The sequence below is a fragment of the Arthrobacter sp. S2(2024) genome (genome assembly GCF_036662515.1).
Classification (GTDB): domain Bacteria; phylum Actinomycetota; class Actinomycetes; order Actinomycetales; family Micrococcaceae; genus Arthrobacter.
In genome coordinates this window covers 112759-168640 of record NZ_JAYKZI010000006.1, presented here as the reverse complement: position 1 = coordinate 168640, position 55882 = coordinate 112759, and the positions used below count along the sequence as shown (strand labels likewise).

The window sequence follows — 55882 nt, the reverse complement described above, 5'->3', positions numbered from 1 at the left end:
CGGCACGTACTTCGTCATCTTCGGCACGCCGGTACCGGGCCAGGAAGTGGGCTTCAGCCTCCTCACGGACCACGGCGGTATCTTCCCCACCGGCATGCTGCCCATGATCATGCTCATGCAGGGCGTTCTGTTCGCCTACGCCTCGATTGAGCTTGTGGGCACGGCAGCGGGCGAAACGGAGAACCCCGAGAAGATCATGCCCAAGGCCATCAACTCAGTGGTCTTCCGCATCGCCGTCTTCTACGTCGGTTCCGTCATCCTGCTGGCGTTGCTGCTGCCGTACACCTCCTACGTCAAGGGTGTCAGCCCGTTTGTGACCTTCTTCGGCCACATCGGCGTACAAGGCGTGGACGTGATCATGAACCTCGTGGTCCTGACCGCCGCCCTGTCCTCCCTGAATGCCGGGTTATACTCCACGGGCCGCATCCTGCGCTCCATGTCCGTGGCCGGTTCCGCTCCCAAGTTCGCCCAGCGCATGAACAAAGCCGGCGTCCCCTACGGCGGCATCGCCATCACGGCCGGCGTCTCCCTGCTCGGTGTTCCGCTGAACTACCTCGTACCGTCCGACGCCTTCGAGATCGTCCTCAACGTCGCCTCCGTGGGCATCATCGTCACGTGGGCCACCATCGTCTTGTGCCAGATGCAGCTCAAGCGCTGGGCCGACAAGGGCTGGCTGAAGCGTCCGTCTTTCCGGATGTTCGGCGCCCCCTACACTGGCTACCTTTCGCTGCTGTTCCTGGTGGGCGTGCTGGTGATGGTGTTCATCGACTCTCCGCTCACCATGCTGGTTACGGCCATCGCCTGCGCGCTCATTGTGGTTGGTTGGTACATGTGCCGCAAGCAAATCCACGAGATCGCCGCAGCCNACCTTTCGCTGCTGTTCCTGGTGGGCGTGCTGGTGATGGTGTTCATCGACTCTCCGCTCACCATGCTGGTTACGGCCATCGCCTGCGCGCTCATTGTGGTTGGTTGGTACATGTGCCGCAAGCAAATCCACGAGATCGCCGCAGCCCGGGACGGCTTCACGGGCAGCTCGCCGGTCATCGCCAACCTGCCGGTTGCCGGTGCCGAGGACAGGATCTAGCCCCCAGTACTGAGTGCCCGACGGCGGCACCCGCGGTTCCGTTCGCGCGGAACCCGGGTGCCGCCGTCGTGCCCCCCACCTGATCCCCACCGCCACCCTCGCCTCGCAAGTCCCCACCGGCTCCCAGCCTTCGCAAGCTCAGGCCGGGGCCTCGCCGGTGTGGCCCCACGGCCAGGGAACCCTGGCGGCGTGGGCCCACGCATTTGTTGTCATTTTGGAGCCTCATAACGGCAACAACTGCGAGGTAGTTGGGTGCCAGACATCGGATCATTCGCCGTTAGGATGTAGCCATGGCTGTCACAGATGAAGCGATCGGCAAGATCAAGGACATGCTGATCCGCGGCGAACTCAAGGCCGGGGACCGCCTTCCGCCGGAGAAGGAACTGAGCGAGCGGCTCGGCCTCTCGCGAAGCTCCCTGCGCGAGGCCGTCAAAGCGCTCGAACTCATCCGTGTCCTCGACGTGCGGCGTGGGGACGGCACCTACGTCACCAGCCTCGACGCCAAGTTGCTCAATGAAGCAGTGGCATTCGTCGTCGATCTCCACCAGGACCGTTCCATCCTGGAACTCTTTGAGGTCCGACGAATCCTGGAGCCCGCCACCGCATTCATCGCCACAGGCAAGATCACTCCCACGGCACTCACGGCGTTGCGCGCCACGATGGACGGGATCGACGAGAACACCGACGTCGAAGAACTCGTGGCCCACGACCTCGAATTCCACGGCATCATCACCCAGGCCGCCGGAAACGACTACCTCGCCGGCCTACTCGAAGCCCTCTCCAGCAGCACCGTCCGGGCGCGCATCTGGCGCGGCTTGACCCAGGAAAAAGCCGTGGCGCACACCCTTGCCGAGCACAAGGCCATCGCGGACGCCTTGGAACGTGGCGACGCCGAGCTGGTCCGGGCACTCGTGACCGTCCACATCAGCGGCGTCGAGAGCTGGTTGCGCCAGGCGCTCTAGTTCGCGATGCTTCGCTTTTGAAGCCCATACGTCCGCACGGCGGTTCCCTCAAGAAACTCCGCCCGCTCACCCGAAGTGAGCTCCTCGGCGAGTTCCAGAAGAACTCCGAGGGTTCGTCCGTACGGCGCACCCAAGGTACTGACGGGCCAATCTCCGCCGACCATGAGCCGTCCAGGACCGAAAGCTTCGAGCGCTTCATCCCACAGCGGACGCAATGCCTCGGCCGTGTACGGGACGCCCGGCAAGTGCAGGCCGGACACCTTGGCCACCGTGTTGGGCAGCTCAGCCAAGGCGCGGAAATCCGCTCGCCACACGTCCATCGCCGCAGGATCGGCCATCGGCGGCTTCCCGAGATGATCCAGCACGATGGTCAGCTCCGGCAGCTCCCGGGCGAGGTGGACCGCACTACCGAGGTGCCTCGGAAAGGCGTCCGGGACGTCGAACGCCAATCCGTGGCCGGCGAGCACGCGCAAGGAATCGCGGACCGCGGGCAATTCGAGGAAATCGTCCCGCGGATCATCGTGGACCAAGTGCCGCACGCCCCGGAACGCGGGGTTCCGGAGGAACCGTTCCAGTTCCTGCTCCGCTTCGGCCGGCTTATCGAGGGGAATCCAGCCCACGACGCCGAGTACCCAAGCGTTGCGGTCGGCGGCGGCGAGCATGGACTCAGTATCCAAAACGGTGTCGTCAGCCTGAACGAGCACCGCTCCATCGACGCCAGCGCCATCCAGGGTTTTCCGTGCCTCAGACTCGCCGTAGCTACGGAAGAGTCCGCCGTGCTGCGGCCCAAGCCACGCGTACGGACGCGGACCGCCGCCGGCTGGATCCGGCCCGAGGTCCCACAGGTGCAGGTGCGAATCAATCACCCCGCACACCCGCCAAAGCCGCCCACAGTTCTTCCGGCACATCCTCATTCATCCGGGCCGCGTTGGCTGACACTTGCTCCGGACTGCTGGCCCCCACCGTCACGTTCACAACGGCCGGGTGTCGCAGGCTGAACTGGAGTGCCGCCGTCGGGAGCTCCACCCCGAACCCGCGGCACACGCCGGCGAGCGCCCGTGCGCGCTCCACCAGTGCGCGCGGGGCACGCGCATAGTTGTAATGCGAGTCCTCGGGTACGTCCGGCCTCGCCAGCAGGCCGGAATTGAAGACGCCCACGTTTACGACGCCGGTGCCGCGCGCCACACAGCGGTCCAGGAACGGAACGCCGGGCTGCTCTAGCAACGTGTACCGGCCGGCGAGCATCACCAGGTCCAGATCGGCCGCTTCGACGCATTCGAGCGCAGCTTCCGCCGAGTTGGTCCCGACGCCGATCGCCTTCACCACGCCGTCCGCCCGCAGCTTTTCCAAGACCGGCAGCGCTTCGCCGATCCCCTTGGCGAGGTTGTGGACATCAGGATCGTGCAGGTAGGCGATGTCCACGTGGTCCAGGCCGAGCCGTTCGAGCGATTCCTCGATGCTCCGGCGGATCCCCGCTTCTGAGAAGTCCCATTGGCGTTTGCTCGTTGCTGCGACGTCGAAGCCTTCGTCGTCCTTCGCGCTGAATCCCACGGCGTTCGGCACCAGCAGCCGGCCCACCTTGGTTGACACAGTGAACTCACTCCGTGGCATCTCCCTCAGCACCGCACCAAGCCTGCGCTCGGAGAGCCCCAGCCCGTAGTGCGGCGCGGTGTCGAAGTAGCGGACCCCAGAGTCCCAGGCCGCCTTGACGGTGGCGGCGGCCTGGGCGTCCGGCATGGCACGGTACAGGTTGCCGATACCGGCGGCGCCGAAGCCGAGCTTGCCCAGCGCGCCATCCCACGACGTGCCGCTCATACCAGCTCCCATACCAAGGGGATGCCGGAGTCATTGCCGGAATAGTCGTCCTGGACTTCCAGCATCTCCGCCATGCGGGCCTGCCACGGGACGTTGGCCGGATGGTCCGCGAGCGTCCGGCGCATGGCTTGATAGTCCTCCACCTCAACAAGGTGGAAGAGCTCCTGGCCGCTGCGCCAGATCCTCCAATTGCCCACTCCGGCCTCTTTCAAGGCCGCGACGAGTTCGGCGGGGATCCCCGCATGGGCTTCCGCATAGTCCTGCTCGGCACCCGGCTTGAGCCGGGTGTGCAGGGCAATGGTTTCCGGCACACTACACCCCGGGCTTCAGGAAGAGTTCGACGACGGGCACCGCCACGTCCGGTCGCTGGACGGGCAGCTTCAGTGTCAGGGTACCCGCTGGTTGTCCGCCAGGAGTGGTGTTGATTGCCGCCCGGTCCGGTGCGATCTCCAGCATCGCGACTTCGGAGGCGTCGTTGAGCAGTTGGGCGTATTCCACTTTGCCGGCGAGTTCGGGGAGATGGACGTATTCGAACGGCCACGCAAACAAGTGGACGTAAAGGCGGTCACCGCGGCGTGTGTACCGGGCGTCGGCAGGCGCGGTCCACGCAGCGGGTCCAGCTCCGTAGATGGCCCGGGAATGCAGCTTCATCCAGTCGCCGATGCCGCGGAGGGACTCCACGGCCCGGGGATCGAAATTGCCGCGGGCCGTGGGGCCAACGTTGAGGAGCAGGTTGCCGTCCTTGGACACCCCATCCACAAGCATGCGCACCAGCAAGTCCACGGACTTGTAGTCCAAGTTGTCCCGGTCATAGCCCCAGCTACCGTTGAGGGTTTGGCATGCTTCCCAAGGCACTTCGATGCCGTCCACCACCATGGGCCCGGAAGGCTGGTACTGCTCCGGCGTGGCGAAGTCGCCAGGAATGTCCAGGCGGTCGTTGACGATGATGCCGGGTTGAAGTTCCCGGACCATCTTCAAGAGTTCCACGGACCCCCACGCGTCGCGGCCCTTTCCGCCCCAGATGTGGTTGTGGTCCTCGCTCGTGTAGGAAAAGTCGAAGAAGAGGTAGTCGATCTGGCCGTAGTTGCTCAGCAGCTCGCGCACCTGGCCATGGAGGTATTCGCGGTAGCGGGCCATGTCGCGGCCCTCGTTGAGCTTTTCGGCCTCGGGGTTGTCGCGTTCGGGGTGGAACCCGTCGATGGTGAAATCCGGGTGGTGCCAGTCAATGAGGGAGTGGTAGAAGCCGACCTTCAGGCCGAATTCCCGCAACGCTTCGACGTACTGGGCCACGAGGTCCTGCCCGGACGGAGTCTTGGTGGATTTGTAGTCGGTGAGCGCGGAATCCCAGAGGCAGAAGCCTTCGTGGTGCTTGGTGGTTAGCACTACGTATTTCATGCCGGCGTCTTTCGCCGCGCGGGCCCATTCCCGCGGATCGTAGAGATCCGGGTTGAAGTGCTGGAAGTACTTCTCATATTCCTCGGCAGGAATACGTTCGCGGTTCATGGCCCACTCGTGCCGGGCCGGCAGGGCGTACAAGCCCCAGTGGACGAACATACCGAACCGGGACTCCGTGAACCAAGGTGCTTGGGCGATCATTGGTGGTTACTCCTTCAAGGTTGTTGCGGGTCTTTGGGTTGTTGAGTGTTGTGCGGCCTTGGAGGTAACGCGTCAGCGTCCGCCAAAGCCGCTCGTGACGATGCCTTTGACGAGGTGTTTCTGCAGGAGGATCAGCAGCAGAAGGGTGGGAGCCATTGAGATCACGGAAGCGGCCATGACCAGGTGCCACTGATTGCCCTGTTGGCCGAAGAACATCTGGAGCCCCAACGGGATGGTGCCGAGGTTGTTGACGTCGTTGATCACTACCAATGGCCAGAGGAACGAGTTCCAGTAGCTGATGAAGCTGAAGACCGCCAGGACGGCCATGGTGGGCCTAGCCAGTGGAAGCATGACCAACAGGAAGGTCCTCAGGGTTCCCGCGCCGTCCACCCTGGCCGCGTCGTCGAGTTCTTGGGGTACGCCAAGGAAGAACTGCCGGAGCAGGAAGGCACCGAATGCCGTGAACGCCCAGGGCACAATGAGCGCCTGGAAGGTGTTCACCCAGCCCACCTTCTGCATCATGACGAACATCGGGACAATCAGGACTTCTTGGGGGATCATCAGCGTTGCGAGGAACACCATGAAAACCAGGTTCCGTCCCCGCCAGCGCTGCCGGGAGAAGGCGTAGCCGGAGAAAGCGGAAACCACCAGGGTGAGTGCCGTTCCAGCGGCCGAAACCAAGAGTCCGTTGCCCATGAAGCGCAGGAACGGCATGTAGTTCAGGGCCTCCTGGTAGTTCTGCCACCGGAATTCCGAGCCGAACAACTTCGGCGGGACGCTGAAGATCTCAGCAGGGGGTTTGAACGATGTCGCAAACATGTAGATGAGCGGCGACAGGAAGAGCAGCGCGATAAGGCAAAGGATCATGTATCCGATGGCGGGCCGGATCCTCGTGGTCCATCGTCTTCCGGGCTCTCCGGAGCCACGGGGACGGGCGGTGAGGGGGCGTATCCGGCTGGTTGTCTCAAGCATCGTAGTGGACCCACTTCTTTTGTCCGAGGAACTGGACTGCAGTCACGCCGAGGATGATGACGAACAGGATCCAAGCAGCCGCGGATGCCAGGCCGAGCTGGTGGAACTGGAAACCCTGGTTGTAGATATAGAGGACGATCGTCGAGGTGGCCGAACCCGGCCCTCCCTTGGTGAGGATGAACGGCTGGGCGAAGACCTGGAACGAGGTAATGAGGGTCATCATCGTGCCAAAGAAGATGGACGGCGAAATGAGCTTGAGCTTGATGCGCCAGAAGATGGTCCAGGCGTTGGCGCCATCGATTGCGGCCGCTTCGGTGAGGTTCTCAGGAACTGCGTCCAAGGCGGCGGAGAACACCAGCATGTTGTAGCCGAACCCCTGCCACACGCTCATGACGACAATGGCCATCATTGCCCAGTGTTCGTCTCCGAGGAAGTTCGGCGCTGAAATTCCCGTGGCGCTTTGCAGGGTCCCGTCGATGAATCCACCGGGTTGGTACAGCATCCTCCAGACGACGACGTTGGCCACCACCGGGGTGATCGAAGGAATGAAGAAGATGACCCGGAAGATGTGGCGCCCCTTGATGCGCGGAGTCAACCACGCGGCAAGGCCGAGGGAAACAACCAGGTTCAGGGGCACATAGAGGACCACGAACAGCACGGTGTTCCCGACAACCTGCCCGAAGATCGGATCGCTGAACAGCTTCTCGTAGTTGCCCAGGCCGAAGAAACTCGGGGTTCCCAGGAGCGGCCAGCGGAAGAAGCTGATGACGAGGGAAACAACGATCGGCAGCAGCGTGAAGATCGCGAGACCGAGGCCATGCGGCAGGGCAAAGGCCGGTCCCCACATTGTCCTCCGGCCGAGCTGGGCATCCGTCTCGGCCTTCGCCTTCCCACTGACGGTGGCAGCCGCTGCTTCAGGAAGCGGCGCCTTTGCGGGCTTGAGTAGTGTCATTTCTCATTCCTTTGCGAAGAGTGCGTGCCTGCCCGGCTGTTAGTCGGGCACTGCCAGGCAGGCATCACACTGATCATCGGGGCAGCTGGGCCGCAATGTCTTTCATGACATCCGCTGCGCTCTGCTGTCCATTGATGGATTTGACGAGGTACTGGTTGAAAAGCTGGCCCAGTTGGTCGCTGTTGGTGTTGCTTGGCATCGGCACTGCCGTGGCCTCGGCGCTCTTAAGGGTCTCCGCGACTCCGGGAATGCCCGCGTTGTCAATCCACTTTGTCTGCTGGGCGGTGCGTGCGGCCAGTGCGCGCCCGGCTGCCGCCAGATTCCCCAGGACCTTGTCGCCGGTCATTTCCTTGAGGGCGGCAAAGGCCTTGTCCGGAGTAGCGCATTGCTTGGAGATGCCCCAGCCGGAGCCGGCGCTGAACGTCTTCCCGCCGCCAGGGCCGGCGGGAAGGGTGGTGACGCCGACTTTGAACTTGGCTTTGGCCTTGACGTCCAGCAGGGACCACGGACCGTCGATACTCATCGCGGTATTGCCGGCCATGAATTCATTGGCGCTGAATGCCGTGTCGCCGCCGGGCAGTTCGGGGGAGACCTTCTCCTTGCTTGTCAGGTCGGAAACCCACTGGAGTCCCTTGGCGAAGGTCGGATCGCTCGCGTCCATGGTGCCGTCTTCCTTCAAGACGCGTCCGCCGTTGTAGGCGAGGACTTGCGATTCAACGAAGAGATCGGCCGTGTTCGGTGCGATCGCATGTTTGCCGTTGGCCGTCAGCTTCTTCGCGGCTGCCACGAACTCGTCGGCCGTCCAGCCCGCCTTCGGGACCGGCACGCCCGCGGCGTCGAACATGTCCTTGTTGTAGAACATCATCACCGGGCCCACGTCATACGGCAGGGCGTACAGATTGTTGTCGGCGCTGAGCCCCTTGATCATGGAGGAGTCGAAGGCGCTCAAATCCAGGTTGTTCTTTTTCACCAGGTCATCGAGCGGCAGCATGCCATCCTTGAGCTGCGCTGTCCGCAGGCTCTGGACCGCCACCAGGCACGGGGCTGTGTTCGAGCTGAGCTGGGTGCTCATCTTGGTGAAGTAGTCCTGGAAGGTAGAACCCTGCAGGGTGATCTTCACATCGCCCAAGGTGTTGCTGACGTCATCGGCAACTTTCTCCCAGTTCTTCTGGTCTTCCGTGCCGCCGACCCACATGGCCCACGTCATGGCGGTCTTGCCGTCTGCGGTACTGCCGGACGAGCTGCCCCCGCAGCCTGTGAGTCCAATGAGGCCCAGTGCCAAGGCACCTGCCACCAACGCTTCTTTGCGCATATCTTTCACCACGTGCTTTCAGTAGGGAACTGTGCTTTCGAGGAATTTCGATAAAGGTTATTGCCGGGGAGTCAAAGGAGGGGATCCCGCGGCCCACACAGGGCCATCGGGAAAGCTGTAGCCGGCCAACGTGCCGCCGACCATTTCACTGCCGGCACCGGGTGCCGACGGCGGCCAGTACGAGCCGTCGTGGACATCCACCGGAGTGACAAAGTGCTCGTGCAGATGGTCGACGAACTCAATCATCCGACCATCCTTGTCGGCGGATACCGCCACGAAATCGAACATCGACAAGTGTTGGACGGCCTCGCAGAGGCCAACTCCACCTGCATGTGGGCAGACGCGGACGCCGAACTTCGCCGCGAGCAGGAGGATGGCGATGTTCTCGTTCACTCCCGCCACCCTCGCCGCATCCAGTTGCAAGACCTGCAGGGATCCGGCCTGCAGCATCTGCTTGAACATCACGCGATTTTGGACATGCTCACCCGTGGCCACGGGGATCGGCGCCACGCCCCGGGCAATCGCGGCATGGCCGAGGACATCATCCGGACTGGTGGGTTCCTCAATCCAGGCAATGTCATAGGGAGCCAAATGCGCCATCCAGTCAATCGCTTCCTGGACGTCCCAGCGTTGGTTCGCATCCACGGCGATCTTGATATCAGGCCCCACAGCGTCGCGGGCCGTGCGGACGCGCCGGATGTCGTCTTCCAGCGAGGCCCCCACCTTGAGCTTGATCTGCCCGAAACCGTCTGCAACGGCTTCCTTGGCCAGCCGCACAAGTTTGTCGTCGCTGTAACCCAACCAGCCCGGCGTCGTGGTGTATGCGGGGTATCCCTCCGCGAGAAGTGCTGCCCTGCGGGCGGCGCGCCCCGGCTCCGCCGTCCGCACTATCCCCAGCGCGTCCTCCGGCGTGAGTGCATCGCTGAGGTACCGGAAGTCCACGAGCGCCACAATCTCCTCCGGACTCATCCGGGAAAGCAGCTCCCAGAGAGGCAGTCCGGCCCGCTTGGCTTTGAGGTCCCACAGGGCGTTGACGACGGCGCCGATCGCCATGTGCATCACGCCCTTTTCGGGGCCAAGCCAACGGAGTTGGGAATCGTGGACCAGGAGCTTCCAGGTACCGCCCATGTCGCCGAGCAGTTCCTCGACGTTGCGGCCCAGGATGTGGTGGCGGAGTGCTTGGATCGCCACTGCCTCCACCTCGTTGCCGCGCCCGATGGTGAAGACGAAACCGTGGCCCTCATGACCGTCACCCGCGTCGGTACGGATCACCAGATATGCCGCCGAATAGTCCGGATCCGGATTCATGGCATCCGATCCGTCCAGTTCCTGGGAGGTGGGAAAACGGATATCGAAGGTGTCCACCGCGGTGATGACGCTCATTGTGCTCCTTGCTTGGCAGCAGGTAGTTTGCTGGGATGAGCGTAAACATCCGATGTCTGCATTGTCAATGGGTCACATTTCCGTATTATGGAGAGCAACAGCAGACTAGAGCTCGGATGTTAGAGCCAGAGCACGGAGGAATACATGAACATGAAATTCGCCCGGCTGGGCACTGCCGGAAATGAAAAGCCGGTTGTCATCGCCCAAGACGCCAACGGCACCGAAAAGTACTTCAGCCTTGACCCGCTGACGAAGGACATCAACGGAGAGTTCCTCGCAACGGACGGCATCGCACGCACCCGGGAAGCCCTTGCTGCCGGCAATCTGCCCGGGATTTCTGCCGAAGGCCTCCGGATCGGTTCGCCCATCGCCCGGCCCGGCAACGTCGTCTGCATCGGCCTCAATTACACGGCCCACGCGGCCGAATCCGGAGCAACGCCCCCGGAATCACCCGTGGTGTTCCTGAAGCCAAGCAACACGGTCAGTGGCCCGTTCGACGCCGCGCCCATCCCGCCGTCGTCGGAGAAGTACGACTGGGAGGTGGAACTCGGAATCGTGATCGGTCGCGAAGCGTCATACCTTTCCAGCACGGACGAGGCCGCGGACTGCATCGCGGGCTACGTCGTCGCCAATGATCTCTCCGAGCGCGATTACCAACTGCCCGGCGCCGCGGGCCAGTGGACCAAGGGCAAGTCCCTTCCGCAGTCCACTCCCCTGGGGCCGTGGCTGGTTCCCGCGGATGGGCTCGACGCCGGACACCTCGCGTTGCGCACCTGGGTCAATGGCGAGATCCGCCAATCGTCGGACACTTCGGACATGATCTTCGACGCGCTGACCGTGGTCCACCACCTCAGCCAGTACATGGTCCTGGAGCCCGGCGACGTCATCCTCACCGGCACTCCGGAAGGCGTGGCGCTCTCTGGTCGCTTCCCGTACATCCAACCGGGCGACGTGGTGGAGCTCGAAGTCGAAGGACTCGGCCGCCAGCGCCAGGAGTTCTACAGAGCCCACGCAGCTTCGCTTGCTTCAGTAGGCACTGACAAGGCAACGCGGTGAGCACCGAGTTCGAGGGACTTGTAGCGCTGGTCACCGGCGGGGCGTCCGGCATCGGCGCGGCGATCGCGGACCGGCTCGCCGACGGCGGGGCGCAGGTCGCCGTGCTCGACCTCAACCCCTCCGGGACCCCGCATTTCGGCGTCGAATGCAACGTGGCCGACGACGCCTCGGTGCGCTCCGCCGTCGACGCCGTCGTCCGGAAGTTCGGCCGGCTCGACGTGGTGGTCAACAACGCAGGGATCGGCGCCCAAGGGGACATCTCTGCAAACGACGACGCCGAATGGCACCGCGTACTCGACATCAACGTGGTGGGCATCGCCCGCGTCAGCCGTGCGGCTCTGCCGTACCTGCGCGAATCGCCCGCGGCCGCGATCGTGAACACCTGCTCCATCGCCGCGACGGCAGGGCTGCCGGAGCGGGCCTTGTATTCGGCGTCGAAGGGCGCAGTCTTGTCCCTCACGCTGGCCATGGCGGCCGACCACGTCCGCGAAGGGATCCGCGTCAACTGCGTCAACCCCGGCACGGTGGACACGCCATGGGTAGGCAGGCTGCTCGAATCCTCCGCCGATCCCGCCGCCGAACGCGCTGCCCTCAACGCCCGACAGCCACACGGCCGTCTCGTGGAGGCCGCCGAGGTGGCCGGCGCCGTCGCCTACCTCGCAAGCCCGCTGTCCGGCTCGACGTCGGGCACGTCCCTGGCGATCGACGGCGGCATGCAGGGGCTGCGGTTGCGCCCAGTGGGATAGCTACGTAACGCAACGCCCGCGCAACCCCTCTCCACCACCGGTTCGCCTATGCTCAACACCAGGCAATCGATGGCGATCCACCAAGGAGCAGGCATGAGCAATTGGCGCATCAGGGACTTCCATTCCTCGGACATGGACGGGATACTGCACCTTTGGGAGTCGCTCAAAGCCGACAACGTGGACCCTGTCTATGCGCTCTCCGAGGTCCTTGCTTCATGCGAGAAGGACCACGCGGTGGTGGCGGTGCAGGGCGAGCAGGTGGTTGGTGCCGCCGTCGGACGTGCGGCCCATGACCAGGGCTGGATCGTTTTCCTGGCCACGCTGCCCGAATTCCGTGGACGCGGGATCGGCACTTCGCTGCTGGCCGCCGTCGAGAACCGGATGACTCCGCACGGGCTCAACAAGCTCTCGGCGCTCATGCCCGAGTCCGAAACCCGAGTCGAGGCGTTCCTGGGCCGCGGCTTCCTGCTCAAGCAAAACCTGCACTATTTTGAGCGGACCATCCCGGTGCAGCGCCAGGAACTCGAGCCGTTGAGCCAGCTCGGCGGCCGCATCCTGGCCCGGGACCTGTGGGAAAACGTCGCCGGCATGCGCCGCGAAAAGGAGCTGCTGGAACGCCGTCTGGTCCTACCCCTGGCCGAGGCTGACCTCGCCGACCAATTCGGCGTGGTGCCGCCGCGCGCCGTCGTGCTCTTCGGCCCTCCCGGGACCGGCAAGACGACCTTTGCGAAAGCGATCGCGTCCCGGCTCGAATGGCCGTTCGTGGAGGTCTTCCCCTCCCGCCTGGCCTCCGATCCCAAGGGACTGGCCGGCGCGCTTCGGGAGACGTTCCTGGAAATCGCCGAACTGGAGCACGCGGTCGTCTTCATCGACGAGGTGGAGGAGATCGCGTCCCAGCGGTCCGGTGAGCCGCCGTCCCCGCTGCAAGGCGTCACCAACGAACTCCTCAAGATCATCCCGGCCTTCCGCGAACAGCCGGGCCGCCTCCTGGTGTGCGCCACCAACTTCATCCGCGCCCTGGACACCGCCTTCCTGCGCCACGGCCGCTTCGACTACGTCATCCCCATCGGGCTGCCGGACGTCCATGCCCGCGAGGCCATGTGGCAGCGATTCATCCCGGCCAGCGTGGTGGACTCGGTGGACGTGGCCTTGCTGGTGTCGCGGACGGAGGGCTTCTCCCCCGCGGACATAGAGTACGCGGCACGCAGCGCCTCCCAGCGTGCCCTGGAAAAAGCCGTCTACACAGCCGACGCTCCCGGTGAAGGCGCCTCCTCCGGGGGCCCCGCACCGGCGTCGAACGCCCGCAAGGGACCAGTCACGCAGGACTATCTCGACGCGATCGCCGACACCCGCACCACCGTCAGCGACGAAGTCCACCAAGACTTCCTCGAGGACATCGACTCTCTCGCCCGGGTTTAGAGCAACGCGGGGTCACTTACGGCCCATGTTGGGGCCCCGGATGGGCCGTAAGTGACCCCGCGTTGGAGAAGGAGGAACCGTGAACCTGTTTCTGACCATCCTGAGCGGGGTCGCTTGGACTACGGTTTACATTTGCGCGATCCGGATCGGGTTTCGCGATAAGACGTACGCGATCCCGGCGGCGGCGCTGGGTTTGAACTTCGCGTGGGAAGTCATCTACTCGGTGCATTCGCTCAGCACGAGGCTCTCCGTGCAGGGCGTCATCAACATTGCCTGGGCGTTGGCCGACGTCGCGATTGTGTACACGTTCTTCGCGTTCGGCAGGCGGGAACTTCCCGGATTTGTCACACGGCCGCTGTTCATCGGGTGGGCGGCTCTCTTGGGCTTGGCGTCGTTCGCGGTGCAGTGGCTGTTCATCACCGAGTTCGATTGGGATCCGGCCTCCCGGTACGCGGCATTCCTGCAGAACCTCCTGATGTCCGGCCTGTTTATTGCGATGTTCGCTGCCCGACGCAGCTTGCGGGGCCAGTCCCTGGTGATCGCTGTGGCGAAGTGGATCGGAACCCTCGCGCCAACGATCACCTTCGGGGTGCTCGAGAATTCACTGTTCATCCTGGGCATTGGCGTCCTGTGCAGCATTTTCGACCTGACGTACATCGGGCTGCTGTTGTGGGCCAAAAGGAACCCGGGCGCCCTCTCCAGGGATCGGGACTCGGGGGGCCTCCCGGCGGTACCCTGAACCATGTCCATGAATCCATTGCGCCATGCATTGTCGCGCATGGGCGGGCGCGATCCCCAGGAGCTGAATCGCACCGCCACACCCCTGGAACTCTTCTTTGACCTGACTTTTGTCATCGCCTTCGGGGTGGCCGGCAGCCAGTTCGCTCATGAGCTGGCCGAGGCCCGTTTCGGCTCCGGGTTGATCGGCTTCACCTTCGCGATGTTCGCCGTCATGTGGGCCTGGATCAATTTCTCGTGGTTTGCCAGCGCCTATGACACTGACGACTGGGTCTTCCGGGTTGTCACCATGGTGCAGATGGTGGGTGTGCTCATCCTTGCCATGGGCATCGAGCCGATGTTCCAATCGCTCGACGAAGGCCACCGCGTGGACAACTCGACCATGGTGCTGGGTTACATCATCATGCGCTTGGCGTTGGTTTTTCAGTGGCTACGCGCGGCGAAGCAGGATCCGGAGCGCAGAAGCGCTTGCCTCACCTACGCGAAGTTCCTGGTGGTGGCACAGATCGGCTGGGTGGTGGTGCTGATTGTCCACGCCGACATCCTGACGAATTTCCTCATGGCTGCCCCGCTCTTCCTGCTGGAAATGGCGACGCCGACCATCGCCGAGCGCAAAGCCAAGACACCGTGGCACGCGCACCACATCGCGGAACGCTACGGACTCCTGGCGATCATCGCCTTGGGCGAGTGCCTGATCGGAGCCATCGAATCCCTTCGGGCAATCGTGGCCCTTCATGGCTGGTCTGTTGACGCAGCCCTCGTGGGTCTCGGCGGGACCGGGCTGGCCTTTGGAATGTGGTGGATCTACTTCATCCTCCCGGCTGGCCACGCCCTGCATCACCAACGGCACCGGGCATTCGCCTTCGGATACGGCCACATGTTCATCTTTGGGTCAATCGCCGCTACTGGTGGCGGACTTCATGTGGCCGCGCTCTTCATTGATCATGCGGCCCTCATCAGCGCCACCGTTGTAGTGGCGACCATCGCCGTCCCGGTGGCCCTGTTCAAGGTAGCCCTGAGTTCGCTCTACGGCTACCTGCTGGGTTTCGACCGCGCGCTCCTCGGGGTCACGGCCCTCGTGGTCGTGTTGCTTTGCGGCAGTGTGGGCCTGGCCGCCCTGGACGTCTCTGTTCCTGTCTGCATGATGGTCATTGTGGCGGCTCTGGCCCTCTCGATCGTGATCGACGAAAGGCGCGGGGCGGCACGCCGGGAAGCTGCGCTGGAAAGGCTGGGGGCACACCCGGCCACCTAGGCGAAATCGTGGGTCCTGGCCCCAAAGCGCCGTACCGGAACGCAGCGAACGGCCTGCACCCACGATGCCGCGGCGCGGCACATCGGCACGAACGTACCGATTCCCAGCGATCGACCCTTGATTCGCTTCCCATGGAGGCGGAAAATGGTGAAACCGGCACGAACGTACCGGAGCGCGGACAACGCGCATGCCCACAAAAAGGCGAGGAAGGATGGACATGTCCTCCAGGGAATTCACCGAGTCCCTTGGCGCCAAGGTCCGTGCCCGCCGCGGCTCCCTGAGCCTGAGCCAGTCCGACCTCGCAGACCTCGCAGGAGTCTCGGAGCGATTCGTCCGGTTCGTGGAGCAGGGGAAGACCACGGTCCAATTGGAGCCACTCCTTGCGGTCCTCGGCACTCTGGGCCTTGAGCTCAAGGTGCAACCCGCGGGCAAGCAATCCAAGCTGCCATGACCTTCCACCGCATCGCCGACGTCTACAAGCAAGGCGTCCTGGCCGCGCGCATCGAGCGGCATGAAGGCGGCACCAAGTTCAGCTACTTGCCGCGGTACCTCGACTCAGGCGGTCCGGCCGTTGCCACGACGCTCCCGCTGACGCGTGAAGCAGTGTTCACCCCGAGCGGCGCGGTTCCGCCCTATTTCACGGGCCTCCTCCCGGAAGGCCGCCGCCTGAATTCCCTGCGCCGGGCGGTCAAGGCCAGCGCCGACGACGAGCTCGCGCTCCTCATGGGCGCGGGCGGGGACGCCGTGGGCGATGTCCAGACGGTCCCCCACGGCGAGCCGCCCACGGAAGGAGGCTCCGCCGTCGTGCTCGACTCGAAGCTGCCGCTCGACTTCGATGCGCTGCTCGGCGATTCGGGCCTCATCGACCCAGTGGCGCTGGCGGGGGTGCAGGACAAGTTATCGGCCGGGATGATTTCGCTCCCGGTAGCGCAAGCCGGCAAGCGCTTCATCCTCAAGCTCAATGCTCCCGAGTTCCCGTTCGTGGTGGAAAACGAGCTCCTCATGTTCCGTTTTGCCCGCAAGCTCCGGATACCGGTGAGCAGCGTGCAGTTGGTGCACGACGTCGGCGGGCGGGCGGGGCTGCTCGTCGAGCGTTTCGATCGCCTCACCGGAGCCGACGGCGCTCCCGTGCGCCTCGCCGTCGAGGACGGAGCCCAAGTGCTGGGCCTGTACCCCGCGGACAAGTACAGCGTGCCGTTCGGCGAGGTTTGCGCGGCGCTGGCGGCACACTGTTCCGCACCACTCCCTGCCTTGCGGAACCTCGCCATCCAGCTGGCTTTCGCCTGGCTAAGCGGCAACGGCGACCTGCATGCGAAGAACGTGTCCATGCTTCAGTCGCCGCAGGGCGAATACACCGTTGCTCCGGTCTACGACATCCCCTCCACAGTGGTCTACGGGGACAAGACGCTCGCGCTGGCCATCGGCGGCAAGAAGAGTGGAATCTCCCGTAAGCACTTCCTTGCCTGGGCCGCGAAGCTCGGCCTGACGGAGCGCGCAGCGGAAGGAATTTTGGGACTCGCGCTCACGGCCTCGGGCCCGCTCATCGCAGAGCTCGACGCCGGCGCCTCGCCTTTCGGGCCGCTGCAGACGAGGGACTGGATCAAGGAGCTAAAGCATCGGCGAAGGTTGATGGGCGGGTAGATTTCCCTGCACCGGGCGTCAAAGCGGCAGTCGAACTATCGCTTATTGCGTACCCGTTAACACCAACCCGATCGTGGCATAAAGTAAGGGCACCAAACGGTATCTGCGCGGCCCGCAGACCAGCGGAGCGCGGAGTCAGCATTTCCATTCGTACACAAAAGGGAGACCCTCATGTTGCTTTGGATAGCCATCATTATCGCTGTTCTCTGGCTTCTCGGCTTTATCGGCAATATCGGCGGCGGGTTCATTCACCTGCTTTTGGTCATTGCCGTGATCGTCCTGATCTTCCACTTCCTCCGGGGAAGATCCCGCGCCTAAGTACCGGGCGTTCGGTCCTAGGTTCAAGCGCATGGCGACGCTAGGCTCGCTCTCAGAGGCGAGATGGGCTCGCCGCGAGCCAAGGGATTGAACGTATGGCACAGCAGGCCGGACACCAATCGACATCCACCACGGGCACTCTTCCGCATTCACGCTCGTATCTGAGACCTACACGGTTGCTCTCTCAAAGCGAGCGGGAAAAGCTCCACCCATCGGTCCTGGCGGAGGCCGAGCGCCGGGCCGCAAGCATTCAGCTTCGAGTCGCGGACGCAATTACGGCCTTCGCCGGATCGATGAATTTCGTCTACCTGCACATTCTGCTTTTCGCTGTGTGGATGCTCGTGTTCGAGCAGAGTCCGTGGCCGACGTTGACTCTGATCGTCTCGCTCGAAGCGATCTTCCTCTCGACCTTCGTCATGATCGGACAGAACCGCCAAGCGGCTTTCCAACAGGTGAAGGCGGACCATGACTACAATGCCCAGGAGCATCTGCTCGAAGAGAACACCGACCTCACGCGCGCGATTCACGAGCTCACCGCCCAGATCCACCAGCGGGTCTTGGCGGAAGTCACCGCATCCACCAGCAGCTCGGCGTCCGCAGCCAGCCCGATACAGGATGACCCGACCAAACCTTAGGCAGGCGGGAGCTGCCAAATCGGACCGCTAGTCGGCCAATCGGTCCATTTCGGACAGGAGATCCGGGTTGATGCGCTGCAGGACCAAGTGGATTTCGCCACGGGGCACAGCCTTGTAAAGCACTTCCCGGGCGTCTGCGTACCGAGTGGTGGGTGCCTTGTCCGGCCATTTCTCGGCGAGCGCCCGCACGCGCTCCGGCACGGAGTTGTGGGCGTTGCAGGCGATCTTGACCAGGGTGGCGTCGTGGTCCTGTGCGATGTGCAGGACCACGGCTTCATCATTGTCCGAGTCATCTTGGAAGCGGCGGGTTACGCGTTCGATGATGCCCACGGCACGTTCGGAAACGCCCATGTCGAGCAGCGCCTGCTTGGTAATCGGGGTGTCCTTGGCGATGTCGTGCAGGTAGCCAGCGATCCGGATGTCGTCGTCGAAATCGGCGAGCGCATCCCCTACCGCCAGCACGTGCTCGCGATAAGGCCGCTTCAGCTTGTCCTTCTGGCGATTGTGCGCCACTTCGGCAAGGACCATGGCTGTTTCAACGGTGAATCTCGGTTCGGTCATGGCTTCATCCTACTGAGCCAGTTCGGTGACTGCCTTCCGCACGGCGGCGCTCAGTTCGAGGTTGCGGCATCCGGCTCCGCCGGGTTCGGCCTGTTGCGGCACGTACCCGAAAGCGAGTTCATACACGGGGTCAGCGAATCCCAAAGATGCGCTGGCGCCGTCGTGCCCGAACGCCCGGTAGCTCCCGTATGGCGAGCGTGCATGCGATTTCATGAACACGGTCCCAAAGCAGCTGGTCTCGCCGAACACGCGGTCGATGCCGAAAACCTGCTCGGCCGAGACAGCCTGGATGGTCTCTTCACTGAGGAGGGGTGCGACGGCGGGCCGGTCGCCGTCCGCGGCAAGTCCGGTGAGTGCCGCAGCGTAGACGCGGGCCATGCCTTCGGCGCTGGCGACCCCGGCGGCGGAACTCAGGCCGGCGGCGCGCACCTCGCGGATGTTGGGCAGGTCAAGGATGTCCCCCACCGCCGAGTTGGCCGAAAGTCCGAAATGGCTCGCGGGATCAATCCACGGCTGGGAGGGGTCCTCGGCCCAACGGAGGGTGGCATAGCGGGGCTCCTCGGACTCAGGCAGTCCCAGGAAGAAGTGGGCGCCCGTGACCGAACGGATGCGTTGTTCGTAGATTTCCTGGAGGGTGGACCCGGTGATCCTTCGGCAAAGCTCCTCCATGAAGACGCCGATGGTCAGGGCGTGGTACCCGAATGCGGTCCCGGGCTTCCAGAGCGGCCGCATCTGCGCGAGCTTGGCGGCGGCCAGCTCGGAGTTGTTGTATTCCTCGAGGGTGAGTCCGCCTTCGACTCCCAGAAGACCGGCCTGGTGGGAGAGCAACTGGGCCACGGTAACGTTGGCCTTTCCTTCGGCGCCGAATTCCGGCCAGTACTTGACCACTTCAGCGTCAAGGTCCAGGAAGCCGTCCTGGACCAAAAGCGCGATGACCAGCCCGGACACTCCCTTGGAACAGGAGAAAACACCGGTTACCGAATCCGGGCGGCGGTGCGGGCCGCCGCTGATGTCCAGTACCTTGACGCCGCGGTGGTAGGCCGCAAGCTGGGCTGAATATTCCGGGTCCTCGCTGAGGAAACGGCCAAAGAGTTCGGCTACCGGTTCGAATCCAGGGGCAATCGTCTGTGCATCCACCCGGACAGCCTAATCCCTTCAGCCCCCTAACCTCGCTAGCTCGGCCAGGGAACCCGGCAGAATGGGCCCACCTTCAGCCCCCTAACCTCGCTAGCTCGGCCAGGGAACCCGGCAGAATGGGCCCACCTTCAGCCCCCTAACCTCGCTAGCTCGGCCAGGGAACCCGGCAGACTGGGCCCACCTTCAGCCCCTTAACCTCGCTAGCTCGGCCAGGGAACCCGGCAGAATGGGCCCACCTTCAGCCCCCTAACCTCGCTAGCTCGGCCAGGGAACCCGGCAGAATGGGCCCACCTTCAGCCCCCTAACTGCCGCGAGTGTCCATGGTCACCACGATCTTGCCCTTGGCGCGTCCCTGCTCCAGCGCTGCGAAAGCGTCGGCGATCTTTTCGAGCGGATAGCTGCTATCCACCACCGGTTTCAGTTTTCCGTCGGAAACGAGGCGTGACAGGAACTTCAAGTCTTCGCCACTGGGGTGCATGAAAAGGTAGCGGTACCGGACGTTGGCTTCACGGGCGCGGCTCCGGATTCCGAGGCTGATCGCCCAGAACAGCGCGGTCATCCAGGCCGGGGCCGCAAGGTCCTTCAGGGCCGTCTGCGGTTCGGGCATCCCCGCGATGCTGACCACTTTCGCGCCCGGCTTGAGGATCTTGAACGTCTGGTCCAGCGTCTCCCCGCCCACGAGATCCAGCGCGGCGTCGAAGCCATGAAGCACTTCGGCCAGGTTCTCCTTCGTATAGTCGACGACGGCGTCCGCCCCGAGCCGCCGCACCAACTCTTCCCCACGGGGAGACGCAGTGGTGGTCACCTCGGCGCCAAAGTACTTGGCCAACTGGATGGCAAGGGTTCCCACTCCGCCCGCGCCCCCGGAAATGAACAGCTTGGTCCCGGGCTTGATCTCGAGCTCGTCGCGCAGTGCCTGCAACGCGGTGAGGCCCGCCAAGGGAAGGCTCGCGGCCTCGGTGTAGCTGAGCGACCTTGGCATGAGCGCCACGAAATCCTCGTGGACGGCGGCGTGTTCGGCAAAAGCGCCCAGCAGTGTCTTGTCCACGCGGGCAAACACCCGGTCTCCCGTGGCGAAGCGGGTGACGCCCGGGCCTACAGCTTCCACGATCCCGGCCAGCTCGCTTCCAGCCACCAAGGGCAGCCTTGGCCTGGTGATCACCCGGACTGCACCTTCTCGTTGCTTGTAGTCCACGGGATTGAGTCCCGCGGCAAACACCCTGACCAGGACCTCGCCCGGACCGGCAACCGGCCTGGGGACGTCCTGCAGCTCCATTGCGTCGGCGCCGCCGTAGCGGGTCAGCACATAGGCGAGCACTTAGGCCCCTTTCCGGAGGGTTGATTGCTGAATGCCATTCCATATCCATGGCCCGTGTGGCAATCGGGCCGGATCAAATCCATCCAAGGCCTCGCCAAGCGGCCCTCCCGGCAAGCCGAGCGATTCCAAGATCACGTCCCGCACCTCCGCGGCAGACAGCCCGACGGCGGCAAGGTCGCCGAGCGTCACCGCGCCGTCGCGCTTGGCCAGGCGGGCGCCGTCGCGATTCAGCACCAAGGGGACGTGGGCGTATTCCGGAACGGCAATGCCCAACAAGGACGCCAAATAGGCCTGGCGGGGTGTGGAGGACAGGAGGTCGTCTCCGCGGACCACTTGGTCCACGCCCTGTGCCGCGTCATCCACCACCACGGCCAAATTGTAGGCAGTGACGCCGTCGTTCCTGCGGAGCACAAAGTCGTCCACGTCGCCCGTGTATGAACCGTGCAGCCTGTCCTCCACAGTCCATTCGTGGGCTTCAGCGCGGAGCCGGATGGCGGCAGGGCGGGAGGCCCGGCGGATCTCGAGCTCCGCCGTCGAAAGGTTCCTGCACGTGCCCGGGTAAGCGCCTTGTGGCGCGTGCGGGGCGGACGGAGCATCCTGGATCTCGCGTCGCGTGCAGAAGCATTCATACGTCAGCCCTGCGTCCGCGAGCCGCTCGATCACGTCGTTGTACAGCCCGGAACGGTCCGTCTGGCGGACGACGGCGCCGTCCCACGTCACGCCGACGGCCCCAAGATCGCGGAGCTGGACTTCCTCGGCGCCGGCCCGAGCCCGGTCGAGGTCCTCCACGCGCAGCAGGAAGGCGCGGCCCGTGGAACGAGCGAAGAGCCAGGCGAGCATGGCCGTGCGCAGATTGCCCACGTGAAGCTCGCCGGAGGGGCTCGGAGCGAAACGGCCAGCGGAAGTCATGGCACAAGACTATGCGCCGCCGGGCGTGCCTGCAGGATTCCGGGGAGGTCGGGGCCGCTGGGAGAATTGGGTACCTTTAGTTTCCAAAGAGAGGACCAACGTTGAACTCATCTCGAGCCAAGGCGATGGTTTCCTTCTGGAAAGCCGAAGAAGGTTGGGGCGAACTTATTCTTCCCGACGGGAAGAAATGCTTCGCGCATTTCTCGGTCAGCGAGCAATCAGGCGGATACAGGTCCCTCAATGCGGGTGATCTAGTGGACGTCGAGTGGACCGCCGCCTCCCAAGATGAATACGACTTTGTCGCGGTGTTGATTCAGCCTTTTTGAGAACACGACCCGGGCAGCACAAGAGCCCCTCAGCTACCGCAACTCATTCGGTGGCTCAGGGGCTCTTATGGTGGTGCCGGCCACCCTTCATGGCGACGCCGGCGGGGTGCGGAATGACGATGCGTGAACAAGAGTCAATCAGCGGCTGCGTCTTTGCGGGACGGTGTTTCGGGTGGCCGGGTGGTGTACCGGAGGATCCGTAGCCTGTGGGGTCCGGCGGTAGCCTTTCCCTTCGTTGCCACTATTTGAACAGAAACACTACAACTGGCGCAACGGACTCAATCGCCACTGGTCAATCTGACCGGTTCCTCGACGGAAGGCGATCAGGATGTGGTCACTTTGCCGAAGTTGGCTCCGCAGCTGCCCACGCGGCCATCGCGCCACGGAGCGCAGCACAAAGCTTGGTGGACACTTGGTCCTTGTCCAGGCCGACGGTGTTGAGCAGATCGAAAATTTCCCGGGGGTCGAAGAGGATGTTCCACAGGAACATGGCTTCGTCCCCGAGAGGTGGGAGCCCGAGTTCCTCGCAGGCCTCGCGGAGCGGCCGTTCCAAAGCCTCGGCCTGGATGGTCAGGTAGTACGCGCCGGAGCGAAGACGGGCCAGGTACCCTTCGCCGGAACGGGTGTGGACCATGGAACCGCCATGCTTGATGACGAGACCCACCCAGTGCCGGCTGACGCTTTCCAGCAGTTCCACCCCGGACGTGGTCTGTGCAACGCTGAAATCGCGCAGCTTCTCGCCAACACCGAAGCGGAATGCGGCCAGGACGTCCTCCACCGAGGCGAAATGTCGATACGCGGTCGCGGGAGAGATCTCGGCTTCGCGGGCGATGTCCGTCATGCTCACCGGGCCCTTGGCCTTGGCGAAGAGCTTCCCGGCGGCCCGCACCAGCTGGCGGCGGTTGCGTTGGGTGTCGCTGCGCATGGGCGCCCCCTTCCGTGTCAGATCCCAGCGTATCGCCTGAGCGGCGGGCGCAACGCTGGCCACGTCCGGGGCACTCACCGGAGCTCGGCCAGACCGGCCGCCAAGCGCTCCACACCGGCGGTTATGGCCTCGGAGCTGGCGGCGTAGGACAAGCGCAAGTGGAACTCGCCGTTCCGGCCGAACTCGCTGCCGGGACGGACGGCGACGCCGTGGTTGCGAAGGTGGGCGACCATCGCGGCTGCCGGCAGCTCGACGTCGTACTTGGGGAAGAGGTAGAACGCACCTTCCGGCGAGCTGACCGTGAGACCCGGAATCTGCTGGAGACCGGTGGCCATGAGCTCCCTGCGCAACGCATAGGAAGCGTGCATGCGTTCGATGTCGGGGCCGCACGTCTTGAGGGCGGTGAGCGCCGCGTATTGCACGGCCTGGTTCATGGAGCCGTTGAAGGTGTTGTGGATCCGGGCGGCGGAGGCGATGACGTCGGACGGGCCCCAGAGGTAGCCGACGCGCCATCCGGTCATGGCATAGCTCTTGGAGAAGGTCTGGCAGTAGATGGTCCGGCCGGCCAGGGCTTCGATTTCCAGTGCCGAGGTGAAGGGTTCGGGCGTGTAGACGAGATCGCTGTAGGCCTCGTCGGAAAGGATCAGGGTGTCGGTTCCGGCGACCATGTCTGCGAGGGCTTCGAGTTCGCGGCGGGAGTGCACGATGCCGGTGGGGTTGGAGGGGTTGCAGAAGACGAACATCCTGGCGCCTTCAAGTGCGGTGGCCAATGCTTCGAGGTCCCAGTGCAGGTCATCGGCCAGCGGCACCGGCACGGTGATGCCCCCGGCCATGCTGACGAGGTCCGCGTAGAGGGAATAGGTGGGGTCCGGGATGACCACTTTGTCGCCCGGGTTGACGATGCCAAGGATCGCCGCAGACAGGCCGGCCGTGCCGCCCTGCGTGATGAGCACGGCGCCAGGGCTGGCCACTCCGGCGAGGAGCTGGCCGATACGGGCAGCCAGCTCCTCGCGAAGCACCAGCTCGCCGAGCAACGGCGAGTAGTGGGTGAAGCCGTCCTCGAGGGCACGGGCTGCTGCTGCTCGAACCTGGGCCGGCGTGTCGAAATCCGGCTCGCCCATCGCCAAGGAGACGAGGTCTCCCTTGGATTGGGGCTGCTGCACCCGCAGCGATGTGCGCTGGATGCGCTGCACCGCCTCGGAGGGCTGGAAATCGGCGACGGCGGTGGCTGGCTCGAGTGTCATGAGGGTCCTGATCTGGGTGGTTGCTGAGATTGTTTTGGGGGCGGGCGATTTGGTATTGATTCCGCGGGAGGGCGCGTACAGCCGGCGGGGTTTCATCGCTGCGGCGCCTCGTCAGCGGGGGCCTCGTCGGCAGGGGCTCCGGCCCAGCGGCTGATCTCGATGTCGCCGGAGGTATCCCGCTGGATGGTGGGGGCGATGACCAATTCCTGGACCACGGTGCGCTGCGGCAGCGTCGCCACAAGGTGGATGGCCCGGGCCACGTCCTCCGGCTGGACCATGGCATCGCGCTCTTCCGCGCGAGGCGGGCGGGCGCGGTTGTCCAGGATAGGCGTCGCCGTTTCACCGGGCAGGATGGTCACCGCGCGCAACCCGTCGTTGCGGAAGGTGTTGTGAAGGTACGTCATGAAGTTCCGGACCGCGGCCTTGGCCGCGCCGTACGCGGCGCCGCCGAGAAGGTTCGGATTCACTGCGGCGAGCGAGGAGACCGTGATGATGGTTCCGGTCTTGCGGCTCAGCATGTCCGGAAGGACCGCCTGGCTGAGCAGGTAGACGGCGTTGAGGTTGACGTCCAGGACGCCGTTCCATTCCTCCTGGCTGATCCACCGGACGTTGAGGACCTTGCTGGAGCTACCCGCACTATTGACGAGGATGTCCACCGGACCGAGGCTTTCGTGGACCCATTCCAGCAGGGCGTCTACATCGTCTTTGGAAGTGATGTCCGCAGCGCGGGCAAAGGCACGTCCGCCGTCGGCGACGATTTCGGTGGCGAGCTCCTGCAGAACGTCCTCACGACGCCCCACGAGCACCACTGCCGCGCCATCTGCAGCCAGCAGGGCCGCCGTCGCGCGTCCCATGCCGGTACCGGCGCCGGTGATGATCGCGAGCTTGCCGTCCAGAAGTCCCATGGTTTCAGTTCCTTGCGCTTTAGTGTGAATCATTTGAGATGCCAATCACATATGAGAAGAGTTTCTCATTTCAGAAGATGATGGTCAAGTGTTTTCTTCGGGGACTGCGAGTCACGCCGCGGCGGGACTCGGCGAGGGAGCCGCGGGACTTGCGTAGAGGGGGAGCCCGACGGCGGCGAACAGGGCGTGCGCGCGCTCTTCCAGATGTGCCAAACCGCGCTGCTGTTCGCGGTATTGCTCCACCGCTTCGGCGTTGCTGATCCAGCGAAAGGTCATCTTCCGGCCGGGGCTGGCCTGGCCCAGCATGGGCAGGGAGGCCTTGGCTGCGACCGCGACGATAGGGTAGCCGGCGGTCAGCGTCCTTGAGCGGCCCAGGATGATGAGCTCATCGCCATGCGGGATTTCAAACGCGCCGATCGGCACACCATGGGACACGATTTCCCCGAGTCCCTCCGGATGCACCACGGGCCCGTCCAAACGCAGGCCTACATGGTTGGATTTGGCGCCGACGGTGTAGTGGCTGGAGCTGAGCAATTTCCGGATGCCGGGCGTCCGGTTCGTTTCGGGACCGTCGACGACGTCGATGGTCCACACCTCGGGGTTGAAGTCCAGCACGGGAACAGGCAGCCGGAACAATGGCTGGGTCAGGAACGGGTGCGTGAATCCGTGGTATCGGCTGTGGAGGGTGAGCGCCTGCCCGGGAGCGAGTTGTTGAGGGAATCCCATGCGCGATTCCGGCGCTGCGCTGCCCATGAAACGGGCGGTTTCCAGTTCGCCGCTGAAGGCCAGGTAATTCCGCATGCCGCCGCTGGCCTTGGCGATCACAACCCGTGCTCCGGCAGGAAGACAAAGCGGCTCCCACATGGCCACCGCGTCGCCATTCACTGTGACCTCCGCCGGGACCCCGGTCACGGCGCACATCACGTCGTGCGTGGCCGTGAACGCGAACCGTCCGCCCATGATTTCCAGGCATGTGGCCTTGCGGCTGTTGCCGACCAGGATGTTGGCGACCGCCGCGGAGTGCTGGTCTGCCGCACCTCCGCAGGGGACGCCCATGAACTCGGAATTCTCGCGGCCCAGGTCCTGGAACGTGGACAGCCAACCGGCCTCGCTCACTTTGATGCCGATCGCGTGGTCAGGGAAGGTCACTGTTGCTCCCATCCGAGCCATCCGAGCCAGCGCCGCCCGAAGCACGCAGGAATCGGCCTTCAAGCCGTTCCCATTCACGCTCCGGAACCACTTCAAAACGCACCAGATCCCCCGGTTTGTATGACGTGGCGGGGTCTTCCCGGATATCGCAAATGGTGAGCGGAGTCCGGCCGATCACCTTCCAGCCGCTCGGTCCGGGGAACGGCTGGATGATGGCGTTGGTGCCGGCCACCATGACAGACCCGGGTTCCACGTTGGTCCGGGGCTCGACGCAGCGGCTGACCTGGCCCGGGAATTTCACGCCGCCCATCATGGGGGCCATGGCCGCGGCCAACAGGTTGATGGTCAGCACCGAGGACTCGAACCGCCGCAGCACTGCTTCCGGGCTCAGGCCCAGTTCCCGGGCGACCCCCGGAAGGTCGGGGGAGAATTCCTCGCTGACCACCATCGGTATGACAAAAAGTGATTGCGAGGCGCCAGGTGCTCCCGGTTCCAGGGCGCTGCCGGCAACCGCCAAGCGAATTGTCTGGGCCAATTGTTCGTGTGTCACGGCAAGGCAATCGAACTCGACCAACAAGGACTCGACGCCCGCCACGATGTCCAGCACCCCAAACGGCCGCACCTCCAGCAGCACGTCGCGGAGCCGGCTGGCCCCCGCCCGGCGGAGGTCGCCGTCGTCGTTCTTGACCCGGAGCATGAGGGCTGAGTCGCCGAACGGATCGGCTTCCAGTTCGGGCGGGCGGTGCAGTCGCTCCGCGGGTGCTGTGTGCGTGGTCATGAGTCCTGCTCGGTGGTGCGGGTGATGGATCCGGGGGTTGCTCAGCTTCAGACCGTGGCGAGCCCGGCCTTTTCGGCGAGGACTTCCTGGAGGCCTGTGGCTTTGATGCCCGCCTTGTGGAGAGCCGCACGCAGTGCGGTGCCGTTCTGCAGGACCTGCGGGTGGTCGCCGTGGAGGAGGACGACGTCGGCATCGTGGCCCAGCGGGACCACCTTCCCGGTGACGGCGCGAACGGTCCCTTCGGTCACCACCTGGACCACGCGGCGGCCGATTTCCTCGGGGTCGTGCAGGAGTGCGCCTTCCCTGTTTCGCGAGACCGGCATGCCGTCTTCGCCGTAGCCGCGGTCTGCGAGGAAGACGTAGCCCACCTGAAGTCCGCGCTTGCGGGATTCATCGGCCAGGAGGCCGTTCTGGCAGATCACGATGTAGGAGGGGTCGTAGGCCTTGATGGCATCCGTGATGGCGCGGGCGTGCTTGGCGTCGGTCTGGGCGATGCTACCCATCCGGCCGTGCGGGGCTACGTGGCTGATCTTGCCGCCATGGATGCGGGCGAACGCGTCCAGGGCGCCGATCTGGTAGAGGACGTCGGTGCGGATTTCTTCTTCGCTGGCTTCGATGAGCCTGCGGCCGAAGCCCACCAGGTCCGGGTATCCGGGGTGGGCGCCGAGTTCGATGCCGCGCTCCACGCAGGCCTTGACGGTGGCATCCATGACCCTCGGATCGCCGGCGTGGAAGCCGCAGGCGATGTTGGAGGCGGTGACGAGGCCGAGCAGGGCGTCGTCGTCGCCGATCGTGTAGTTACCGTAGCTTTCGCCGAGGTCTGCGACGACGGCGACTGAATTGATGCTCAAGGTGGCTCCTGCTTCTGTTCCTGGTTAGGTGGTTCTCTTGTTTTGCTTAGGTTCGTTGCGAAGGGTTCGACGGCGGCGGCTGCCGTTCCAGTGGCGGGCGGCCACCGCCGTCGGGGTTCTGGTCTGGCTAGTGAGTCTGCAGGGGCTGGCCCTTGGTTTCCTTCAGGAAGTAGACCGAGACGAGCGTGATGATGGCCGTCCCGATCGAGGCGAAGGCGGGAACCATGCTGTTGCCGGTGGCCTTGATGAGTTCCGTCATGACCAGCGGGGCGCTTCCGCCGAAGATGATGGTGCTGATGCTGAAGCCGATGCTGTACGCGCTGTAGCGGACCGTGGTGGGGAACATTTCGGTCAGGACGGTGTGGACGACCGCGGCGTGGCCGGAGAACGCGATAGCCATAACGATCGTGGCAACGCAGGCCAGCGGCATGTTGCCCGTGGTGATCATGGCGAACATCGGGTACGAAACCACGGCCATGAGCACGGCGGAGAGAGCCAATACGGGTTTGCGGCCGATGCGGTCGGACAAGCGTGCCATGAGCGGGATCGCGATGATGATGGCCACCAGGCTGACGGCGGTGACGAGGAGCGCCTGGAGCATCGTGAAGTTGTGTCCGGAGCCGAGCTGGGTCTTCAGGTACGTGGGCATGTAGGCGAACAGGAGGTAGTAGCCGGGACCGTTCAGTGCCGGAAGGAAGATGGTCAAGGCGATGGCCTTGAGGTGGCGCTTGGAGGTGAAGACGGTGCGCAGCGGGTTGCGTTCCACCTCGTTGCGCTCACGCAGTGCCGCGAAGTGGGGGGTGTCTTCCATCTTGGAGCGGATATAGAAGCCGACGTAACCTAGGGGCAGGGCGAAGAGGAACGGAATCCTCCAGGCCCAGGCCTCCATGGTGGAATCTCCGAGGGCGGTGATGAGGCCTGCGGAAATGGCACTGCCGAAGAGGAGAGCGCAAAAGGAACCGACCGCAATGAAGCTCATGGAGTAGTTGCGGTGCTTGTTGTGGGCATACTCTCCGACGAAGGCCATGGCGCCTGCCACTTCGCCACCGGCCGAGAATCCCTGGAGGATCCGGAACAGGATCAACAATGTGGGAGCGGCCCAGAAGATGACCGAGTACGACGGGATGAGGCCAATGCAGGCCGTGGCCCCGGAGATGAGGAGCAGGAGCACAGCGAGCAGGTTCTTGCGGCCCAGCCTGTCGCCCAGGAATCCGCAGATGACGCTCCCGAAGGGGCGGGCCAGGAAGCTCACCAGGAATCCGACGTTGGTCAGGAGCAAGGATCCGATGTCCTTGGAACCCATGATGTTGATGGCCAGGTACGTGGTGAGCAGGCCGTAGATGCCGTAGTCGTACCATTCCACGAAGGAACCCATGGTGCCGGCAAAGGTTGCTTTGCGCACCATCCTGCCGTCAGCGGTTACGACTTTGATTTGAGCGGTGTTCAGTTCCACTGAGTCCGTCGATTGCTTTGTCATGGTGGGTGCTTTCAGTCTATGAGGGGGCTGGGGTGGGAGAAAGCGCTAGCTGTATTCGCGGGTGATTTCCGCTGTCATCTCGGCCTCGTGCGCGGCCACGGCGATGACTCGTTCCAGGATTTCCGCGGCACGGGCCTGGGGGATGATGACCACTCCGTCGTCATCGGCGGCGACGATGTCGCCCGCCGAGCAGACGATGCCGCCGATGGCGACGGGTTCGCCGATGACTCCGGGGCCGTTCTTGAACGGCCCCGCAGGGGTGACACCCCGGGCAAAGACGGGGAACTTGATTTCGGTGATGGTGGCGCGGTCCCGGATGTAGCCATCAATGATGGCTCCGGTGGCGCCCGCGGCTTCGAAACGCTGGGACAGCTGCTCGCCTACCAAGGCACGGTGTTCGTGGCCGAAGCCGTTGATGACCACCACATCGCCGGGCTGGATGTAGTTCAGCGCTTCGATGACGGCGGCATTGTCTCCGGCGGCGCCCAGCACGGGGAGGGCCGAGCCGACGCAGCGGGCGCCTTCCCAGACCGGGCTGATCCCGCCGTCCACGATTCCGAGCCGCTCCATAGCGTCACCGATGTTTGCCACGGGGAACGCCTCGAACGCTCGGACCAGTTCGCGGGGCGGCCGGGTCCAGGATGCGGTGCGGACGGTCAGTTCGAGTGTTGTTGCCATTTTCTTCGCCTTTGGTTTCTTCCCAAGAGCCGGCGCTTTGGGCGCCGATCGTCTTGAGACGTCAATCACATATGAGAAGAGTTTCGCGTTTTAAATTCACGCCGTCAAGGGTTTCCCGTTACGGACATGTAAATGATTCGCAACCACGGCCCGGGGCGGCACGCTCGCATCGGCGGGCTTCGGGGCCGGGATTGTGCGGGAGAATGGGATCTGGTTGGACATTCTGACCAGCCGAACCTTGAGCGACCAGGCAGAAAGCAGCAGCGATGCCGGAATTGGATTCAACGGACAAGCGCATCCTTGCCGCGCTCGACGACGACCCCCGGGTGCCGATCATGGTCCTCGCCCAGCGCCTGGGCCTGGCGCGCGGGACGGTCCAGTCACGTCTGGAGCGCATGACGGCGTCAGGCGCCTTGCGTCCGAACAGCAGCCGCGTACTGCCTTCCGCACTCGGACGGGGCGTTGCGGCAGCGGTGAGTGCGGAGCTGGATCAGAGCCGACTGAACGAGGCGATCGCGGCCCTGCGCAACATCCCAGAGGTGCTTGAATGCCATGCGCCGGCCGGGGACACCGACCTCATCATCCGCGTGGTCGCAACGAGCCCGGACGATCTATACCGGGTGTCCGAAGAGATCAGGCTGTGCCCGGGAATCGTGCGCACGTCCACCAGCATGTTCCTGCGCGAGGTGATTCCGTACCGGACGACAGGGTTGCTGCAAGGCTGAGGTCATATTTGGAAGTAGTGGTTCCGCCGCGGTTTGCGGTGGGGGTCGATGTGCGGTGGCGGGATGAACCAGGGCACGCCCGCTTGGACCTGGATGTGCCAGTCTTCCTTGTGGATCAGGTGGTGGTGATGGCTGCAGAGCAGCGTCCCGTTCGCGGCGCTCGTGACTCCGCCGCGGGACCAGTACTCGATATGGTGGGCCTCGCACCAAGGGGCCGGCATGGTGCACCCGGGGAAGGCGCAGCCCTTGTCCCGCGCGGTGATGGCTTTGCGGATGTGCGGCGGGAAGATCCGTGAGGCCCGTCCGATGTCCAGGACCTGGCCCTCGCCGCCCAAGACCACAGGGATGATGTCGGCGTCGCAGGCCAGTTTGCGCACCGTGGCGGCAGGAACGGGCCCGGTGAACGTGAAGGACCCGGTGCCCAGACCTCGCCCGGGTTGCCCGGGCCGGGCGGGTACGCCAAAGAGTGCGGGGTGGCCGGGCCGGGAAGGCTGCCCGTCTTGCGAAGCTTGCCCGGTCTGCGGATCCCGGCGGTCCTGGGGGAAGAGGTCGCGGTGGTCGATGGTGGCCAGGATCTGCGGGCGGTGGCCGCCCGTGGCAGGCAGGGATCCCGCGGCCAGGGCGAGCTTGCAGGCGCCGACCAGACCGTCCAGGAGCTTCTGCGCCCGCGACCGCCGGTCCGGCGCCCCGGCACTCCCGGACGACTCGCCGGAGGAATCGCCGGACGAATCGCCGGACGAATCGCCGGACGAATCGCCGGAAGGCGCCGCGCAGACCTGAGCTGTGCCCTGGGTTGCTGCGCCCTGGGGTGTGCGGGTTCGGGGGTTGGTGGCGGTGTTCATGACCGTGAGCAGGTGTTCGTATTGCTCGGTGGTGGCGAAGATCTCCACATGCGCCAGGCCGTGCCTGGGGCGGCGCAGGAACGCTCCCTGGTGGTGGCGCAGGGATTCTTCGGACGGTTCCGGTCCGTCCTGGTCGATCGCCTCGATCCAGCGCCGGGCCACCCTGGCCAGGAAGTCCTGGTCGTTTTCCTCCGCGGTGCGGGCCAGGGCGTATTCCATCTCCGTGGCCTTCTCCGGGCTGCACAACGGACGCACCTTCGCCACGGCCATCGTGATGATCCCGGCCGAGCGGGACCCGATCACCCCGGACGCCAGCGCCGCGGCGGTTTCCCCGTGCCGGGCAGGGACCGTTTGCCCGGTGAGGCTCCGGCCGGGCAGCAGCTCCCGGGCGAGGGCGAGCCGGTGCCTGGCCTCGGCGGCACCGATCCGCAGCAAGGACCGCAGGTGCTCGGCCGTGGACCTGAACTCCCCGCCCCGGGCGCTCATGCCGGCGGCACCAACTTGTGCGTCCTCCTGGCCCGCCGTGGTCCCGGACGTCCAGCCCGCGCCGGCGCCCGGATCCGCGCCGGCGGCCCAGCCCGTGGTCCAGCCCCGCCTGGCGGCGGGTTCATCATTCCGGGCCCTGTCCAGCCCGGCAGCGGCGGCCACCTGGAGATAGTCCAGGGTCCGGGAGAGCTCCTCCACCCCGGACGCGAACGCAACAGCCTCCTCGAAACCCAGGACTCCGACGTCGTCCGCGGCTTTGTCCGCCAAAGACCTCGCTGCCGCCACGGCCCCGTCCAAAACGGCCAGCCGGCCGCCCCGCCCGCGCGGATCCACCAACACCAGCCCGCCCGGAGGCATGCCCGGGGCCCCGGCCAAGCGCCGACCACGGGCACGATGCGACGCCACGAAAAGCCCACCGGACCCAAGGCCCTGCCGGGTGTCGACGCATCCGATCGCTTCCATGGAAACACTCTGCCAGGAGGCTACGACATTTTTAGCCGGCCCCGGAACCAAGCCACCGATACCTACCGACGTTGGCTCGGCAACGAATCCCAAGGCCCCGACCGGTTCCGTCGTGGAAACCGAACTCAGACCGGCGGTCCCGCGTTCGGCTTGAGGTTCTTCATCACCAACGTCGAGTTGAGGCGCTCGACGGCGGGAAGCGCCGAGAGTTGGTCGTCGTAGAAGCGCTGGTAGGCCGGGAGATCGGCTGCGATCACGCGGAGGAGGTAGTCCGGCGAGCCGAAGAGTCTCTGGGCCTCGACGATGTTCGGAATGGCTGCCACCCGGTCTTCGAACTCCGACATCGTGGTGCGGTCAGCCTGGCGCAGGGTCACAAAGACTATCGCCTCGAATCCGAGGCCAATCGCCCCAGGATCGATGTCTGCCCTGTACCCACGGATGACCCCGGAAGCTTCGAGATCCCGCAGTCTGCGATGGCACGGAGCCACGGTCAATCCCACCTTTGCTGCGAGCGCGGTGGCAGTCATTCGGCCATCCTCTTTGAGGTGGCGCAAAATAGTTCTATCGATTCCATCAATCACGCAAATATCTTACCGAAATCTCGGCAAGCCTGGCTAAAAATGGGAACACTTATGGGCCGATTTTCCATAAAGTTCATGGTGTAACCGCCAGCCAGGAGCCACCATGAATCCACAGCTTTTCCTCGCCTTCGTCATTGTCGCCGTCACCTTGGCGTGCACCCCGGGCGTCGATTGGGCGTATTCGATTGCCGCTGGCCTTCGGCAGCGCAGTTTCCTCCCCGCTGTGGCCGGCCTGTGCAGCGGCTACGTGCTGCACACGGCCCTCCTGGTGGCCGGACTCGCCGCCGTTTTGACGGGCGTTCCGGGGCTTCTTGGCTGGCTGACGATCGCGGGTGCTGCGTACTTGCTCTGGCTCGGCGTGAGCACCATGCGCTCGTGGCGCGGCGCGAGCTTCAGTGCGGATGACGCCGTCGGGCAGTCCCGAAACCAATTGCGCACCTTCCTGCAAGGCATGGGTACAAGCGGCATCAACCCCAAGGGCCTGCTGTTCTTCCTGGCGCTTGTGCCGCAATTCGTGAGCCCGGAGGCGTCGTTGCCGGTGCCGGTGCAGTCAGGCGTGCTGGGCCTCACGTTCGTCCTATTCGCAGGCATCATTTACACGGTGGTGGCCCTCGGCTCGCGGAAGCTGCTGCAGTCCCGGCCTTCGGCCGCGCGTGTGGTGACCCTTGCGAGCGGCATCATCATGGTGGGCCTCGGGGCTGTCCTGCTCGGCGAGCAGCTACTTCCGATGCTCCGGTGACACGGCCGCTGGGCTATCTCGCTCTGGTGTTCTTGGGCGAGGCAGCCTATGGTCGGCTTCATGTCCGATGACTTTTCAGCTCTCGTGGAGGCCTTCAAGAAGGTCGGCGTATCGAGGGCGTACGGCCCGCCCCTGCAGATCGCCGGAGAAGAACTGATTCCGGTAGCGCTGGTGTCCTTTGGATTCGGCGGAGGCAGCGATGGGGGCAATGCTGCCGGCGGCGGCGGGGGCGGGTTTGTGCTCCCCGTCGGGGTCTATGGCCGCAACGCAAGCGGACGCGTGACGTTCCAGCCGAACACCATAGTTGTCCTGGCCATGCTGCTCCCACTTGTCGGCGCCGTGGGGGTCTCCATTCGGGGAATCATTCGCACGCGTCGGGCGTAGCCGCCCTGCGTTGGCCCCTGCTTTAGTCGCCCGGCTCGCCGAAGTCCTTGTTCCACATTCGGCGTATCTCGATGTCCTTGCGAATCCCATCGACCGCATCCAGCTCAGCGTCCTCCGTCTTGCCGCGCCGGACCCGCTCAGCGACAAAGGGCCTCGGCTTGGGCGTCCTCCGCCTGACCTCAAGCTTCGAGAGGGCCCGGTCCGTGAGGGCGTCGTTCCGCAAGGCGAGGCTGGTCTTCTTCCTGCGGAGTACCTCCTCAAGCGCGGCCTGCGCCGCCTCCCGCTCCCCCAACATCCTGAGCGACTGTGCCCGAATCAGCAGCAGCGCCGCCGAGAGGTCGTCCGTGTTGCGGAGCCCCTCAGTCCAGGCGACGACGTCGGCGTGCCGCTCGAGCGCCGCCGCCGCGGTGCAGCGGGCCAAGGCGGAGGGCAACGACGGCGGCAAGCTGGCCAGGGAGTCCAGCGCTTCCGCCGTCTGGCCCGTCTCCCTGAAGCAATGCGAGAGGGCGAGGAACACGGATTCCTCGCTGAACAGCACTGAAACGTCGATCCGCTCCGCCACCTCGATCCGCGTCACCACCCTGCGAAGGTAGCTTGCGGAGAACTGGCTGGCGGCGTCGTCGATCCGGATGGACAAGCCCCGTTGCAGAAGTTCCGAGGCCCGGAGATATCCTCCGTGCTTGTACACAAGCAGCCCGGCAATCACGTAGCAGAGGCCAGCCCAGCCCGGGTAGGTACGCGCCAGGGTGATGAGCCGATCCGGTTCCGTGCTGGTGAAGACCGCGTCGTACACCGATTTGGCGGTCTTGCCAGCCAGCCGTTTGAGCCTGGGGACGTCCCCGGCGACGTCGATCCGGCCTGCGGCTTTTCCTCTCAGGACGCCCCAAATCGCACCGCCCAAGCCCTCAGCCAGTCCACCTACCGATGTGCGGACATGTCCGTTCCGGAACGGCGTGATGTCCCGGGTGTCCCCGAAAATCGCTCCGCGCACTCCGGGAACCGATGGCTCACTCACGGTTGCACTGCCATCACGGGATAAAGCGTCGCAGAATCGGGCATCACAGAACCATGCTAGCTGCGCTTGTCCCGGCCTCTCCCCTCTATTTCCGGGGTTTTCGGGAGTAAGATATCCTCGTCGGCAGGGTTTCCGACTCCTTGCCGCGATACGGCCCTCCATTTGAAGGGCCGATGGAAATCGTGATCGGGAGGAGCTATGACTACTGCTTCACACCCCGCGCAGCACCACGCGATGGGGCTGACGCTCCACAACTCAGCACTGATTTTGGGCTGGGTTTTCCTGGCTGTTGGCGTCTTGGGATTTATCCCGGGCATCACCAGCAATTACGGCGCCATGACCTTCGCAGGACATGACTCGGGCGCCATGCTTCTTGGAGTCTTCCAAGTATCCGTCCTGCACAATATTGTCCATTTGCTGTTCGGCGCAGCAGGCCTGTACTTCGCAAGGACTGGAAGGATGGCGCGCGGTTACCTCATCGGTGGCGGCGCAATCTACCTCGTCTTGTGGATCTACGGCCTGATCACCATGTCGAACATGAGCGCTGACTTCGTGCCCATGAACGCTGCGGACGACTGGCTGCACCTGGTTCTCGGTGTTGTCATGGTTGCCGTTGGGCTATGGCTTGGACGCGATGTAAGGGAGGAGTCGAAGGGCCGCGCCATGTAGCGCCCCCTCACTCTGCAGCACTCTGCAGTTGCACGACGGCGACCGTCCCTTTCGGGCGGCCGCCGCCTTTGCGTCCGGGGTGCCTACCCGAGAAGCCGATGTTCGTAGGCAAAGGCCACTAGCTGAAGCCTGGTACGCAGCCCGAGCTTGCTGAGCACACTGCGTAGGTGGGATTTCACTGTCGCCTCGGAGACAAACAGGCTCTGCGCCATCTCGGCGTTCCCCAAGCCTTTGGCCGCCAGGAGGAACACATCCCGCTCGCGCGGCGACAACTCGTCCATCACGGCGAGGTCCGGCCCGGCGACCGGCACCGTCCTGGCCGCGTGCTGGAAGAGTTCGTGAACCGAACCGGGCGCGATCACCGAGTATCCCGAATACACGGTCCGGATGGCAGCCAGCAGAAATTCCGGTTCGGCGCTCTTGAGCAGGTATCCGCTCGCGCCCGCCTGCACGGCGTCAACCACGGCTTGATCCCTGTTGAAGGTCGTCAAGGCAATGATCTTTGGCTTGTCCACCCCGGCCGCATCGGCTTCCTCCGTGATGCGGCGCGTGGCCTCCACTCCGTCAAGCACCGGCATCCGAAGGTCCATCAGCATCACGTCCGGCCGCTGCCTGGCCGCGAGCGCCACGGCTTGTTCGCCGTCGTCGGCCTCCCAAGCCATGTCCATGTCCGCTTGGCTCTGGACGAGCATGCGGATGCCGGAGCGGAACAGTGGTTGGTCGTCCACCAAGGCCACCGTGATCGGTGTTTCAGCCACGTCCGACGCTTTCCCGCTCAGTGCCCGACGACGGCGAGGCGGCCTCGAGAGCCAATGCCGGCTCCTGCTCCAGCCCCTCAACGGACGGAACACCCTCCTCTTCCGCTCCACCTTCCGGAAGGAGCGCTGCCGGCCGCGAACCATAGGGGATGAACACCGTCACGCGGAACTGCTCGCCGTCGGGCCCGGAACTGAGCCAGCCGCCGGCTAGGTGAGCACGCTCGCGCATTCCGGGGATGCCGCGCCCCACGCGCTCGGCGGTACCGCCGTCGTCCGTCCCCCCAATCGAAACGGACGCCGGCAATTCCGACGCGACGTGCATGGTCAGCCCGGGGCCGCTCCAGTCGAAATGAAGGCGCACGGCGGTGCCGCGTCCGCCGTGCTTGAGGGCGTTCGTCAGGCATTCCTGCACAATCCGGAATACCGCGAGTTGCTGGCCCGCGCCAAGGTCCACCGGGGTTCCGGTTTCGCTCTGCTGGACCTTGAGGCTCCCCTGGCGCATCCGCTCCACAAGAGGCCCGACGTCGGTGAGCCGGGGCTGCGGAGCCACCAGACCGTCGTCGCGCACTCCCTCAATGACGCGCTGGGCGTCCACGAGTGCGTGGCGGGCTGACACCGCGATATTCTCCAAGGCGTCGAGCACCGCTTTGGGTTGGTCCTGGCTGAGATAACGGGTGCCGTCGGCCTGCGCGGCGATCACAGCGAGCGAGTGCGCCAAGACGTCGTGAAGGTCGCGGGCGATCCGCGTGCGCTCCTGCTCCACGACAAGCTCGACCTCGGTCTCCTTGAGGTTTGCTTGGACGAGATTCCGGGCTTTGAAAAGGCTCCCGCGTTCTTCGTAGAGGCGCAGGGCCAGGCCCGCTGCGGCGCAACCAGCTGCGATGAGGAAAAGGAACGAGAAGACCTGCCAGCCGTTGTTGGCCAGGGCGAATCTGTCGCCCATAAATAGCGGCCGGAACCAGCCAACGCCCTGCCCGTAGCGCCACGACAACATCATGAAAACCATTACACCGGCGAAAGCCACATTGCTCCCGGCGACAACAAATCGCAGACGACCCCTCGCCGTCCACATCGAAAACCCCAAGGCAATGAATGAGCCCAAGTAAATCGCCCAATCATTGGAATCAGGCTCCGGGATGAAGTACACCAACTGACCCATTAGCAAGACGGCCGTGAATCCCAGAGAGAGCACGGGTCGCCATGCCGAGACAGCAATGGCGAAAGTGGTCAAGATCAGTATCGAAAATCTTGACAGAATAAGCTTCCACAATTCGGCCCAATGGGGAAGCCATGCCGCCATAAATCCCAGCTCCGCCACGCACCACAGCGCGAAGAAAATGACGGCCGCCGCAGGGGCGCCCCAATGCCGTACAACTTTCAGTGTCTGTTCCATGTCAGCCACCCTATCCGCGGCCAAGCACGGGGGAACGCCGATTCCGCGCTCCGGGCTTCGATCTCCACCCGGAAGCCAGCGGATTCATCCTTGGAGCCAGCGCGAGACGTGAGCGAGCGTTTGGGAAAATGCCGGCATAAGTGAGCGAGCGTTTGGGAAAATGCCGGCATAAGTGAGCGAGCGTTTGTCGAACCCAACGCGCGCTCACATATCAGGCCAAAATCCCAAACGCGCGCTCACATATCGGGCCCACATCCCAAACGCTCGCTCACCTATTCGGCCCACATCCCAAACCATCGCTCACTTATCCCGAACGGCGGAACAAAAAGAACGACGGCGACCCTCCCCAGCACGGGAGGGTCGCCGTCGTCGGCTCGTAGGGTTAAGCGCGCGGACTATTCAGCCGCCGCGGCGACCGCCGCGGTGACCGCAGGGGCAACACGGGGATCCAGCGGGCTGGGCACGATGTAGTCTGCCGAGAGTTCTTCCTCCGCCAGCGCGGCGATGGCGCGGGCCGCGGCGATCTTCATGGCCGGTGTGATGCGGCGTGCGCCGGCGTCCAAGGCTCCGCGGAAAATTCCGGGGAAGGCCAGGACGTTGTTGATCTGGTTCGGGAAGTCGCTCCGGCCAGTGGCCACGACGGCGGCGTACTTGACGGCGACCTCGGGCAGGACTTCCGGGTCCGGGTTGGACAGGGCGAACACGATCGAGTTCTCGTTCATGAGCTTCAAGTGTTCCTCGGCCAGCTTGGACGAAGAAACGCCGATGAACACGTCGGCGCCCTGCAGGGCCTCCGCGGGTCCGCCGGAAAGGGCGCGGGGGTTGGTGCGCTGGGCGAAGCGGGCCTTGACGCTGCCCGAATCGGCCACCAGGTCGGCGCGCTCGGCGTTGATGATGCCCTTGGAATCCAGGAGCACAACGTCCTTGACGCCTGCGGTCAGCAGGATCTCGGAGACCGCGATGCCCGCGGCACCAGCGCCGGAAACGACAACTTTCAGTCCCTCAAGCTCACGGCCGGTCACCTTGGCGGCGTTCGTCAGGGCCGCGAGAACCACGACGGCGGTGCCGTGTTGGTCATCGTGCATGACGGGGCAGTCGAGGGCTTCGATGAGGCGCTCTTCGAGTTCGAAGCAGCGGGGTGCTGAGATGTCTTCGAGGTTCACGGCGCCGAAGCTCGGACGCAGGCGGACCAGGGTCTCGATGATTTCGTCCACGTTGGTGGTGTTGAGGACCAAGGGGATGGAGTCGAGATCACCGAAAGCCTTGAAGAGCGCGGACTTTCCTTCCATGACGGGGAGGGAGGCGCTGGGTCCGATATCGCCCAGGCCCAGGACAGCGGTCCCATCGCTGACGACCACAACGAGCCGCTCTGCCCAGGTGTGCGTGCGTGCAAGCTCCGGGTTCGCGTGGATCGCGCGGCTCACTTCGGCGACGCCGGGCGTGTAGGCGATGGAAAGGTCCCGCTTGTTCAAAAGCGGCACGGTGCTGGACACGGAGAGCTTGCCGCCCTCGTGGGCGGTGAAGATTTCCTTTTCACTCAGCGCCAGGGCAGTCAGATTCTGTTCAGGGGTGATGGTCTCGACGGACACGTCGTTGTCTCCTCAGGCTAGCCGTGAACCCACGGCACAATTCGGGCAGGTATAGAGGCTTCGGTGCCGGACCAAGGGTGGCTGGTCCGTGCGGTGAAACTCCTGCGGATATGGGCTGCTAGCCGCTTGGGTCCTGTCTTCGTAGACAGGGGCCTGATAGGAAGACTAGAGACATCCAGTCTTAAACTCATACTTTTGGTCGTAGTGGTCTAGACCAATTACGGTGATTCCCCGAAAAGCTACGCGTCCGCAATCAACTTGCAGGCGTTCTTGAGGTCCTTCTCGGCATCGAAAAGTGAGATCCGGCGGCAGTTGACGGACTGGACCAGACCACTGATGACGTGGAGCAGAATCCTGGCCCTCCCGGCATCGCCGATCGCAGCCGCGACCATCTCGGCCGAAAGCGCCTCGATATCGCGCAAGAGTACGGGGATGTCACCATCGCGGGTGTCCCACGTGCGGGACAGGCAGTGTTCTACAGCGGGTTGCATGACTCGCATGTGGAAAATTTCCATCCCGAGACCGGTGAGCTCTTGCTGGCTGCACCTCGAAGATGCCGGCTTGGCGTCGTTGAGTTCGCGGAGCTGCTGCCGGTAGACGGCGAGCATCAGATGGACCGTGGACGGAAAGTAACGGTAGAGCGTCCCCAGCGGAACGTGGGCCCGAGTGGATACATCCGAGAGGCTCACAGTATCGAACTGCCGCTGGGCGAATCCCGCGGCAGTCTTCAGTATCCGGGCGTAACGCAATAGCTGTCTCGGCGTGGTGGGAGCAGCCGCCATTTGGGGCAACCCCGCGGCCAGATCCAGCGAATACGGTTCCAAGGAGTTCGGTTCGGACATTTCCGGCGTTCTGTTGGTTTGGGCTTCGTTCGGGGAGATTGCGCGGCCCCCCATAGACCGAGCGCGTCCTGACAATGATACGGCAGCAAGTTGTCAGTTCCCTGAGAACGGATTCCCAGGTCTACGCGACGCCCTTGATCTTCACGACGAAAACCGCTCCCAGCAAGCCAATGACCGCTGCGGCCACATACAGCGAGACGTAACCACCCCAGAACACAACGAAAATCGAGGCAATCGCCGGCGCGATCACCTGCGGCAAAGAGTTGGCGATGTTGATGACCCCAAGGTCCCTGCCCCGATCCAAGGCCGCAGGCAGCACTTGGGTAATGAGGGCGAAGTCGACCGCCAGATACGCACCGAAGCCCACGCCGAGCACCACGGCACCCGCAATGGCCCCCGTCCACGTGGGTTCGAACGCGAGGATCAACGCAGCTATCGAGATGACGACGGAGGAAGCAATGACCAACGGTTTGCGTTTGCCCATGCGGTCGCTGATGGCACCGCCCACCACGCTAGTGATGATCACCATGACGGCATAAAGGCCTGTCAGGATGAGGACGCCAAACTCCGGCTTGATCCCCTGCATTTCCTCGATATGCACGGCATCCTTGAGGAAGAAGAGCAAGTACAAAGTGACCATGTGGTTGCCGACATTGACCAGGAACCTCGTCAACCATGCCCACGCGAAGTCCGGGTATTTGACAGGCGAGATCCAAAAGCCCTTGACGAATGTCCACAGTTTGAACGGTGGCCTGGCCTCGGGAGCGAGAGGCACGTCGCCATTCTTGAAAAGATAGAGCACGACGCCGGCCAGCAGCGCAGCGGCGCACAGGATGTAGCCGAGGGCAAAGTTCCCCGAAACTACGGAAGCGATGACTGCGCCAACGAGAATGCCCACAGTCTGGCCCATGGCCGCAAGGCCGCCGACCGCGCCGCGTTGGGGCACAGGCACGCGGTCCGGAATAGCCGCCGTGATCGCCGCATAGGCCCCATTACAGCCGCCTTGGACAAGGCACCACAGAATAGTCATGACCGCCACGTTGGGAGCTCCCGCTAGCGCAAGCAATGCGGCGGTACCCAGGATGGCCCCGAAAAGCACCCAAGGGACTCGCCGTCCGAAGCGGGACGTGGTTCGATCGCTGAACGCTCCAAACAGGGGATTCGCGACCATAGACACCGCCGCACCACATCCCGTAACGAGCGCAAGGATGGCTTCCTTCTGGCCTTCGTCAAAGTGGATGGCCTGCTGTCCAAGCAGAACCTGGATCGGGCCGAAGAAGGCGGCGTTGATGCCAACATTGACGAGCACTACTCCGGTGACCCACAGCGAGCGGACGCGCTCCACGGGCTCGGCGAGCGCCGTCGTCGGGCCTTGCGTTCGCGAAGGATCGAGGGCAGGATCCGCCACCGGTCTTTCAGGCAATGAACCGGGCAGATCGGACAGGCTCATGACGGTACTCCCCTAGCCTCTGGACGTGTGAATTCAGCCTAGCGCCGAGGGAGCCTGCCCGGCTGTCATGAAGGCGCGTATGTGGACAACCGGCAAGCCCAGGACCCGCTATGGCTCGTCCGCACGCGTTAGGGTAACTCCAACGGACCGAGGAGGATCAACGATGAACAGCCCAGCGAACCCCATCAACACCGCCGATCTCTACGACGAGCGTGCCGAAGAAGTCGAGTCGATATCACTGCAGTTCCAGGACCTCGGCGGCATGTCCCACTTCAACGGCCCCGTTCGCACCATCAAATGCTTTGAGGACAATGCGTTGGTGAAGACCATTCTGGCAACACCGGGCGAGGGCGCCGTGCTGGTGGTGGACGGTTATGGCTCCCTGCGCACCGCCCTCATGGGGGACATGATTGCCGAAAGCGCCGTCGCGAACGGCTGGGCCGGCGTCGTGATTAATGGGGCCATCCGCGATCGCGTGGCGATCGCGAAGCTGCCTCTGGGCGTCAAAGCCCTTGGTAGCAACCCCAAGAAGAGCTCCAAAGTGGGCCGTGGCGAAGTGGACATCGCCTTGGTGATTGACGGAGTGCACATCGAACCCGGCAACCTGATCTACTGCGATCCTGACGGGATTCTCGTGGAGCGGTGACATTTTCCTCGCCAATCGGGTAAGACAGGGAATACAGGAGCCATTAGGATAGTTACTGAAAGCAACTATCCTGCTTAGTCCCCTTACATCCACCCTTGGAGAAGCAATGTCCAACGCCACGCCTGTGCGGGCCGCCGGAGAGGTCTTGACACACCGTCAGACGCTTACCGTCATGGTGGGCCTCATGCTCGGCATGTTCCTGTCCTCCCTGGACCAGACCATTGTGTCCACGTCCATTTACACGATCGCCAACGACCTGGACGGCCTGTCCCTGCAGGCGTGGGCCACTACGGCCTACCTCATCACATCCACGGTGACCACCCCGTTGTACGGCAAGCTCAGCGACATCTTCGGCCGCCGCCCGCTGTACCTCGCCGCGATCCTGATCTTCCTCGCCGGATCCCTGTACGCCGGTTCCGTGCATTCCATGACCGAGCTCGCCATCGCCCGCGGCATCCAGGGTATGGGCGCCGGCGGTCTGCTGGCCCTCGCCTTGACGATCATCGGCGACATCGTTGCCCTGAAGGATCGTGCCAAGTACCAGGGCTACTTCATGTCCGTCTTTGGCGTATCCTCGGTTCTCGGTCCCGTGGTCGGCGGCGCCTTCGCAGGCTCGGCCAACATCCTTGGCTTCGACGGCTGGCGCTGGGTCTTCTTCATCAACCTTCCCATAGGCTTGGCCGCACTGGCTGTGGTGTTCTTCTACCTGCACCTGCCCGCGAAGCACGTCAAGCAGAAGATCGACTATTGGGGCGCGGCAGCCATCACGCTGGCAATCGTCCCGCTGCTGCTCGTGGCCGAACAAGGCCGCAGCTGGGGCTGGACCTCCGGGAACGCATGGATCTGCTACGGGCTTGGCGTCATCGGTATCATCGCCTTCCTCCTGGTTGAGCGGCGTGCCGGCGACTACGCGCTGATCCCCCTGCGGCTCTTCAGGAACATCACCTTCGGTTTGTCCTCGCTGCTGAACTTCATCATCGGTATCGGCATGTTCGGGGCCATCGCGATGCTCCCGATGTACCTGCAGCTGGTCAAGGGCCTCACACCCACCGAGGCCGGCCTCATGATGATCACCTTCACCGTGGGCATCCTCTTCGGTTCCATTACAGCGGGACGGACCATCTCGGCGTCGGGCGTTTTCCGGATCTTCCCGATCCTCGGCACCGGCATCCTGACCGCCGCTGCCATCGTCATGGGCCTGTCCCTCGGCGTGGACACCGGCCTCTGGGTTCCCGGCCTGATCGCCGTCTTCTTCGGCATGGGCCTGGGCTTCTGCATGCAGCCGCTCACTCTGGCCATGCAGGTCTCCGTGCCGCCGAAGGACATGGGCGTGGGCACGTCCACCGCGGCGTTCTTCCGATCCATGGGCGGCGCCGTGGGTACCGCCGTGTTCATCTCGATGCTCTTCAGTCTGGCCGCCGACAAGATCGCCTCGGGCATGAAGGACGCCATGGGCAGCGCGGACTACCTCAAGGTGCTCAAGGATCCTGCGGTTGCCGCGGATCCCGCCAACGCCAAGCTGTACGACTTCTTCAAGAACGGCGCCACAAACGATTCGCTGAACGACACCAGCTGGCTGCACCACGCCAACCCGGCGCTCACGCGGCCTATCCTTGAAGGCTTCGCGCAGTCGATCGACACTGTGATGCTGACCGCCGCGGCGCTCACCGGCCTCGCGTTCCTCATCACGTTCGCCTTGCCGAACAAGAAACTCACGGATCCGAAGGCGGCAGCGAAGGAATCCGTTTCCGCGCACTAATATCTCGATCCGCGTCACGGCAGGCAGTCTTTTGGACTGCCTGCCGTTGTCGTTTCCAACGTTTGCGCGGTGGAGCGCCCGACGGCGGCGCGAAAGTTTGCGTGGCGTGACACGTCCGGTGTGGCTGGTGGGGTTGACTGGAAGTCACGCTGGCGGCGTGCCACACTGTGTAGCGCGAGTGCACCGGCGTCCCCGTCGGAACCAGCTGCCGACGACGACCGCGCCGCACAATCCACCACATTTCCTCAAGGGAGAGCCATGCCCAAATCCAGCTCCGACAGCCGTTCCGGCGTCCCACGCAAAGTAATTGGCCTGGCCGTTGCCGGAGCTGTGGGCGGTTTCCTCTTCGGCTTCGATTCCTCCGTGGTCAACGGCGCCGTCGACGCGATGAAGGACGAATTCATGCTGAGCGAAGCTGTCACTGGCTTCGCTGTGGCGGTCGCGTTGCTCGGTTGCGCGGCAGGGGCGTACCTCGCGGGGAAGGTGGCCGACCGCTACGGCCGCATCCCGGCCATGAAGCTTGGTGCCGCACTCTTCCTGGTCAGTTCCATCGGGACGGGCTTGGCCTTCAGCGTCTGGGACCTGGTTTTCTGGCGGCTGGTTGGCGGCCTGGGCATCGGCCTCGCGTCGGTGATCGCGCCGGCCTACATCTCGGAAATCTCCCCGCGCCAGGTCCGTGGGCGGCTCGCGTCGCTGCAGCAGCTCGCGATCACCACCGGCATTTTCGCGGCCCTGCTGTCCGACGCCGTCCTGGCCACGTCCGCGGGAAGCGCCCACCACGCGTTGTGGCTGGGAATTGAGGCCTGGCGCTGGATGTTCATCGCGTGCGCCGTGCCCGCCGCGATATACGGCCTGATCGCCTTCCGGCTGCCCGAATCCCCGCATTTCCTGGTCCTCAACGGCAAGGAAGACACCGCACGCAAAATCTTCGACACCCTGATGCCCGGCGATGACACCGAACGCCACATCCGCGAAATCCGCGACTCGATCAAGCAGGACGAGCTCTCCACCAAGAAGGGCTCCCTGCGTGGCAAGGCCTTCGGCCTGCAGCCCGTTGTGTGGATCGGCATCATCCTGTCCGTGCTGCAGCAATTCGTCGGCATCAACGTGATCTTCTACTACTCCACCACCCTGTGGAAAGCAGTCGGCTTCCACGAGCAGGACTCCCTGACCATCTCGGTGGCAACGTCCGTCACCAACATCCTGGTGACCCTCGTGGCCATCGCCCTCGTGGACCGCATCGGCCGCCGGCCCATCCTGCTGGCGGGCTCGATCGGCATGGCCGTGTCCCTGGGTGCGATGGCGTTGGCCTTCTCTTCTGCCACCGGGACAGGCTCTTCGGTTTCCTTGAGCGGCGTCTGGGGTCCTGTGGCCCTCGTTGCCGCCAACGTCTTCGTGGTGAGCTTCGGCGCGTCGTGGGGACCGTTGGTGTGGGTGCTCCTGGGCGAGATCTTCCCGTCCCGCATCCGGGCCCGTGCGCTCGGCCTGGCCGCCGCAGCCCAGTGGATCGCCAACTTCGCCATCACCTTGAGCTTCCCCGTCATGGCGGCCGGTTCGCTGCCGCTGACGTACGGCATGTACGCACTGTTCGCGGCGGCGTCGTTCTTCTTCGTCATGTTCAAGGTGCCAGAAACCAACGGCATGTCCCTCGAACAGGCCGACACTTTGTTCGTCCCGAAGGGCTCCAAGCCTGCGGAGCTCGCGGTCACACCCAAGTAGTCTCCACCCAACTGACTCGCAGTTGTTGTCGTTATGAGGCCTCAAAACGACAACAACTGCGAGTTAGTTGGGCCCTGCTACACGAGGTGCGGTTCGTGGGACTTCAGGAAGCGGCGGCCGCCAGCGGCCACGAGGATCGCGAACGCGAGGGCAAGGGCGGCCGCGAAGAACGGAACCTGCGGGCCGAAGTGCTCACCCAGTTGGGCCGCGACAAACGGAGCCAGCGCCCCGCCCATCCAGCGCACAAAGTTATAGCCGGCCGAAGCCACGGGACGCGGCGAATCGGAGACCTCCATGGCCAGTTCGGTGTAGAGCGTGTTGTTGATGCCCAGCAGGGCGCCCGCCACAATGACAAGCACGACGACGGCAGTCACCGAGTGCCCCGCGGCCAGTCCCAGCCCGACGAGGTCCAGCAAAAGAGCGGCGAGGGTGCCGACCAGGACGTTGGTGGTGCCGAATCGACGCTGCAGCAGGGGAGCCACGAAGACCGAGAACACGGCCACTGCTACGCCCCAACCGAAGAACACGGCACCGATACCGTAGGCGTCCATTCCAAGGATGAAGGGCGTGAAGGCAAGGATCGTGAAGAAGCCGTAGTTGTAGAACAGGGCACTGGCCGCAGTGGTGCGGAGGCCCTTGTGGCCCAGGGCAAGGAGAGGGTCACGCAAATGGGCCTTCGTTGCCGGCGTCGGGGTCTTGGGCAACAAGGCCAGCAAGGCGATGAAGGAAACGGCCATGAGGACGGCGGTGCCGAAGAACGGTGCGCGCCACTGCCAGCCGCCCAGAAGCGCGCCGAGCAATGGGCCGAGGGAAATGCCCAGGCCAAGGGCTGCTTCGTACAGGATGATCGCAGTTCCGGTTCCACCGCTCGCGACGCCGACAATCACGGCGAGCGCGGTGGCTACGAAGAGAGCGTTTCCAAGTCCCCAACCCGCGCGGAATCCGACCAGCTCACCCACGCTTCCGGACAGGCCGGAGAGCGAGGCGAACACGACAATCAGGGCAAGGCCGATCATGAGCGTCTTCTTGCCGCCGATCCGCGAAGAGACGAACCCCGTCACGAGCATCGCCACCGCAGTCACGAGGAAGTAGCTCGTGAAGAGCAACGACACTTGGCTGGGGCTGGCCTGGAGGTTCTTGGCGATGGCCGGCAGGATCGGGTCCACCAAGCCGATGCCCATGAAGGCGAAGACAGCGGCAATCGCCGTGGCCCACACAGCCTTGGGCTGCTTGAGGAACGAAGCCTTCTCGGCCTCGAGGGTTTCTTCCGCTGGCTGCAGTTGATCTGCGAGCTGGCCTTTCATGGACTGCTCTCCTAGTTTCTTGGCTTGTTCAGTACTTGGCTTGTTCAGTTCTGGACTGAATGGTTGATCTTGTCGAACACCGGAAGGGCGGCTTCCACGGCGTCGCGTTCTGCCTGGCTTAGCGTTCCGAGGATCCCGGCGATGAATTCGTTACGGCGACGGTCTGCGTTCTCGACGGCGGCACGCCCCGCCGCCGTCGCGGCGACGCGGACGGCACGGGAGTCGTCCGGGTCCGCTTCGCGTTTGACCAGGCCCGCGCGCTCAAGCTTGATGATCTGCTCCGTGGCACTGGGAACCTTGACCCCAAGGTTCCGTGCGATCCCACCGACGCGGGCACCGCCGTCGAGCGCCATCTTGAGGACGCCAAGCTGGGCAGAGCTGAGTTGCTCCTCGGAATCGAGGCGGCGCATCACGTAGACGCTCTGCCGCAAAGCTTCCCGGAATGATTGGGCGAGGGCAAGGAGCGCGTCGTCAACGTGACTGGTATTCATATTTAGGTATCCTAACAGTTAGGCTGCCTAAATATCAAGGGGTGCGGGCCTTTGGTTTGGCGCGGCCTCCAGGCCGCCCGCGCTACAGCGCCAGCTTCATTCCCTCGTGACTTGCCACGAAACCAAGCCGCTCATAGAAGCGATGGGCGTCCTTGCGGGACTTGTCGCTGGTGAGCTGGACCAGGGTGCAGCCCCTGTTCCGCGCCTCTTCGATGGCCCATTGCATCATGGCCGCACCGACGCCGTGATCCCGCAACTCGGCGGCGACGCGCACGGCCTCGATCTGGCAGCGCAGCGAGCCCTTCCGGGCCAAGCCCGGGATGAAACTCAGCTGGAAAGTTGCAACGCAAGCGCCGTTCAAGTGGCCCACCACCAACAGTTGGGCCGGATCCTCGTTGATCTGCTGAAACGCCTGCAGATAGGGGCCGACGTCCTCGGCATTTTCACGGGAACTGCCCAATTGATCGGCGGCGAGCAGTCTCAGAATGGCAGGGAGGTCCTCCCAATGGGCCCGGCGGAGCGTGAAGACGCCTTCGTCCAGAACCATGCTCAACAGCGGCTTCACTCCTGGATTTGCGTGACTCATAACACCAGCCTGACACAAGCTGGCGGCTTCGGTTTACGCGCCTTCATGAATTCTAGGTGAAACGATCAATCACAAATTCTTGAATGGTTCGAGTTAGTTTGGACTAGCAGAATTGTTAGCCACGTCACCATGCGGCGAATCACCCGAAGGATGCAGATATGTCCGACCAGACAACAACGGGGCAACGCACTGCCTCCAGCAAAGACAGCGAGCCGCATCTGGCACGCTCACTGAGCAACCGCCACATCCAGTTGCTTGCCATCGGCGGCGCCATCGGAACAGGCCTGTTCATGGGCTCCGGAAAGACCATCTCTGTCGCCGGGCCGTCCGTGATCTTCGTGTACATGATCATCGGCTTCATGCTGTTCTTCGTCATGCGCGCCATGGGCCAACTCCTGCTGTCCAACCTGAACTACAAGTCCTTCAGCGACTTCGCCGGCGACCTCCTCGGTCCCTGGGCAGGCTTCTTCACCGGCTGGACCTATTGGTTCTGCTGGGTGGTGACTGGCGTGGCCGATGTCATCGCCATCGCGGGTTACGCCAATGAGCTCTGGCCGGGCGTGCCGCTCTGGATTCCAGGGCTCGCGACCATCGTCATCCTGCTCCTCCTGAACCTCCCCACAGTGAAGGCCTTCGGCGAGACTGAGTTCTGGTTCGCGCTCATCAAGATCATCGCCATCGCCGCGTTGATCATCGTGGGCATCGTGATGATTTCCACCGGCTTCACGTCCAACGCCGGCGCCGCGAGCTTCACCAACCTCTGGAGCCACGGCGGCTTCTTCCCCAAGGAATTCATGGGGTTCGTTGCCGGCTTCCAGATCGCCGTCTTCGCCTTTGTGGGTATCGAACTGGTGGGCACCGCCGCGGCCGAGACCAAGAACCCGGAGCACAACCTGCCCCGCGCCATCAACGCCATCCCGGTCCGGGTCATGCTGTTCTACGTCGGCGCGCTCATCATCCTGATGTCCGTCATCCCGTGGACCGAGTTCAAAGCCGGCCACAGCCCGTTCATCGCGATGTTCTCCCTGGCCGGACTGGGCATCGCGGCCACCGTGGTGAACCTCGTGGTCCTGACTTCCGCCATGTCCTCGGCCAACTCCGGTATCTACTCGACGTCGCGCATGGTGTTTGGCCTGGCGAACGACGGCGATGCCCCGAAGATGTTCGGCCGTCTTTCGAGCCGCAAGGTTCCGCAGAACGCCCTGTTCCTGTCCTGCGTGCTTCTCCTTGGCGGCGTCGCCCTGCTCTACGCGGGCAAAGACATCGGAGCAGCTTTCGACATGGTCACCACGGTGTCCGCCGTCTGCTTTATGTTCGTGTGGTCGATCATCCTGGCCAGCTACCTCGTCTTCCGAAAGCGCCGGCCCCAACTGCACGAGGCATCGACGTTCAAGATGCCCGGCGGGATCGTGATGGTGTGGGTGGTCTTCGCCTTCTTCGGCTTCCTGGTCTGGGCCCTGACGACGCAGCCGGACACCCTCACAGCTTTGCTCGTAACGCCCATCTGGTTCGCGATCCTCGCCGTCGCCTACGCCTTGGTCCGGAAATCGCCATTGCACCAAGCCCGCGTCGCCGAGTGGAAGGCCATGGCCGAAACCGAGACGGCCGCAGTCGAAACCGCCGCCCGCTAGGACGCCCGCTCACATATAGCGGCCAATCTTCCGACGCGCGCTCACCTATATGGGCAAAACCCGAAACCCTCCTTCACGTCATCACGCGAAGGAGGGTTTCGGGCATTCTGTGGCGGCTCATGACAACTTTCCCACAGGAACGCTGTCGGGCGCGGCCTTCTTGCTGCTGGCCTCGCGGAAAAGCAGCTGAATGAGGCTCGGCTTCTGCGAAAAGGTTGCGACTGCTACGTTTTTGCGCACGAACTCGTCCGAAGTGAGTTGCCTGAGCATTGAGTCCGCAAGGTCGGCCCGCGACGTGAAAGTGCCATTTATGTAGTCAACGGCCATCTTGTATTCAGTCACGGAATCGGTTTCGAAAAGACCGGAAGGCCGCATGATTGTCCAATCCAGGCCGCTGGCGGCGACAGCAGATTCCATTCGCCGCATGTCCTCGTACAGGGTCTTCCCCAGCAGCTTGGTAACGAGTGGCTGCAGCAATTTCTCGAAAAGGAACCCTCCATGCGGGCCGGCCGTAGTGTCGGTGGCGCTGGAGCTCACGCAGACCAATCGACGGACGCCGTGGTTGCCCATTGCCCGGATGATGTTGCCGGTGCCCACTGAATAGACCGTGATCGGCTGTCGGCTGTATGGAACGCCGAGGGTTGAGAGGACGGCATCACTTCCTTCGACGACGGCGCTCACGTCCTCGAAGTTGTACACATCGGCGCCGACCACACTTAGGCCGGGAGCGGAAATCGGGAATTCGTGCGGCCTGCGCGTGACAGCGGTGACGACGTGTCCGGCGTCGAGCGCTTGTGCGGTGAGAATCCTTCCGGTGGGGCCGTTCGCCCCGAATACTGCAATCTTCATGTGATGCGGCCTCCGGTATTCTTGTCCTAGGAAAACCATACAATACAGAAACGATATCATATGAGTTCCATATCAAATCAAGAGGCGGCAACTCCGCGCCGTCGGCGGCGTGCTGTCGCTGAGCTCAAAGCCGAGCTTCGGGGCGTGCGCGTGCAACTAGCCGTACTCAATCACCAGGTCGGCACCCAAGCCGAGCTGAAGGACGTTGACCTTGATTGTCTTGACCTGATCTCAAGCCGCGGGCCGCTCAGCCCGAGCATGTTGGCCAAACACGCGGGCCTGCACCCGGCCACCATGACTGGCATCCTCGACCGGCTTGAACGCGGAGGCTGGATTGTCCGGGACCGCGATCCGTCCGACCGGCGCGCCGTAGTGATCCGGGTTCTTCCCGACAGAAACGCCGAGATGTTCCGCCTCTACTCGGGAATGAACAGCCTCATGGACACCATCTGCGCAGACTACGACGACTCCGAAATCGCCGTCATCACGGATTTCCTGCGGCGCGTCCATGCCGCCGGGCGAACGGCGTCGGAAGAACTCGGCAACTAGTCGACGCTTCCCTACTTTTAGAGCCTTAAAGCACTCACCCTCCTTCACATCAGGTGAAGCAGGGTGAGCGAGCGTTCAGGAAAAAGCCGGCATATCCGAGCGAGCGTCCCGGAAAAGGCCCGCATATCTGAGCGGGCGTCGCAGGCCGGCTGGCACGCGGGCGCACCGGACCGCCAGCGGGCGTCGCCGGAAAGCCTAGGCCTCGGCCTTGCGGTCTTCGATCAGCTTCTGCACTTGCGGGAACAACGGGTGCGACGGCGGCAGTTCAGTGATCCGCTCAACCGCCTCGGCGGCGTCCATCTCTGAAAGCATCCGGGCGAGTTCCACGGCTTCGTCGTCGGCCCCGTCGTCGAAACGCAGGGCGGCCGACATCGCGTCGAGCAAGGCGACGGGAGTGACTCCGCGCTCGGCCAGTTCTGCCGCCGGGCCGATGAACCGTTCGTGCCGGCCCAACTTCCGGAGCGGAGCACGGCCAACCCGGTTCACGGTGTCCGGCAAGTACGGGTTGGTGAAGCGGGACAGGATCTTCTGCACGTACGCTTCCTGCTCGGCTTCGACGAAGCCGTGCTTGGCCACGAGAAGCTGCTTGGTCTCCTCCAGCACGGCCCGCACCCGGGCGGCCACGGAGGCGTCGGCCATCGCATCGGAGATCTTCTCCAGGCCGGCGCCGTAGCCGAAGTACGCTGCCGAGGCATGTCCTGTATTGACCGTGAACAGCTTCCGTTCGATATACGGACCGAGCTCATCCACAAAGGTCGCGCCGGGGATCACTGGCGCCGCCCCCGCGAACGGCGTGCGGTCGATGACCCACTCGTAGAAGGTCTCCACAGTGACGTCCAGGCCTTGGCCCGGCGCCTGGTTGGGGACAATTCTGTCCACCGCGGTATTCGCAAAAACAGCAACGGAGGAAAGATCGCCCGCGGCACCGTCCCACGCCGCTTCCACTTCGGAACGCAGGAGGTCCGTGGCGTTGATCGCGTTCTCGCAGGCCATCACCTGGAGCGGAGCCAACGACGGCGAGCGGCCGGCGATGCCCCGCGCGATCACGGGTGCCACGAACTTCAGGATGTGCGGCCCCACCGCCGTGGTGACGAGGTCCGCCGTCGCGATTTCCGCGACGACGGCAACCTCTTCGGTGCCCGAATTCAGGGCCCGGAAACCGGACACGGTCTTGACTGCCGCGTTTTCGCCGACCTCGTGGACCTCGTAGGAGGACACGGAGGCGAGCTGGCTGATCAAGGCATCCGCTACATCGGCGAAGACCACCTCATATCCGGCCTCGTGCAGCAGCAAGCCGACGAACCCTCGTCCGATGTTCCCTGCCCCAAAATGGACTGCCTTCACTATGCGTTGACCTTCCCGAACAGATCCAGCACTTCCTGAACCGACGTGGCCTGTTCAAGCTGGGCCACTTGCGCCTTGTCCGTGAAGATCTTGGCGATGGAGGACAGGATGTGGAGGTGCTCGTTGTTGATGCCGGCGACGCCGACGACGAACTTGACCTGCTTGCCGCCCCAGTCGATGCCCTCGGGATAGCGGACGATCGACACACCGGAGTGCAGGATGTGGTTCTTGGCAGCGTTCGTGCCGTGCGGGATGGCCAGGAAGCTGCCCATGTACGTGGACACCGATTCCTCGCGCTCATGCATGGCGTGAATGTAGCCCATGTCCACGGCGCCGCGGTCCAGCAGGAGCTTGCCTGCTTCGTCGATGGCCGAGTCACGATCCGTCGCGGTGCCGGTGAGGATCACGCTTTCGGGGAGCAGGACATCCTTGCCCCCGACGACGGCTGGCTGGGCCGCGTGGGCACCGGCGGCCGGTTCGGCAACCGCCGTCGAGCCCTCAGCGCCGGATCCGGCGTTGCTGCTCTTGACCAGTTCCACAATCTCCTCGTACCGGGGACTGTTCATGAAGTTGTCCACGGAGACGTGCACGGCGCTGGAGGTGACCGGACGCGCGCGTTCTGTCAGGTCCTGGTGCGTGACCACGACGTCGTAAGTGTCGCTGAGGTTGGCAATGGCCGAATTGGTGACCTTGACTTCCGGGAAACCGGCTGCCTTGATCTTGTTGCGCAGGACCGAGGCACCCATCGCGCTGGAGCCCATGCCGGCGTCGCACGCGAACACGATGTTCTGGATAGGACGGGTCAGGACGGCGGTACCGCCGCCGGCGCCCAGGAGGGTGGAGGAAACGGAGCTCTTTTTGCCCTTGAGTTCTTCCATCCTGGACGTTGCCTGGCCCAGCGCGTCCACATCGGTGGTCTTGCTGGTCCGCAGGATCACGGAGGCGATCAGGAAGGACACTGTGGCTGCGAGGAGCACGGACAGGGCGACACCGAAATAGCTGTCTTTCGCTGTCGCGGCAAAGACGGCGATGATGCTGCCAGGGGCTGCCGGCGAACGCAAGCCCGCGCCGGTGACCACCAAGGTGAAGATGCCGGTCATGCCGCCCGCGATCGTGGCGAGGATGAGGATCGGCTTCATGAGAATGTACGGGAAGTAGATCTCGTGGATACCGCCGACAAACTGGATGAGCGCGGCGCCGGGAGCGGATGCCCGTGCCAGGCCCTTGCCGAAGAACATGTAGGCGAGCAGGACGCCGACGCCCGGGCCGGGGTTCGCCTCGAGCAGGAACAAGATGGACTTGCCGTTTTGCAGCGCTTGTTCCGTACCGAGCGGAGTGAGGATGCCGTGGTTGACCGCGTTGTTGAGGAACAGGACCTTGGCGGGTTCGATGAAGATGCTGGTCAGCGGCAGAAGTCCGTTGTGGACCAGGAACTCGACGACGTTGCTCGCGCCGTCGCTGAAGGCCTTAACTACCGGACCGATCACCAACATGCCGAAGATGGCCAGTGCGGCACCGACGATGCCTGCGGAGAAGTTGTCGATCAGCATCTCGAAGCCCGGCTTGACCCGGCCCTCCCACACCTTGTCGAGCTTCTTCATGATCCAGGCCGTGAGCGGGCCCATGAGCATGGCACCGATGAACATCGGAATATCCGTACCCACAATCACACCCATGGTGGCGGCGGCTCCAACCACGCCGCCGCGGATGCCATGGACCGCCCGGCCGCCGGTATAGCCGATCAGCAGCGGCAACAGGTACGTGATCATGGGGCCCACGAGTTTGGCCAGGTCCGCATTGGGGAAGAACCCTGCCGGGATGAACAGGGCGGTGATGATGCCCCATGCAATAAAGGCCCCGATGTTGGGCATGATCATGCCCGAGAGGAACGTTCCGAACTTTTGGACACCAACGCGCACGCTGGTGCGCGGTTTCGCAACTGACGCTGTTGCCATTGTGTGAATTCCTAACGTGAGTCCCGCATCAATGCGGAATCAGTCGATATCTATCGAAGGAGGACAGCTCTAGGAGCTGCTGGAGATTCGGTGAAGCCATTCAAGGAACAGCTTCAGTTCCGAACTGGATAGCTGGTCTGAATGCGAGGCTTGGAGTGCCGCATTCAGCGCGATTGCCGCAACAACAACGGACGACTTGCCGGAGTCGTCTGCTGCGGCGCCACGGGCTGTTTCCGTGGACACGGCGAAAATCATGGAATCCCGGGTCATGGTGGAGAGTTCGAGGTTCCGGCCTTCCAAAGGCTCTGCGATGAGCATGAGCGTGACGCCAACGTTGGCCGCCAGGATGCTTCTGGCCGCCTCACGCGGGGGTACGTTGATCTGCCCGGCAATGGCCGCCTTGCTCAGCATCTCCTCCAGAAGCGACTCGGCATCAGCCACGATGGCCGGCCTGCTTTCCGGACGGATGTTGCCGAACATCACCAGGTAAAGGTGCGGTTGGGTAAGTCCGAACTGGACGTGGTTGTCCCACATCCGGCGGACATCCTCCAGGGGGACCCCGGAGGGTGCGAAGTCCCGCTCTCCCGCCACGTACTCCTCGAAGCCGGCTGCAACGACGGCGTCGAACAGCCCCTCCTTGTCGCCGAAGTGGTGGTAAAGCGTGGGCGCCGTGACGCCGGCAAGTTTGGTGATTTGGCGCGTAGAGACCGGCGACCCATCCGAATTCGCCAGCAACTCGGCAGCTGCACGGAGCAGCCGAGTTTTGGGCGGAAGCTGGTCATCGAAACTCATAGCCGCTACCCTAGCACCTATAGCAACGCTATATGAAGTGAGTCACAGGAGATTTTTTCGGACCCCGAGGCGCCGCAGCCGGTGGGTCCGATCCGAGAGCAGGAACAGAGGATTTCAGTGCAGAATTTCCAAGGAGTAGGCGTTAGCCCGGGCCGCGTCATTGGCACTATCCGTCAGATGCCC

General features: G+C 63.9%; 57 protein-coding genes (2 of these 57 running past the window's edge). 22 read left to right on the top strand and 35 right to left on the bottom strand.

Going from position 1 to position 55882, the window contains the following annotated elements; translation table 11 throughout:
• A protein-coding gene (locus VLA65_RS14340; RefSeq protein WP_332602899.1) for an amino acid permease crosses the window boundary here: on the top strand, nt 1–1084 show its 3' portion. Its footprint begins 581 nt before the window's first position; the window shows 1084 of its 1665 coding nt (coding positions 582–1665); its start codon lies beyond the left edge, outside the window; it ends in the stop codon at nt 1082–1084.
• Between the two features lie 290 nt (nt 1085–1374).
• Complete coding sequence (locus VLA65_RS14335) at nt 1375–2046, top strand: FadR/GntR family transcriptional regulator (RefSeq protein WP_284991975.1); 672 nt, start codon at nt 1375–1377, stop codon at nt 2044–2046.
• On the opposite strand, the gene VLA65_RS14330 is transcribed toward VLA65_RS14335, so the two are convergent.
• From VLA65_RS14330 to VLA65_RS14295, 8 genes are all read right to left on the bottom strand, one after another.
• The gene (locus tag VLA65_RS14330; RefSeq protein WP_332602898.1) at nt 2043–2912 is read right to left on the bottom strand and encodes an amidohydrolase family protein; all 870 of its coding nucleotides are present in this window, start codon (nt 2910–2912) and stop codon (nt 2043–2045) included. The two genes, VLA65_RS14335 and VLA65_RS14330, sit on opposite strands and share 4 nt — an antisense overlap.
• Nucleotides 2905–3861 (bottom strand): aldo/keto reductase, encoded by a 957-nt coding sequence (locus VLA65_RS14325; protein WP_332602897.1) that lies wholly within the window; start codon nt 3859–3861, stop codon nt 2905–2907. Before VLA65_RS14325 ends, VLA65_RS14330 begins: the two co-directional genes overlap by 8 nt.
• A complete protein-coding gene (locus VLA65_RS14320; RefSeq protein ID WP_332602896.1) occupies nt 3858–4172 on the bottom strand; it encodes an L-rhamnose mutarotase in 315 nt (104 codons plus the stop codon). The genes VLA65_RS14325 and VLA65_RS14320 overlap by 4 nt, the downstream gene beginning before the upstream one ends.
• A gap of 1 nt (nt 4173) precedes the next feature.
• Nucleotides 4174–5457, bottom strand: a complete 1284-nt coding sequence (locus VLA65_RS14315) for an alpha-L-fucosidase (RefSeq protein ID WP_332602895.1) — start codon at nt 5455–5457, stop codon at nt 4174–4176.
• Nucleotides 5458–5529: 72 nt separating this feature from the next.
• Nucleotides 5530–6429, bottom strand: coding sequence for a carbohydrate ABC transporter permease (locus tag VLA65_RS14310; RefSeq protein WP_306963553.1), 900 nt, complete (start codon nt 6427–6429; stop codon nt 5530–5532).
• Nucleotides 6422–7381, bottom strand: a complete 960-nt coding sequence (locus VLA65_RS14305; RefSeq protein WP_332602894.1) for a carbohydrate ABC transporter permease — start codon at nt 7379–7381, stop codon at nt 6422–6424. Before VLA65_RS14305 ends, VLA65_RS14310 begins: the two co-directional genes overlap by 8 nt.
• Before the next feature lie 73 nt (nt 7382–7454).
• Nucleotides 7455–8693: an ABC transporter substrate-binding protein gene (locus tag VLA65_RS14300; RefSeq protein ID WP_306973098.1), complete on the bottom strand. Its 1239-nt coding sequence runs from the start codon at nt 8691–8693 to the stop codon at nt 7455–7457.
• A gap of 57 nt (nt 8694–8750) precedes the next feature.
• On the bottom strand, nt 8751–10076 hold the full coding sequence (locus VLA65_RS14295) for an L-fuconate dehydratase (RefSeq protein ID WP_332602893.1): 1326 nt from the start codon (nt 10074–10076) through the stop codon (nt 8751–8753).
• 144 nt (nt 10077–10220) lie between these two features.
• Here VLA65_RS14295 and VLA65_RS14290 point away from each other — a divergent pair, with 144 nt between their 5' ends.
• The 9 genes from VLA65_RS14290 (at nt 10221) to VLA65_RS14250 (ending at nt 17881) form a co-directional block, all read left to right on the top strand.
• The gene (locus VLA65_RS14290; protein WP_332602892.1) at nt 10221–11132 is read left to right on the top strand and encodes a fumarylacetoacetate hydrolase family protein; all 912 of its coding nucleotides are present in this window, start codon (nt 10221–10223) and stop codon (nt 11130–11132) included.
• A complete protein-coding gene (locus tag VLA65_RS14285; protein ID WP_332602891.1) occupies nt 11129–11878 on the top strand; it encodes an SDR family NAD(P)-dependent oxidoreductase in 750 nt (249 codons plus the stop codon). The genes VLA65_RS14290 and VLA65_RS14285 overlap by 4 nt, the downstream gene beginning before the upstream one ends.
• Before the next feature lie 93 nt (nt 11879–11971).
• Nucleotides 11972–13297: an ATP-binding protein gene (locus VLA65_RS14280; RefSeq protein ID WP_332602890.1), complete on the top strand. Its 1326-nt coding sequence runs from the start codon at nt 11972–11974 to the stop codon at nt 13295–13297.
• 79 nt (nt 13298–13376) lie between these two features.
• Nucleotides 13377–14036 carry a transmembrane-type terpene cyclase gene (locus VLA65_RS14275; protein ID WP_059388699.1) on the top strand — a complete coding sequence of 220 codons (660 nt, stop codon included), beginning with the start codon at nt 13377–13379 and terminating at the stop codon, nt 14034–14036.
• Nucleotides 14037–14039: 3 nt separating this feature from the next.
• Entirely contained in the window at nt 14040–15287 is a 1248-nt protein-coding gene (locus tag VLA65_RS14270; RefSeq protein ID WP_284991963.1) for a low temperature requirement protein A, read from the top strand.
• A gap of 217 nt (nt 15288–15504) precedes the next feature.
• Entirely contained in the window at nt 15505–15738 is a 234-nt protein-coding gene (locus tag VLA65_RS14265; protein ID WP_284991962.1) for a helix-turn-helix transcriptional regulator, read from the top strand.
• Complete coding sequence (locus VLA65_RS14260; RefSeq protein WP_332602889.1) at nt 15735–16928, top strand: type II toxin-antitoxin system HipA family toxin; 1194 nt, start codon at nt 15735–15737, stop codon at nt 16926–16928. The genes VLA65_RS14265 and VLA65_RS14260 overlap by 4 nt, the downstream gene beginning before the upstream one ends.
• Nucleotides 16929–17099: 171 nt before the next feature.
• Nucleotides 17100–17246, top strand: coding sequence for a lmo0937 family membrane protein (locus VLA65_RS14255; RefSeq protein ID WP_113990647.1), 147 nt, complete (start codon nt 17100–17102; stop codon nt 17244–17246).
• Nucleotides 17247–17341: 95 nt separating this feature from the next.
• Nucleotides 17342–17881, top strand: coding sequence for a DUF1003 domain-containing protein (locus VLA65_RS14250; protein ID WP_084784483.1), 540 nt, complete (start codon nt 17342–17344; stop codon nt 17879–17881).
• Between the two features lie 27 nt (nt 17882–17908).
• Here the strand turns inward: VLA65_RS14250 and VLA65_RS14245 are convergent, their stop codons facing one another.
• The 4 genes from VLA65_RS14245 to gluQRS form a co-directional block, all read right to left on the bottom strand.
• A complete protein-coding gene (locus tag VLA65_RS14245; RefSeq protein WP_332602888.1) occupies nt 17909–18442 on the bottom strand; it encodes a phosphohydrolase in 534 nt (177 codons plus the stop codon).
• Nucleotides 18443–18451: 9 nt separating this feature from the next.
• On the bottom strand, nt 18452–19579 hold the full coding sequence (locus tag VLA65_RS14240) for a serine hydrolase domain-containing protein (protein WP_332602887.1): 1128 nt from the start codon (nt 19577–19579) through the stop codon (nt 18452–18454).
• 301 nt (nt 19580–19880) lie between these two features.
• Entirely contained in the window at nt 19881–20897 is a 1017-nt protein-coding gene (locus tag VLA65_RS14235; RefSeq protein WP_332602886.1) for an NADP-dependent oxidoreductase, read from the bottom strand.
• On the bottom strand, nt 20898–21806 hold the full coding sequence (gene gluQRS, locus VLA65_RS14230) for a tRNA glutamyl-Q(34) synthetase GluQRS (protein ID WP_332602885.1): 909 nt from the start codon (nt 21804–21806) through the stop codon (nt 20898–20900). It lies immediately after the preceding gene.
• 101 nt (nt 21807–21907) lie between these two features.
• Here gluQRS and VLA65_RS14225 point away from each other — a divergent pair, with 101 nt between their 5' ends.
• Nucleotides 21908–22132, top strand: a complete 225-nt coding sequence (locus VLA65_RS14225) for a hypothetical protein (protein ID WP_332602884.1) — start codon at nt 21908–21910, stop codon at nt 22130–22132.
• A gap of 334 nt (nt 22133–22466) precedes the next feature.
• Here the strand turns inward: VLA65_RS14225 and VLA65_RS14220 are convergent, their stop codons facing one another.
• From VLA65_RS14220 to VLA65_RS14185, 8 genes are all read right to left on the bottom strand, one after another.
• Nucleotides 22467–23057, bottom strand: coding sequence for a TetR/AcrR family transcriptional regulator (locus tag VLA65_RS14220; RefSeq protein ID WP_268020064.1), 591 nt, complete (start codon nt 23055–23057; stop codon nt 22467–22469).
• Between the two features lie 74 nt (nt 23058–23131).
• Nucleotides 23132–24301, bottom strand: a complete 1170-nt coding sequence (locus tag VLA65_RS14215; protein WP_332602883.1) for a pyridoxal phosphate-dependent aminotransferase — start codon at nt 24299–24301, stop codon at nt 23132–23134.
• A gap of 92 nt (nt 24302–24393) precedes the next feature.
• Nucleotides 24394–25206, bottom strand: a complete 813-nt coding sequence (locus VLA65_RS14210) for an SDR family oxidoreductase (RefSeq protein WP_332602882.1) — start codon at nt 25204–25206, stop codon at nt 24394–24396.
• A 111-nt stretch (nt 25207–25317) separates the two neighbouring features.
• Entirely contained in the window at nt 25318–26355 is a 1038-nt protein-coding gene (locus VLA65_RS14205) for a biotin-dependent carboxyltransferase family protein (protein ID WP_332602881.1), read from the bottom strand.
• Nucleotides 26342–27133, bottom strand: a complete 792-nt coding sequence (locus VLA65_RS14200) for a 5-oxoprolinase subunit B family protein (RefSeq protein ID WP_332602880.1) — start codon at nt 27131–27133, stop codon at nt 26342–26344. The genes VLA65_RS14205 and VLA65_RS14200 overlap by 14 nt, the downstream gene beginning before the upstream one ends.
• A 47-nt stretch (nt 27134–27180) precedes the next feature.
• On the bottom strand, nt 27181–27984 hold the full coding sequence (locus VLA65_RS14195; RefSeq protein WP_332602879.1) for a LamB/YcsF family protein: 804 nt from the start codon (nt 27982–27984) through the stop codon (nt 27181–27183).
• A gap of 127 nt (nt 27985–28111) precedes the next feature.
• On the bottom strand, nt 28112–29461 hold the full coding sequence (locus VLA65_RS14190; RefSeq protein ID WP_332602878.1) for an MFS transporter: 1350 nt from the start codon (nt 29459–29461) through the stop codon (nt 28112–28114).
• 45 nt (nt 29462–29506) lie between these two features.
• The gene (locus VLA65_RS14185; protein ID WP_332602877.1) at nt 29507–30139 is read right to left on the bottom strand and encodes an RraA family protein; all 633 of its coding nucleotides are present in this window, start codon (nt 30137–30139) and stop codon (nt 29507–29509) included.
• A gap of 266 nt (nt 30140–30405) precedes the next feature.
• Between VLA65_RS14185 and VLA65_RS14180 the strand changes: the two genes are divergently transcribed.
• Nucleotides 30406–30864: an Lrp/AsnC family transcriptional regulator gene (locus VLA65_RS14180; RefSeq protein WP_332602876.1), complete on the top strand. Its 459-nt coding sequence runs from the start codon at nt 30406–30408 to the stop codon at nt 30862–30864.
• A gap of 2 nt (nt 30865–30866) precedes the next feature.
• Here VLA65_RS14180 and VLA65_RS14175 read toward each other — a convergent pair whose 3' ends face one another.
• Entirely contained in the window at nt 30867–32654 is a 1788-nt protein-coding gene (locus tag VLA65_RS14175) for an HNH endonuclease signature motif containing protein (protein ID WP_332602875.1), read from the bottom strand.
• A gap of 125 nt (nt 32655–32779) precedes the next feature.
• Nucleotides 32780–33235, bottom strand: a complete 456-nt coding sequence (locus VLA65_RS14170; RefSeq protein ID WP_284989253.1) for an Lrp/AsnC family transcriptional regulator — start codon at nt 33233–33235, stop codon at nt 32780–32782.
• 103 nt (nt 33236–33338) lie between these two features.
• Between VLA65_RS14170 and VLA65_RS14165 the strand changes: the two genes are divergently transcribed.
• Nucleotides 33339–33974, top strand: coding sequence for a LysE family translocator (locus VLA65_RS14165; protein WP_059388707.1), 636 nt, complete (start codon nt 33339–33341; stop codon nt 33972–33974).
• 60 nt (nt 33975–34034) lie between these two features.
• Nucleotides 34035–34358 carry a hypothetical protein gene (locus VLA65_RS14160; protein WP_059388708.1) on the top strand — a complete coding sequence of 108 codons (324 nt, stop codon included), beginning with the start codon at nt 34035–34037 and terminating at the stop codon, nt 34356–34358.
• 22 nt (nt 34359–34380) lie between these two features.
• Here VLA65_RS14160 and VLA65_RS14155 read toward each other — a convergent pair whose 3' ends face one another.
• The gene (locus VLA65_RS14155; RefSeq protein WP_306963582.1) at nt 34381–35373 is read right to left on the bottom strand and encodes a hypothetical protein; all 993 of its coding nucleotides are present in this window, start codon (nt 35371–35373) and stop codon (nt 34381–34383) included.
• A gap of 198 nt (nt 35374–35571) precedes the next feature.
• Here VLA65_RS14155 and VLA65_RS14150 point away from each other — a divergent pair, with 198 nt between their 5' ends.
• Nucleotides 35572–36042 carry a DUF4383 domain-containing protein gene (locus tag VLA65_RS14150; protein ID WP_059388710.1) on the top strand — a complete coding sequence of 157 codons (471 nt, stop codon included), beginning with the start codon at nt 35572–35574 and terminating at the stop codon, nt 36040–36042.
• Between the two features lie 83 nt (nt 36043–36125).
• Here the strand turns inward: VLA65_RS14150 and VLA65_RS14145 are convergent, their stop codons facing one another.
• The 5 genes from VLA65_RS14145 to VLA65_RS14125 form a co-directional block, all read right to left on the bottom strand.
• Nucleotides 36126–36800, bottom strand: a complete 675-nt coding sequence (locus VLA65_RS14145) for a response regulator transcription factor (RefSeq protein WP_332602874.1) — start codon at nt 36798–36800, stop codon at nt 36126–36128.
• A complete protein-coding gene (locus VLA65_RS14140; RefSeq protein ID WP_332602873.1) occupies nt 36793–37797 on the bottom strand; it encodes a sensor histidine kinase in 1005 nt (334 codons plus the stop codon). Before VLA65_RS14140 ends, VLA65_RS14145 begins: the two co-directional genes overlap by 8 nt.
• 791 nt (nt 37798–38588) lie before the next feature.
• Entirely contained in the window at nt 38589–39782 is a 1194-nt protein-coding gene (locus tag VLA65_RS14135) for an NAD(P)-dependent malic enzyme (protein WP_332602872.1), read from the bottom strand.
• Nucleotides 39783–40021: 239 nt separating this feature from the next.
• A complete protein-coding gene (locus VLA65_RS14130) occupies nt 40022–40624 on the bottom strand; it encodes a TetR/AcrR family transcriptional regulator (protein WP_059388712.1) in 603 nt (200 codons plus the stop codon).
• A 121-nt stretch (nt 40625–40745) separates the two neighbouring features.
• Nucleotides 40746–42074, bottom strand: a complete 1329-nt coding sequence (locus tag VLA65_RS14125) for an MFS transporter (RefSeq protein WP_332602871.1) — start codon at nt 42072–42074, stop codon at nt 40746–40748.
• Between the two features lie 163 nt (nt 42075–42237).
• Here VLA65_RS14125 and rraA point away from each other — a divergent pair, with 163 nt between their 5' ends.
• The 3 genes from rraA (at nt 42238) to VLA65_RS14110 (ending at nt 46198) form a co-directional block, all read left to right on the top strand.
• A complete protein-coding gene (gene rraA, locus VLA65_RS14120; protein WP_306963591.1) occupies nt 42238–42720 on the top strand; it encodes a ribonuclease E activity regulator RraA in 483 nt (160 codons plus the stop codon).
• A gap of 106 nt (nt 42721–42826) precedes the next feature.
• A complete protein-coding gene (locus VLA65_RS14115; RefSeq protein ID WP_284988974.1) occupies nt 42827–44479 on the top strand; it encodes an MDR family MFS transporter in 1653 nt (550 codons plus the stop codon).
• Nucleotides 44480–44737: 258 nt separating this feature from the next.
• On the top strand, nt 44738–46198 hold the full coding sequence (locus VLA65_RS14110) for a sugar porter family MFS transporter (protein ID WP_332602870.1): 1461 nt from the start codon (nt 44738–44740) through the stop codon (nt 46196–46198).
• Between the two features lie 77 nt (nt 46199–46275).
• Here the strand turns inward: VLA65_RS14110 and VLA65_RS14105 are convergent, their stop codons facing one another.
• The 3 genes from VLA65_RS14105 to VLA65_RS14095 form a co-directional block, all read right to left on the bottom strand.
• Nucleotides 46276–47502, bottom strand: coding sequence for an MFS transporter (locus VLA65_RS14105; RefSeq protein WP_332602869.1), 1227 nt, complete (start codon nt 47500–47502; stop codon nt 46276–46278).
• A gap of 44 nt (nt 47503–47546) precedes the next feature.
• On the bottom strand, nt 47547–47993 hold the full coding sequence (locus tag VLA65_RS14100; protein ID WP_332602868.1) for a MarR family winged helix-turn-helix transcriptional regulator: 447 nt from the start codon (nt 47991–47993) through the stop codon (nt 47547–47549).
• Nucleotides 47994–48075: 82 nt separating this feature from the next.
• Nucleotides 48076–48579: a GNAT family N-acetyltransferase gene (locus VLA65_RS14095; RefSeq protein ID WP_059388716.1), complete on the bottom strand. Its 504-nt coding sequence runs from the start codon at nt 48577–48579 to the stop codon at nt 48076–48078.
• A 158-nt stretch (nt 48580–48737) separates the two neighbouring features.
• Here VLA65_RS14095 and VLA65_RS14090 point away from each other — a divergent pair, with 158 nt between their 5' ends.
• A complete protein-coding gene (locus tag VLA65_RS14090; RefSeq protein ID WP_332602867.1) occupies nt 48738–50210 on the top strand; it encodes an amino acid permease in 1473 nt (490 codons plus the stop codon).
• 117 nt (nt 50211–50327) lie between these two features.
• Here the strand turns inward: VLA65_RS14090 and VLA65_RS14085 are convergent, their stop codons facing one another.
• Nucleotides 50328–51059, bottom strand: coding sequence for an NAD(P)-dependent oxidoreductase (locus tag VLA65_RS14085; RefSeq protein WP_332602866.1), 732 nt, complete (start codon nt 51057–51059; stop codon nt 50328–50330).
• A 60-nt stretch (nt 51060–51119) separates the two neighbouring features.
• Here VLA65_RS14085 and VLA65_RS14080 point away from each other — a divergent pair, with 60 nt between their 5' ends.
• Nucleotides 51120–51608, top strand: coding sequence for a MarR family winged helix-turn-helix transcriptional regulator (locus tag VLA65_RS14080; protein WP_332602865.1), 489 nt, complete (start codon nt 51120–51122; stop codon nt 51606–51608).
• Nucleotides 51609–51803: 195 nt separating this feature from the next.
• Here the strand turns inward: VLA65_RS14080 and VLA65_RS14075 are convergent, their stop codons facing one another.
• From VLA65_RS14075 to VLA65_RS14065, 3 genes are all read right to left on the bottom strand, one after another.
• Nucleotides 51804–52952, bottom strand: a complete 1149-nt coding sequence (locus VLA65_RS14075; protein WP_332602864.1) for a mannitol-1-phosphate 5-dehydrogenase — start codon at nt 52950–52952, stop codon at nt 51804–51806.
• Nucleotides 52952–54907, bottom strand: coding sequence for a PTS mannitol transporter subunit IICBA (locus tag VLA65_RS14070; protein WP_332602863.1), 1956 nt, complete (start codon nt 54905–54907; stop codon nt 52952–52954). Before VLA65_RS14070 ends, VLA65_RS14075 begins: the two co-directional genes overlap by 1 nt.
• 69 nt (nt 54908–54976) lie before the next feature.
• Entirely contained in the window at nt 54977–55699 is a 723-nt protein-coding gene (locus tag VLA65_RS14065) for a TetR/AcrR family transcriptional regulator (protein ID WP_332602862.1), read from the bottom strand.
• A gap of 117 nt (nt 55700–55816) precedes the next feature.
• Here VLA65_RS14065 and ptsP point away from each other — a divergent pair, with 117 nt between their 5' ends.
• Nucleotides 55817–55882, top strand: the beginning of a protein-coding gene (gene ptsP / locus VLA65_RS14060) for a phosphoenolpyruvate--protein phosphotransferase (RefSeq protein ID WP_284988965.1). 1623 nt of this gene lie beyond the right edge of the window; only the first 66 of its 1689 coding nucleotides appear in the window; its start codon is at nt 55817–55819; its stop codon lies off the right edge, out of view.

What these genes read in the sequence shown, in the direction of transcription:
- VLA65_RS14080 (WP_332602865.1), top strand. Translation starts at nt 51,120, where the DNA reads ATGAGTTCCATATCAAATCAAGAGGCGGCAACTCCGCGCCGTCGGCGG.
- VLA65_RS14160 (WP_059388708.1), top strand. Translation starts at nt 34,035, where the DNA reads ATGTCCGATGACTTTTCAGCTCTCGTGGAGGCCTTCAAGAAGGTCGGC.
- VLA65_RS14095 (WP_059388716.1), bottom strand. Translation starts at nt 48,579, where the DNA reads ATGAGTCACGCAAATCCAGGAGTGAAGCCGCTGTTGAGCATGGTTCTG.
- VLA65_RS14300 (WP_306973098.1), bottom strand. Translation starts at nt 8,693, where the DNA reads ATGCGCAAAGAAGCGTTGGTGGCAGGTGCCTTGGCACTGGGCCTCATT.
- VLA65_RS14070 (WP_332602863.1), bottom strand. Translation starts at nt 54,907, where the DNA reads ATGGCAACAGCGTCAGTTGCGAAACCGCGCACCAGCGTGCGCGTTGGT.
- VLA65_RS14260 (WP_332602889.1), top strand. Translation starts at nt 15,735, where the DNA reads ATGACCTTCCACCGCATCGCCGACGTCTACAAGCAAGGCGTCCTGGCC.
- VLA65_RS14255 (WP_113990647.1), top strand. Translation starts at nt 17,100, where the DNA reads ATGTTGCTTTGGATAGCCATCATTATCGCTGTTCTCTGGCTTCTCGGC.
- VLA65_RS14165 (WP_059388707.1), top strand. Translation starts at nt 33,339, where the DNA reads ATGAATCCACAGCTTTTCCTCGCCTTCGTCATTGTCGCCGTCACCTTG.
- VLA65_RS14325 (WP_332602897.1), bottom strand. Translation starts at nt 3,861, where the DNA reads ATGAGCGGCACGTCGTGGGATGGCGCGCTGGGCAAGCTCGGCTTCGGC.
- VLA65_RS14335 (WP_284991975.1), top strand. Translation starts at nt 1,375, where the DNA reads ATGGCTGTCACAGATGAAGCGATCGGCAAGATCAAGGACATGCTGATC.
- gluQRS (WP_332602885.1), bottom strand. Translation starts at nt 21,806, where the DNA reads ATGACTTCCGCTGGCCGTTTCGCTCCGAGCCCCTCCGGCGAGCTTCAC.
- VLA65_RS14185 (WP_332602877.1), bottom strand. Translation starts at nt 30,139, where the DNA reads ATGGCAACAACACTCGAACTGACCGTCCGCACCGCATCCTGGACCCGG.
- VLA65_RS14305 (WP_332602894.1), bottom strand. Translation starts at nt 7,381, where the DNA reads ATGACACTACTCAAGCCCGCAAAGGCGCCGCTTCCTGAAGCAGCGGCT.
- VLA65_RS14105 (WP_332602869.1), bottom strand. Translation starts at nt 47,502, where the DNA reads ATGAAAGGCCAGCTCGCAGATCAACTGCAGCCAGCGGAAGAAACCCTC.
- VLA65_RS14215 (WP_332602883.1), bottom strand. Translation starts at nt 24,301, where the DNA reads ATGACACTCGAGCCAGCCACCGCCGTCGCCGATTTCCAGCCCTCCGAG.
- VLA65_RS14140 (WP_332602873.1), bottom strand. Translation starts at nt 37,797, where the DNA reads ATGATGTTGTCGTGGCGCTACGGGCAGGGCGTTGGCTGGTTCCGGCCG.
- VLA65_RS14250 (WP_084784483.1), top strand. Translation starts at nt 17,342, where the DNA reads ATGGCACAGCAGGCCGGACACCAATCGACATCCACCACGGGCACTCTT.
- VLA65_RS14175 (WP_332602875.1), bottom strand. Translation starts at nt 32,654, where the DNA reads ATGGAAGCGATCGGATGCGTCGACACCCGGCAGGGCCTTGGGTCCGGT.
- VLA65_RS14245 (WP_332602888.1), bottom strand. Translation starts at nt 18,442, where the DNA reads ATGACCGAACCGAGATTCACCGTTGAAACAGCCATGGTCCTTGCCGAA.
- VLA65_RS14085 (WP_332602866.1), bottom strand. Translation starts at nt 51,059, where the DNA reads ATGAAGATTGCAGTATTCGGGGCGAACGGCCCCACCGGAAGGATTCTC.
- VLA65_RS14125 (WP_332602871.1), bottom strand. Translation starts at nt 42,074, where the DNA reads ATGAGCCTGTCCGATCTGCCCGGTTCATTGCCTGAAAGACCGGTGGCG.
- VLA65_RS14280 (WP_332602890.1), top strand. Translation starts at nt 11,972, where the DNA reads ATGAGCAATTGGCGCATCAGGGACTTCCATTCCTCGGACATGGACGGG.
- VLA65_RS14290 (WP_332602892.1), top strand. Translation starts at nt 10,221, where the DNA reads ATGAACATGAAATTCGCCCGGCTGGGCACTGCCGGAAATGAAAAGCCG.
- VLA65_RS14090 (WP_332602867.1), top strand. Translation starts at nt 48,738, where the DNA reads ATGTCCGACCAGACAACAACGGGGCAACGCACTGCCTCCAGCAAAGAC.
- VLA65_RS14295 (WP_332602893.1), bottom strand. Translation starts at nt 10,076, where the DNA reads ATGAGCGTCATCACCGCGGTGGACACCTTCGATATCCGTTTTCCCACC.
- VLA65_RS14150 (WP_059388710.1), top strand. Translation starts at nt 35,572, where the DNA reads ATGACTACTGCTTCACACCCCGCGCAGCACCACGCGATGGGGCTGACG.
- VLA65_RS14190 (WP_332602878.1), bottom strand. Translation starts at nt 29,461, where the DNA reads ATGACAAAGCAATCGACGGACTCAGTGGAACTGAACACCGCTCAAATC.
- VLA65_RS14315 (WP_332602895.1), bottom strand. Translation starts at nt 5,457, where the DNA reads ATGATCGCCCAAGCACCTTGGTTCACGGAGTCCCGGTTCGGTATGTTC.
- VLA65_RS14220 (WP_268020064.1), bottom strand. Translation starts at nt 23,057, where the DNA reads ATGCGCAGCGACACCCAACGCAACCGCCGCCAGCTGGTGCGGGCCGCC.
- VLA65_RS14065 (WP_332602862.1), bottom strand. Translation starts at nt 55,699, where the DNA reads ATGAGTTTCGATGACCAGCTTCCGCCCAAAACTCGGCTGCTCCGTGCA.
- VLA65_RS14210 (WP_332602882.1), bottom strand. Translation starts at nt 25,206, where the DNA reads ATGGGACTTCTGGACGGCAAGCTCGCGATCATCACCGGCGCCGGTACC.
- VLA65_RS14270 (WP_284991963.1), top strand. Translation starts at nt 14,040, where the DNA reads ATGTCCATGAATCCATTGCGCCATGCATTGTCGCGCATGGGCGGGCGC.
- VLA65_RS14130 (WP_059388712.1), bottom strand. Translation starts at nt 40,624, where the DNA reads ATGTCCGAACCGAACTCCTTGGAACCGTATTCGCTGGATCTGGCCGCG.
- VLA65_RS14100 (WP_332602868.1), bottom strand. Translation starts at nt 47,993, where the DNA reads ATGAATACCAGTCACGTTGACGACGCGCTCCTTGCCCTCGCCCAATCA.
- VLA65_RS14310 (WP_306963553.1), bottom strand. Translation starts at nt 6,429, where the DNA reads ATGCTTGAGACAACCAGCCGGATACGCCCCCTCACCGCCCGTCCCCGT.
- VLA65_RS14200 (WP_332602880.1), bottom strand. Translation starts at nt 27,133, where the DNA reads ATGACCACGCACACAGCACCCGCGGAGCGACTGCACCGCCCGCCCGAA.
- VLA65_RS14115 (WP_284988974.1), top strand. Translation starts at nt 42,827, where the DNA reads ATGTCCAACGCCACGCCTGTGCGGGCCGCCGGAGAGGTCTTGACACAC.
- VLA65_RS14265 (WP_284991962.1), top strand. Translation starts at nt 15,505, where the DNA reads ATGTCCTCCAGGGAATTCACCGAGTCCCTTGGCGCCAAGGTCCGTGCC.
- rraA (WP_306963591.1), top strand. Translation starts at nt 42,238, where the DNA reads ATGAACAGCCCAGCGAACCCCATCAACACCGCCGATCTCTACGACGAG.
- VLA65_RS14110 (WP_332602870.1), top strand. Translation starts at nt 44,738, where the DNA reads ATGCCCAAATCCAGCTCCGACAGCCGTTCCGGCGTCCCACGCAAAGTA.
- VLA65_RS14180 (WP_332602876.1), top strand. Translation starts at nt 30,406, where the DNA reads ATGCCGGAATTGGATTCAACGGACAAGCGCATCCTTGCCGCGCTCGAC.